The sequence below is a fragment of the Microbispora sp. CL1-1 genome, assembly GCF_012034195.1.
Taxonomy (GTDB): domain Bacteria; phylum Actinomycetota; class Actinomycetes; order Streptosporangiales; family Streptosporangiaceae; genus Microbispora.
The window spans coordinates 1-55,807 of the sequence record NZ_JAATEK010000008.1 but is presented as its reverse complement, the minus strand read 5'-3'; the positions used below and the strand labels follow the sequence as shown (position 1 = coordinate 55,807).

The window sequence follows — 55,807 nt, the reverse complement described above, 5'->3', positions numbered from 1 at the left end:
CAAGGAGAGCCAGGAGAGCGCGCAGCCCGCCGCCGAGGACCAGGCGGAGCAGGGCGGCGGCGAGCAGGCACAGGGCGAGCAGGCTCCCGACACCGCCCCGCCGATCGCCCCCGAGGGCGACATCGACACGGGCTCCGGCGAGTAGTCCCCACCTTCCGTCCGTACGGCCGCGGCGCCGCGCCCTGGGGGCGCGGCGCCGCCGTGTCATGGGACCACTCGGGCACTCCAGTTCGGGCACTCCAGTTCGGGCACCCCGGTTCAGCCACTTCGGGTCGGGCGGTGGGGGCCGGGCACTTCAGCTCAGGCGTGCCGGTTCGGGTGCTCGGGCCGGACAGTTCGGCCTGGGCACGCCGGTCCCGGCCTCCGGCTCGCCGAGGAGGCTCGGTCGCTCTGGGCCGGGCACCCGAGGGCGGGTGTCCCGGGTGCGCCGGGTCGGGCGTTTCGGCTCGGCCGAACCTTGACTTCGCTAGTCTCGTGCCGTTATGACGACTTTTGATCTCTTTCGGCGAGGAGCCGTTCCGGCCGTCGCCGTTACCCTCCTGTCGCTGACCGCGTGCTCCTCGGCCTCCGGCACCTCGGCCTCGCCCACCGTGACCGCCACCGTGACGGTGACGGCCCCGGCGTCGCCCGCGGAACCGTCCGCCGACCCGGCCGCCTCCGAGGCCCCGGCGGACGACACGCCCACCGACCCGGCGACGACCGCGCCGACGCGCAAGCCGGTCAAGGCCGGGCCGCCGATCACGGACAAGACGCCGGCCCCCTTCGGCGGGACCATCCAGTCGGATCCCGATCACGACTTCACCAAGGGGCTCAGCCCCAGCAGCGACGGTGTCGTACGCGGTCAGCTCGTGGCCATGCACGACGAGAACGTGGCGGAGTATCGCCCCATCAAGTTCGTGAAGGAGTACGGCGGCAGCACGACCGGCCACTTCGAGGGACCGCCGGAGGGCGACGTGACGGCCTTCGCCGCGCCGATCGCCGCCGGCGTCGTCTTCCTCAGCGCTGTCGGCTGCGACGGCAAGGACCAGACCATCGACGGCGACTACCTGGGCACCGAGCGCTGCTCCCGGGACAAGCTGGTGCTGCGGGCCGACAAGGGCGACCTGCGGGCGCTCATCACCGTCAAGGGCGGGCAGATCGTCAAGGTGACGGAGATCTACGCCGCCTGAGTCCTTCTTCTCGGCATTCCCCCGCCTGATCACTGTTCGGCCGCCGGTTTATGGGAATAGTGTGAGGTGATGGATCGACGCATATTCGGGCTGGAGAACGAGTACGGCGTCACCTGCACGTTCCGCGGGCAGCGGAGGCTGTCGCCGGACGAGGTGGCGCGGTACCTGTTCCGGCGAGTGGTGTCCTGGGGCCGATCGAGCAACGTATTCCTGCGCAACGGCGCACGTCTCTACCTGGACGTGGGCAGCCATCCCGAGTACGCCACCCCTGAATGCGACAACGTCGTGGAGCTGGTCACGCACGACAAGGCGGGGGAGCGGATCCTGGAGGGCCTCCTCGTGGACGCCGAGAAGCGGCTCCGCGAGGAAGGCATCGCGGGCGACATCTACCTGTTCAAGAACAACACCGACTCGGCCGGCAACTCATACGGCTGCCACGAGAACTACCTCGTGGGCCGGCACGGGGAGTTCGGGCGGCTGGCCGACGTCCTGATCCCTTATCTGGTGACGCGGCAGATCATCTGCGGTGCGGGCAAGGTGCTGCAGACGCCGCGCGGAGCCGTCTACTGCGTGTCCCAGCGGGCCGAGCACATCTGGGAGGGCGTCTCCTCGGCGACCACCCGGTCCCGGCCGATCATCAACACCCGTGACGAGCCGCACGCGGACGCCGAGCGGTTCCGCCGGCTGCACGTCATCGTGGGCGACTCGAACATGAGCGAGACCACGATGCTGCTCAAGGTCGGCGCCACCGACCTGGTGCTGCGCATGATCGAGGCCGGTGTGGTGATGCGCGACCTGTCCCTGGAGAACCCGATCAGGGCGATCCGGGAGGTGTCCCACGACATGACGGGCAGGCGCAGGGTGCGCCTGGCCAACGGCCGTGAGGCGTCGTCGCTGGAGATCCAGCAGGAATACCTGACCAAGGCGCAGGACTTCGTCGACAGGCGTGGTGGGGACGCCATCGCCAAGCGGGTGCTGGAGCTGTGGGAGCGCACGCTCCGGGCGGTCGACACGGGCGACCTCGACCTCGTCTCGCGCGAGATCGACTGGGTCACCAAATATCAGATGATTGAACGTTACAGACAGAAGTACGACCTTCCGCTGTCGTCGCCGCGTGTCGCGCAACTGGATCTCGCCTATCACGACGTCCACCGCAAGCGCGGGCTGTTCTATCTCCTGCAGAAGCGCGGGGCGGTCGAGAGGGTGGCCGACGACGTCCGCATCTTCGAGGCCAAGTCGGTTCCGCCGCAGACCACACGGGCCAAGCTGCGCGGAGAGTTCATCCGCAAGGCCCAGGAGAAGCGGCGCGACTTCACCGTCGACTGGGTCCACCTGAAGCTCAACGACCAGGCCCAGCGGACGGTGCTGTGCAAGGATCCGTTCCGCAGCGTGGACGAGCGAGTCGAGAAGCTCATCGCCGGCATGTGATCTCTTACACCGCTCTGACGGCGGGTTCGGGTAGCCTGGCCCGGACCCGCTGTCTGTTTGAGGAATCCCATATGCGCCGTCGTACGGCACTCGTCGCCGCCCTGCCCCTTTTGCTCGCCGCCGCCTGCGGCACCGCGCAGAAGAGCGCGTCCAGTGCGAGCCCCACCTCCAGTGGCCAGGCCGCCGCCTCGGCCATCAAGGTGACGGGAGAGGCCGGCAAGAAGCCCACCCTGACCTTCCCGGCGGGCAAGCCCTCGCTCACCTCCGCCTCCGTCAAGGTCATCGAGGGCCAGGGCACCCCGGCCAAGGACGGCGACGTCCTCACCGCCAACGTCACCGTCTACAACTGGGACGGCAAGGAGAACAAGGCGGCCGGGTCCGACTACGACCAGGGCAGGGCGGAGTTCGTGTCGGTCAGCCCGCAGCTGCCCAAGGCGCTGCACGAGGCGCTGGTCGGCGCCAAGCCGGGCGGCCGGGTCATGGCCGTCGTCGCCAAGGACAACCTGAGCCCGGAGCAGGTCGAGCAGGCCAAGCAGCAGGGCCAGGACTTCGACACGACGTCGCAGGTGCTCGTCATCGACGTGGTGTCGGCCGCGCTGAAGTCGGTCCAGGGCGCCGCCGTCGACCCCGGCGTCGACGGGGTGAAGCTGGAGAACCCCGGTGGCGACAAGGCGCCGACGCTGACCACCAAGACCACCGAGAAGGCGCCCAAGAAGCTGGTCGTCAAGACCGTCATCAAGGGCGGCGGCCCGGAGGTGAAGGCCGATCAGACGGTCCTCGCCCACTACGTCGGCAAGATCTGGGGCACCGACAAGCAGTTCGACTCCAGCTGGGAGCGGGGCCAGCCCGCGACGTTCGCCCTCAACCAGGTCGTCAAGGGCTGGGCGCAGGGCCTGACCGGCGTCCCGGTCGGCAGCCGCGTCCTGCTGACGATCCCGCCGGACCTCGGCTACGGCAAGGAGGGCAACGCGCAGGGCGGCATCAAGGGCACCGACACGCTCGTCTTCGTCGTGGACGTTCTCGGCGCGGCCTGACGGTCACCCGTACGGCAGGGGCCCCTTCCACCCGGGCGGTGGGAGGGGCCCTCGGCGTACGGGGGTCAGCTCAGGATCTGGTAGCCGTCGCCGTAGACCTTCCAGCGCAGCGGCGGGTCGAGGTCGAGGTTGCCGTTCTTGAGGAACACCCGCTGGGCGGTGTCGACCCGGCTGGTGTCGCTGTGCGCCTCCTCGGTCTTCATCGCGGCCTTGCGGGCGTCGAGGAACGCGTTGAGGTAGGCGACCTCGTCGCCGCCCTGCGCCGGGGTCCTGGCCTTCTTCATGGCCGTCTTGCGGATGCCGCCGAAGCTGACCGGATCGGAGCCGGGGCCGTGCATCACCATGGCGTCGTAGTAGGCGAACTGCCCGAGCGCGCGCAGGCCGTCGGCCTTGGCCTGGGTTACGGCGGGGTTGAAGTAGACCCGGTCGCGCTCGTCGTTCTGCGCCTGCTGGAACGCGGGGTCGGCGGCGGCGGCGCGCCAGTCCCTGGGGAAGTCCGGGTCCAGCCCCCGGTGCGAGTCGGTGCCGTTCACCTTCCGCAGTGCGGGCAGATACTTCGCCAGCACGTTACCGGGCTTGCGCGCGGTGTAGAGCTCGACCAGGTCGAGCATGTCGCCGGTGCCCGAGCAGAAGCCGATGATGCCGGCGGTGTAGCCACGCCCGTCGTCGATGTCCTCGATGTACTTGTACTGGGCCTTCCAGTCGAGGGTGGAGTTCTCCGCGCTGGAGACGAGCTCCATCGCGATCTCCTTCTTCTTCGGGTCGGTGAGGTCGACCGGCGCCGCCTTGACCGCCACCTTCACGTTCTCCCGGGCGGCGGCCGGACCGCCGCCGGTCGCGGCCGCCGCCGCGTTCGCGGGGAGCACGGCCGCTGCGGCCGCGAGCAGCACAGCCGCGCGCCGGGGAGTGAGCCGGGGAGTGCGCCTGATCAGCGGGTCTTTCACGTGCGTCGCTCCGTTCTCCGCCCGCGGCCGTGCGACGTGGCGGGAAGGGGCGCGGGCGGGGGTGAGCCCTCCGTGAGGGGGTCTAGTTAGGAAGGTTTCCTAATGAAAGCAGCGCCGTACGGCCGCGTCAACGGCCCGCCGTAGACTCCGCCTGTGACGAGCGACGACCTGGAGTCGATGAGCGTGCTCGGCGATCCCGTACGGCGGGCGCTGTATCGGTTCGTGGCCGAGCAGGGGCGTGACGTGGGCCGAAACGAGGCGGCCGAGGCGACCGGAGTCCAGCGCACGCTGGCGGCCCACCATCTGGACAAACTGGTCGACGCGGGGTTGCTCGAGGCGGGCTTCCGGCGGCTCAGCGGCAAGGCCGGCCCCGGCGGCGGACGCCCCGCGAAGGTCTACCGGCGGGTGCGCGAGGAGCGGACCGTGAGCCTGCCGCCCCGCGACTATCGCACGCTCGCGCTCGTGCTGGCGGAGACCGTCGACCTGCTGGGCGGCGAGGAGAAGGCCGAGGAGGCCGCCCGCCGGACCGGGGAGCGGCTGGCCGCCGGTGAGGCGGGCGGCGACCTCGTCGAGATGCTGCGTGCGCGCGGCTACGAGCCGTACGAGGAGGACGGGCGGGTGCGGCTGCGCAACTGCCCCTTCCATGTGCTGGCCGACACTCATCCGCTGCTCGTGTGCTCGATGAACCTCGCGCTCTGCGAGGGGATGCTGGCCGGTCTGGGCGAGACCGGGGTCGTCGCGGCGCTCGACCCGAGACCGGAGGAGTGCTGCGTGGTCTTCGGGCCTTCTAAAAACAACGTAGATTGACATAGAATCGCGGCATGCATCTCGCCCAGCTCAACGTCGCCCATCTCAGGGAACCCCTCGACTCACCCGCACTGGCGAGCTTCCTCGCCGCCCTGGCGCCGATCTACGAGGTGTCGGACGACGCGCCCGGCTTCGTCTGGCGCATGAAGGAGGGCGACGAGCCCACCGACCTGATCCAGCACGACTACGGGCCGATGCTGGTCGTGAACGTCTCGGTCTGGGAGTCCCGCGAGACGTTGTGGAACTTCGTCTATCGCAGTGCCCACCTGGAGGTGATGCGGCGCCGCCGGCAGTGGTTCCTCCGGATGGCCGAGCCATACACGGTGATGTGGTGGGTGCCCGAGGGCCACCGGCCGCCGCTCGACGAGGCCGTCGCGCGCCTGGAGCTGCTCCGGGCCCAGGGGCCGGGCCCGGAGGCGTTCACGTTCAAGGACTTCTACGACAGCAGCGACGCCGCGTGCCTCCCGGCGGCGGCGGAGGTCACGAAGTAGGCCAGGTCCTCCTCCAGGCCGCGGCCCATGGTGGACAGCCGCACCGGGGACGCCTTGAGCGCCTCGCGCAGGCCGTCCACCGGCACGGTCACGATCTCGTGGCGGGTGGCCAGGGCCGCGGCCTGCTCGCGCACCGCCGCCCCGAACTCGCCGGGCAGATCCGGCACGACCACCTGGGCCGGGGCCAGCGCGACCCGGCCGTACGCCGTGAGGGAGTGGTGCGACACCCCGACGTGCCGCTCGCGGCGGTCTCCCTCGCTGACCCGCAGCGCGGCCACGGGCCGCCCGGCCAGCACGGCGGCGGCGTTGACCGCCTCGCCCGCGGCGACGCCGGAAAATCCCCAGCGGGTGCCGGTGCCGAGGTTGCCCGGCCCCTGGGCGACTACGGCGACGTCGGCCCCGAGCACGTGGCGGGCGGCCAGCAGGCCGGTGTGCAGGGTGACCGCCTCCACGTCGCCGCCGAAGGACTGGCCGGTCGTCACGACCCCGCACAGCCAGTCACGCTCGCGCAGCGTCGCGCACGACATCGAGAACCAGGCAGGCAGCGCCCCGCCGTCCTGCATCACGTACGCCACCCTGATCCCGGGGGCGTCCGCGTAGAGGCCGCACAGGATCGCGGGCAGGGCGGAGTGCAGGTCGGCGACGACCACGGGCATGCCGTCGACCGAGTCGGCCTCCCGCAGCGCCTCGTGGTGCGGGGACCCCTGCTCGTCCGCGCCGAGCACCGTGGCCTGCAACGGCGTGTAGCGTGCCTTCACCAGGTGGCCCGGGCCCGAAGGATCTTGCGGCAAACGGTCCGGGACGGCCACCACCATGGCGTACCCTCCCGTACCGAGACCCATGGCGAGGGCGGTCGTGTTGAGCAGCACGGTGTCGCCCACCTCAGGGCGTCCCACCAGCGGGGGATAGGCGAGCGCCCGGCACTCGCCCTCGGCGACGGCGACGTCGAGCTCCACCGCCCCCGGCCACTCGCGCCGGACCCGCACCACTTCGCCCTTGCGCCATCTGATCACGCCGAAAAGGGTAGCGTTCTCCATCGGAAGGGAGGCCCGATGTCGCGGCGGAAGACCGAGCGGCTGCTCAATCTGGTTATCTGCCTGCTCGCGACGCGGCGGCCGCTGAGCGCGGAGCAGATCCGGCAGGCCGTCCCCGGTTACGACCCGGACAACGACGAGGCCTTCCAGCGCATGTTCGAGCGCGACAAGAACGAGCTGCGCGAGATCGGCATCCCCATCGAGGTCCACAAGGACCCCTGGGAGGACGACCCCGGCTACCGGATCGTGCGCGAGGCGTACGAGCTGCCCGAGATCACGCTGGAGCCCGACGAGGCCGCCGTCATCGGCCTGGCCGCGCAGGTGTGGCAGCGGGCCAGCCTCGCCGAGGCGGCCAGCGGGGCGCTGCTGAAGCTGACCGCGGGCGGCGTGCACGCCGACCTCGCGGAGAGCCCGCTGGAGCTGCGGGTGGACACCCGCGACCCCGCGTTCCCCGCGCTGTGGGAGGCCGTACGCGACCGGCGCGCGGTCGCCTTCGACTACCGGTCGGCCGGCAGCGAGTCGGTGCTGCGGCGCACGGTCGAGCCGTGGGGGGTCGTCAGCAGGCGCGGCCGGTGGTATCTGGTCGGGCACGACCGCGACCGCGGCGCCGCCCGGGTCTTCCGGCTCAGCCGGATCGCCGGGGCCGTGTCCACGCTCGGGCGGCCGGGGGCGTTCACCGTGCCCGAGGGGCTGGACCTGCGGGCCATGGTGGGCTTCCAGGAGCTGCCGAACGAGCGGGTCGCCCTGGTGCGCGTGCGCAAGGGCACCTGCCTCGGCCTGCGGCACGCCGCCCAGGCGGTGCGTCCCGGGCCGGACGAGTGGGACGAGGCCGAGGTGACCTTCGCCGACGCGGAACGGCTCGCCGGGTGGCTGGCCAGCCTCGGCCCGGACGCCGTCGTGCTCGACCCGCCGGACGCGCGCGACGCCGTGATCCGCCGTCTGAAGGGGGCGTTGCAGTGAGCTCTGACCGGCTGCCGCGGCTGCTCGCGCTCGTGCCGTACCTCATGTCGCACCCGGGCGCGCAGGTGCCCGAGGTGGCGCGGCTGTTCGGCCTGTCGGAAAAGCAGCTCATCGACGACCTCCAGCTCGTCTGGATGTGCGGCCTGCCCGGCCACACGCCCGGCGACCTGATCGACGTCTCGTGGGACGGCGGCGAGATCCTCATCGACAACGCCGAGGCGATCGCCCGGCCGCTCAAGCTCGGCCTCGACGAGGCGAGCGCGCTGCTCGTCGCGCTGCGCATGCTCGACGAGCTGCCCGAGTTCCAGGGTCGCGACGTGCTCGGCCGGGTCATCGCCAAGCTGGAGCAGGCGGCGGGCGAGGGCGCGGCCACGGTGAGCAGCCAGGTCCAGGTGGAGATCGGCGCGGCGCCGGACGCCCACGCCGTCATCACCGACGCCGCGCGCCGGGGCCGCAGGCTGTCGCTGCGCTACTACGTGCCGGGGCGCGACGAGATCACCCCCAGGGAGGTCGACCCGCTGCGGGTCGTGCTCGTGGACGGGCGGCACTACCTGGAGGGCTGGTGCTACCGCGCCGAGGCGATGCGCATGTTCCGCCTCGACCGGATCGTCGAGGTCGAGGTCCTCGACGTGCCGGCCGATCCGCCGGCCGAGGCCGAGCCGATGGACGTCACCCAGGGCGTGTTCCGGCCGTCGGACGGCGACGAGCTGGTGGAGCTGGAGCTGACCCCGGCGGGCCGCTGGGTGGCGGAGTACTACCCCTGCGAGGAGGTCGCCGAGCTCGGGGAGGGCCGCCTGCGCGTCTCCCTGCGGGCCCGCGACCAGTCCTGGCTCGTACGGCTCGCGCTCCGGCTGGGCGACAGCGGCCGGGTGCTGTCGCCGGCGTCCCTCGCCGAGCGGGTCACGGCCACCGCCAAGCAGGCGCTGGCCAACTACGAGACCGTGTGACCGGGGCGGGTGACATGGCCGTGCTCTTCGCCCTGGCGGCGGTGACCGTGGCGGGGCTCGCCGTCCTCGCGTGGCCGGCCGTCCGGGTGCTCGCCGCGGCGCGGGACCTGCAGACCGAGGTCCGCCGGGCCAGGGGCCGACTTGGAATGCCCGAATAGTGGGCTTTGCCCGCGATTGATGTGATTTTGAGGCTCGTGGACAGGTGAACTTTGGCGTGCGGGGCGCGTACGATCGGGAGGTAGTACACGGCCCTCGCGGTAAGGACACGACATGCCCAACCTCGGACCCATGGAATGGATCCTGATCCTCCTGGTTCTGATCCTTCTCTTCGGCGCCAAGAAGCTCCCGGACACCGCGAAGGCCCTGGGGCAGTCGCTGCGCATGTTCAAGAAGGAAACCAGCAAGATGAGCGACGAGGACGAGGCGCGGCAGACGGTGCAGGCGCAGGCCGAGCCGGTCGCTCCGCAGGCGGCGCAGATCCCGCCCGGCACCCCGTCCATCGAGGAGCGGCTGCGCCTCCTGGAGGAGGAGAACCGGAGGCTGCGTGAGAGTCAGCAGCCCGTGAGCTCGCAGAACGAGCAGCGCTCCAACTAGGCGCCGCATCCCCACCGATCTCAGGACGAGCTAGATGGCCCTGTTGAAACGCTCGACTCCCGCCACGGCGGACGACGGGCGGATGACGCTCATGGAGCACATCCGCGAGCTGCGCAACCGGCTGATCAAGGCCATTCTGGCGGTGGCCGTCGGGACCGCCGTCGGGTTCATCTACTTCGAGCCCATCTGGAACTTCCTCAAGCAGCCCTACTGCCGGCTGCCGCAGGCCCACCAGCTCAACGGCGACAAGTGCACGCTGGTGGTCAACGGGGTCTTCGACTCGTTCTTCGTCAACCTCAAGGTCGCCATCATCTTCGGTGTGGTGGTCTCGGCGGTGTTCTGGATCTACCAGATCTGGGCGTTCGTGACCCCCGGCCTCTACCAGAACGAGCGCCGCTACACCATGGCGTTCCTCGGGCTGTCCGTCCCGCTGTTCACCGCCGGCTCGGCCCTGGCCTACGTCACGATGGACAAGGGCCTGTCGCTGCTGCTGAGCTTCGCCCCCGAGGGCACGCTGACGCTGGTGAGCATCAACGAGTACCTCAGCTTCGCGCTCGCGATGCTGATCATCTTCGGCGCCTCCTTCCTGTTGCCGTTGCTGCTCGTGTTCCTCAACGTCATCGGGGTGCTCCGGTTCAAGACGGTGTCCAAGCACACCCGCATGGTCGTCTTCCTGATGTTCGTCTTCGCGGCCGTCGCGACGCCGAGCCAGGATCCCGTCACCATGCTGGCCCTGGCGCTCCCCATGGTCGCGCTGTTCTTCATCGCGGAGGCGTTCATGTACTTCCACGACAAGAAGCGCGACGCCGCCGACGCGGCGCACGCACGGGCCATCGAGGAGGAGCTCGACGGGCCGTCCGCCTCCGAGGGCACGGCGGACTCGGTCGATCTGAGGGACTGACCGAATATCCCTCTGGTGCCGTCCGGTGGGCGGCGGTAGGTTCCCCATGTGGCCGATGAGATCACCGTCCTGGTGAACCCCGCCGCCCGCGGCGGCCGTACCCTGCGCCTGCTCGACCCCGTTTTACAGCGGTTGCGGGCGGGTGGCCGCCCGGTCTCGGTTATCGTCGGGACCTCGGCGGCGGATGCCCTGGAGCGGGCCCGCGAGGCCGTCGCCGCCGCACCGGCCGCGCTCGTCGCCTTCGGCGGCGACGGACTGGTCCACCTCGCCGTGCAGGCCGTCGCCGGGACGGCAGTGCCGCTCGGAATCGTGCCCGCCGGGACCGGCAACGACATCGCCGGCGCCCTCGGCATCCCGCGCAAGGACCCGCTCGCCGCCGCCGACGTCGTGACCGCGGGCGGCCTCCGGACGATCGACGCGGCCAGGCTGGGCACCGGCGAGTGGTTCGCGGGGGTCCTCGCCTGCGGGTTCGACTCCCGTGTCAACGAGCGGGCCAACGCCATGACGTGGCCGCCCGGCATGGCGAAATATCTGGTCGCGCTCGCGCGCGAGCTGCGCTCGTTCACCCCGATCCCGTTCCGGATCACCCTCGACGGGCAGGTCGTCGAGCGCGAGGCGATGCTCGTGGCGGTGGCCAACACCCGGTCGTACGGCGCCGGGATGCGGGTGTGCCCGGACGCCCGGCCCGACGACGGCCTGCTCGACGTGCTCGTGCTCGGGGCGATGCCGAAGGGCGAGTTCCTGCGCACCTTTCCCCGCGTCTATCGGGGCGGCCATACGGCCCACCCCGCCGTGACCCTGCGACGCGCCCGGCGGGTCGAGATCGAGGCCCCGCACGGGGACGTCGTGGCGTACGCCGACGGCGAGCGGGCCGGGCCGGTCCCGCTGACCTGCACGATCGAGCCGGGAGCGCTGCGCGTGCTCGTTCCGTGAGCTTCGGCGTGAACGCGTTCGCTGAGAAGGAACACTGATCACGGACGCCCGGAATCCCGTTATCGGTAGGGTTGACGGTATGAGTACGCCAGCGGAACGCTATGCCGCCTTCCGTGAGAGGCAGTCCGGATCCGGACCCGCTCTCGCCTCGTTCCGCGCACTTTACGACTTCGAGCTCGACGAGTTCCAGATCGACGCCTGCCAGGCGCTGGAGGCGGGGGACGGCGTGCTGGTGGCGGCGCCGACCGGGTCGGGCAAGACGGTGGTGGGGGAGTTCGCCGTCCACCTGGCGCTGGAGCAGGGCCGCAAGTGCTTCTACACGACGCCGATCAAGGCGTTGTCCAACCAGAAGTACAACGACCTGGTCAGGCGGTACGGCGCGGGCAAGGTCGGCCTGCTGACCGGCGACAACAGCGTCAACGGCGAGGCCCCGATCGTGGTCATGACCACCGAGGTTCTGCGCAACATGCTGTACGCGGGGTCGAACACCCTCACCGGCCTCGGCTATGTGGTCATGGACGAGGTCCACTACCTGGCCGACCGGTTCCGCGGGGCGGTCTGGGAAGAGGTCATCATCCACCTGCCGGAGTCGGTGCGGGTGGTGGCCCTGTCGGCCACGGTGAGCAACGCCGAGGAGTTCGGCGAGTGGCTGGGCGAGGTGCGGGGCGACACCACGGTCATCGTGGACGAGCACCGGCCCGTCCCGCTGTGGCAGCACATGCTCGTCGGCAACAAGATGTTCGACCTGTTCGTCGACGAAGGCGACGGCACGCTGCGGGTCAACCCGTCGCTCATGCGGATCTCCCGCGACGAGATGCGGCTGGCCCAGGCCAGGGGCAGGCGGGGCTACTCGCGGCCCGGCCGGGGCACGACCCCGAGCCGGTCGGACGTGATCGAGAAGCTCGACGCCGAGGGCCTGCTGCCGGCGATCACCTTCATCTTCTCCAGGAACGGCTGCGACGCCGCCGTCATGCAGTGCCTCTACTCGGGGCTGCGCCTCACCACGGAGGCCGAGAGCCACGAGATCCGCCAGATCGTCGACGACCGCACCGCGCACCTGCCGGACGAGGACCTCGCGGTGCTCGGCTACCTGGAGTGGCGCGACTGCCTGGAGCGCGGGCTGGCCGCCCACCACGCGGGCATGCTCCCGGCGTTCAAGGAGGTCGTGGAGGAGCTGTTCACCAAGGGACTGGTGAAGGCGGTCTTCGCGACCGAGACGCTGGCGCTCGGCATCAACATGCCGGCCAGGTCCGTGGTGATCGAGAAGCTCGACAAGTGGAACGGCGAGACCCACGCCGACCTGACCCCGGGGGAGTACACCCAGCTCACCGGCCGGGCCGGGCGGCGCGGCATCGACATCGAGGGCCACGCGGTCGTGGTCTGGCAGCCGGGGATGGACCCGCTCGCGGTCGCCGGTCTCGCCGGCACCCGCACCTATCCGCTGCGCTCCAGCTTCAAGCCGTCGTACAACATGGCGGTCAACCTCGTCGGGCAGGTCGGCCGGGAGCGGGCGCGGACCCTGCTGGAGGACTCCTTCGCCCAGTTCCAGGCCGACCGGGCCGTGGTCGGGCTGGCCCGCCAGCTCCGCAAGGCGGAGCAGGCCCTCGAGGGCTACGCCGAGGCCATGACGTGTCATCTGGGCGACTTCGAGGAGTACGCCGCGATGCGCAGGCGGCTGTCGGACCGCGAGGCCGAGCTGTCGCGCCAGCGGGGCGCGGCCCGCCGGGCCCAGGCCGTGCAGTCCCTGGAGGTGCTCAGGCCCGGCGACGTCATCCGGGTGCCGGGCGGGCGCCGCGCCGGCATCGCGGTCGTGCTCGACCCCGGCGTCAACGGCCGGGGACACGACGGCCCCTCGCCGCTCGTGCTGACGATCGGCAAGCAGGTCAAGCGCCTGTCGGCGGCGGACTTCCCGGTGCCGGTCGAGCCGGTCGACAAGATCAGGATCCCGAAGGGCTTCAATCCCCGCTCGCCGAAGGAGCGGGCCAACCTCGTCTCGACCGTGCACGCGAAGCTGGGCGACCGCGACCTCGGCAAGCCGCCGCGGGCGCGCGACCACGCCCAGGAGGACGAGGAGGTCACGCGCCTGCGGCGGGAGCTGCGCCAGCACCCCTGCCACGGCTGCGACGAGCGTGAGGACCACGCCCGCTGGGCCGAGCGCTACTACAAGCTGCTCAGGGAGACCGAGGGGCTGCGCCGCCGGGTCGAGGGGCGTTCGCACGTCATCGCCCGCACCTTCGACCGGGTGTGCGGCGTGCTCGACCAGCTCGGCTACCTGGAGGGCGAGACCGTCACCGAGCAGGGCCGCAGGCTCGCCTCGCTCTACACCGAGCTCGACCTGCTCACGGCCGAGTGCCTGCGGGCGGGCGTGTGGAACCGCCTCGACCCCGCCGAGCTGGCCGCGTGCGTGTCGTCGCTGGTGTACGAGTCGCGGCAGGCCGACGACGTCCGCAGCCCCAAGATCCCGGCCGGGGCCGCGCGCGACGCGCTCACCGAGATGGTGCGGCTGTGGGGCGAGCTGGAGGGCATCGAGGAGGACCACGGCCTGTCGTTCGTCCGCGAGCCCGACGTGGGCTTCGCCTGGGCGGCCTTCCGCTGGGCCAAGGGCCACAGCCTCGACGCCGTGCTGACCGACTGCGAGCTCGCGGCGGGCGACTTCGTCCGCTGGATCAAGCAGTTGCTCGACCTGCTCGGCCAGCTCAGGGACGCCGCGCCGAAGGGGAGCAAGGTCGCCGAGAACGCCGTCAAGGCCATCGACGCCATGCGCCGGGGTGTCGTCGCCTACTCGTCGGTGAGCTGACGCGGTTCGAAAACGGGCCCGGTTCACACCGCTGTGAAGCGGACCTCGCGGGTGGCGGGGTCCGCGCGCGTGAGCCGTACGGGGACGCGCTCGCCGAGCGGCAGGTGGTCGCCGTCGCAGCGGGCGATGACGGCGGGCTCGGTGACCTGCACCTGCCCGCCCGGCTTCCCGTCGGTGACGTCGACGACGACCGCCTCGAAGACCTCGCCGATCCTGGGGCGCAGCACGGCCGCCTCGACCAGGTCCACGCAGGCCCGCTCCACCGCGCCGGCCCGCCTGCCGCCCATCGCCATCTGCTCCGGCAGCTCGGGCAGCGCTGCCGCGACCTGCTCGGGAACCGGGCGGCCCGCGGCCACGGCCAGGCAGACCTCGGTGGCGAACCGGTCGACGAGCCGCCGCAGCGGCGCGGTGACGTGCGCGTACGGCGCGCCCATGGCGGCGTGCAGCGCGTGGCCGGGCGGCGTGCCGTCGAACGCGACGTAGGCCGCGCCGCGCAGCAGCACCGTCGACTCGTGCAGGAAGGCGGCATGGCCGGGGATCTTCGGGTCGAGCCCGTGCACGACCTCGGCGTACGACGTGCCGTCGGGCCAGGGCACGCCGAGCGCGGCGGCGACCCTGCGGACCTTGCCGACGTCCTGCGGGCCCGCCTCGGGGAGCACCCGCAGCACGCCGACGCCCGCGTCCAGCATCATCCGGGCCGCCGCCATGCCGGTGAGCAGCGAGATCTGGGCGTTCCACGCCTCGCAGGGGAGATTGGTGCGAAACTCCACCCGATAGCCGCCGTCGCTGTCGGGGATCACCTGTTGCTCGGGGGTCGGCAGGGACAGCCCGCCCCTGGCCCGCTCCCGTTCCAGCCGCAGCGGCCCCACCTCGGCCAGCAGCGCGAGCGTCCCCTCCGCCCGGCCGGTGTCCACGGCGGCCTGGACCGTCTCGTAGTCGAGCCGTTCCCGGCTGCGCACCAGCGCGCGGCGCAGGTCCACCGCCTCGATCTCCCCGTCGGGCCCGAGGTCGAGCCGCCACAGGGCCGCGGGGCGGGTCTGTCCGGGCAGCAGGCTGGCCGCGCCCTCCGACAGGACCGGCGGGTGCAGCGGCACGCGTCCGTCGGCCATGTAGACGGTCTCGGCGCGGACCCGCGCCTCGGCGTCGATCGCCCCGCCGGGCCGGACGAACGCCGCGACGTCGGCGATCGCGTACCACACGCGGTAGCCCGTCCCGCGCCGCTCGATGCACAGCGCCTGGTCGAGGTCCATCGAGCCGGGCGGGTCGATGGTGATCAGCGGCAGGCCGGTGTGGTCCTCCCGCCGTGCGGCGGCGGCCGCCGCGGCCCGCTCGGCCTCCTCCCGTACGGAGGCGGGGAAGCCGTCCGGCAGGTGGAACTCGCCGCGGATGCGGGTGAACCCTGCTTCCACTGCGCGGCGGAGCCCGTCCGCGGTGTCCGGGAGGCGGATCGTCGTGTACGGCACGCGATCAACCTACCCGAGTGCGGACATACCAGGATGTAAACGACCTGCGGAGGTCGCGCCACAGATACCGGCGGGCCGGGCTGTACAGGAGCTGGTCCTGCCCTGCCGCAGGCGGGCACCAGGCCGCGTGGACCGTCCTGGGCTGGTCGGCATCCGGCAGGGGTTCCGGCTGAACGGCGCGGGACAGCGGAGGAGCAGGTCACGCGCCGGACCGAAGCATGGTGCGGTGTCTGCGGACCGCGTCACGGTTCGCGCAGCGTGGTGAACAGTAACGCTGCCTTCCGCTACGGGAGGTATCGGCGTAGATGAGGTTACACTCGGCCAGCCTGCACCTGCCCAGCCGGTGCATTCCGCGGCCGACCAGATGCAGCGCCGTTCCGACGAAGATGAGTGAGTCGAGCATCTCGATGAAGGACGTCTCGTCGGCGCGGTAGTGCAGGTGCCACCCGTCGCCCGCGTGATCGGTGAGCCGGGGGTAGGCGGCCGCCGCAGCCAGCCGGCGATTGACCAGATCGGCGCGTGCCCACTCGTCGGCGGCGTCCACGATCCGCTCCCAGTCGCGCAGCAGCGCGATCACCCGGCCGAGATCCTCCACTTCGACCGCCTGGTCGATGATCAGTCCGGCCTCGGTGCACCTGCGTACCAGTTCCCCGACGGTGACGGGCTTCCTGTTGGCCAGGTCCACGGCGAGGGCGACCGCCTGGCTGCCGTAAGGGTTCAAATGCACAATGGCATTACAACATACTTGTCCCATGGTCGGACAGCAGGCGCATGACTGGACCGAGGCATCCCGCCATCGCACGTCCCAGGGATGGGTCGTCTACAGACGCTGCGTCTGCAGTCTGTGGCAGGTCGTCGTCGAACCCGGTTCCGGGCAGCCGGTATGGCTGGGCGGCCGGCAACGCGGCGGCCCTGGTGAACACGGGCACAGCGAACGCGCAAAAGGGTTCCCCGCCAGGGTGAAACGCCCTTAAAGGTCCTTCCCGGCCTGCGCTCGCTGCGGGAAGGCAGTGGCCTCCGTTATTCGCAGGAATTATGGATTGTCAAATTGTCCCTTATTTCACGCGCATTGACAATGCATCCTGACTTTTGCATCATTCTTCTATTTGTTGCGACGAATGGGGGTCGCCGGGTCCCTCCGTGACCGGGCCGGGCCGATATGGAGATCCCCGATCCGCCGCCAGGATGGTCAGGTGGACGACATACCAAGGGTGGTCATGCCGAATCTGCGAGCAAGCAACAGGACCCTGATACTCGGTTGTGCCTCGACCGGGGAGAAATTCACGCCGGACAATCACCGGCACCCCATCCCATAGAGCGCCTTCCCCTCGGCGACGGTGGCGAGCGGTGACGTTTTGATGGTGGCACCCGAGCAGATTTCGTCCAGAATTGGATCGCCGGTGGGGCGATGATGAGGTGGAGTGGGTGCAGCTGGTGCGCAGCCATGCGATGACGCGATACGCGATCGAGCATCCGGAGTTGCGCCTGGGCGCTTCCGGGCAACTGAACGTCATATTGCTCTTCGGGTTTTCGCCACGGTTGCCCTTTCCGCAGGACTACGCGGGATTCCGGCGGGTCGTCACCGCCGCGAAGAGCCTCGAGTACGACCTCGCCGAGCCCGGTGTGAAGAAGCGGCACGTCACCGTCACCGTCGGGGCGGCGGTCATGCCCCAGCATGCCCTCCAGCACGTCAAGGAACTGGACGTCGGCCCGCGGCGCGGCACCCGCATGTGCGCGCTGCGCCGTCTTGCCGCCTACGCCTCGCAGCCGGACAGCCAGGTCGACGTGCTCCGCGTCGGCATGGAGGACACGCCATACGCCGTGGACGGCCGCGGGCAAGTGCGCTTGTCGGACAACATCGAACTGCTCGGTATGGCCATCGAAGAACTGCGGGCCAACGGGGCCACGCCGGAGCTCGACCATGAACTGATCTTCGAACGGATGGGCCTCAACGCGGTCAGGGACAACCTCCTCTCCCTTCAGCGGCAGCGTCCGCTGGGTGAGCCCACGGTCGAGGCGCCGGCGCTGGCGATCCGGGGATGAGCGTCGACACACTCAGTGGCCCGACCGGGGGCTACCGCTGGATGATCTTGCTCGTCGCGACCGTCGCCCAGACCTCCGCCTGTTTCCTCGTCCAGGGGATCGGCGTGATCGGCGCCTTCGTCCAGCGTGACCTGCACCTCACCACCGCCCAGGTGGGCCTGCTCATCTCCGCGGCCCAACTGGTCCCGGTCGTCGGACTCCTCGTGGCCGGTGAACTGCTGGACCGCCACAGCGAACGCCTGGTCGTCGGAGGCGGCACCCTGATCGTGGCCCTGGCTCTTCTGGGCGCGAGTCTCGCACCCGGATACCTGGCGCTGCTGCTGTTCCTCATCGTCGTCGGAGCCGGGTACAGCACGGCCCAGCCGGGCGGGAGCAAGTCGATCGCCCGCTGGTTCGCCACGTCACAGCGGGGTTTCGCGATGGGCATCCGGCAGGCCGGGCTCCCACTGGGAGGGGCGCTGTCGGCGGCGATCCTGCCTTCCTTTGCGAACGGCCTGGGCTGGCGCTCGTCGTTGGCGGCCGGCGGGCTCGTCGCCCTGCTCGGTGCCGCGGTGTTCCTCGTCTTCTACCGGACTCCACCGGGGTCGGCACACGACAACCGCTCCTCGGCGCGCTCACCGCGGGCCGGGACGGCGGCACGCCTTTCCGTCCTACGCGACAGGTCGATGACGAACATCATGGTCTCCGGACTCAGCCTGATCTCGGTTCAGTACGGAATCCTGATCTTCACCGTGCTCTACCTGCACGAAGCGGGTGGAATGACGATCGAGCGGGCGGCGCTGCTCCTGTTCGCCGCGCTGGCCGCCGGCGTGGCGGGACGCGTCGTGCTCGCGCTCTGGAGCGATCGCGCCCGGTCCGGGCGGTACTTCCCGGTCCTGATCTGCATGGGCGCGGTGGTCGTCGGGCTTGTGCTGCTGATGATCGTTCCTCTGGACTCGACTCCTGTCGTCGCGTCGCTCGTCGCCTGGCTCGGGTTCTTCGGATTCGGCTGGTATGGCCCCTGGGTGGCCTACACCGCCGAGATCGCGCCGCCGTGCAAGACGGGCTTCGCCCTCGGCCTGGCGATGGCGGTGAACCAGGTCGCGGTGATCGTGGCGCCTCCCGCCCTGGGTCTGCTCAAGGACACCACCGGCAGTTATCTGCCGGGTTGGGGCACCCTGGCGGCGATCGCGCTGCTCGCGCTGATCGCCACGGCGCGGCGGGCGCGCACGGGCCACCGGCCGGCCTGAACGACACACGCAGATCCCCCATTCGAATGGGAGTCTCAATGGCTTACGTGATCGCTGAACCGTGCGTCGACGTCCTCGACCGGGCGTGCGTCGACGAATGCCCCGCCGACTGCATCTACGAGGGGCGGCGCATGATGTACATCCATCCGCTGGAGTGTGTCGACTGCGCCGCCTGCGAGGCGGTCTGCCCGGTCGACGCGGTCTTCTACGAGAACGACGTCCCCGATGAGTGGTCGGTCTACACGCGGGCCAACGCGGAGTTCTTCGCCCAGCTCGGCACGCCCGGTGGGGCGAGCACGGTCGGCAGTCTCGGCAGAGACGTCGAGCCGGTCATCGGGCTTCCCCCGAACCCGGCGCGGCTCCCCGAAGCGCCATGACGATCACGCATCCGCGGGAGGCGCGGACGGCCACCACCGCGGTTTTCCGGACCCCGGCCCTGCTCCGGATGACGGGCCCCGCCTTCGTGGCGGCCGTCGCCTACGTCGACCCGGGAAACGTGGCCGCGAACATCACGGCGGGGGCACGTCACGGCTACCTGCTCCTATGGGTGCTGGCAGGCGCGAACATCATGGCGATGCTCGTGCAGTACCTGTCCGCCAAACTCACCATCGCCACCGGGGCCACCCTGCCCGAGATCTGCGCACGGCGCCTGCGCCGTCCGGCCCGCCTTGCGATGTGGGCTCAGGCGGAGACCGTGGCCATCGCCACCGACCTCGCTGAGGTCGTGGGGGGCGCCGTCGCGCTGCACCTGCTCTTCGGGACCCCTCTCGTCGCCGGCGGCCTCATCACCGGAGCGGTGTCCTGGGTGATGCTCGTGGTGCAGTCACGGCGGGGACAGCGGCGATTCGAAGCCGTCGTCATCGCCCTGCTCGCAGTGATACTCGTCGGGTTCGTCTTCACCGCCTTCGACGGCGGTGTCTCTCTCGACGGCCTCGTCTCAGGGCTTGTCCCCGGACTCTCCGGCACCGACAGCCTGTTCCTTTCGTGTGGCATCCTTGGCGCGACGGTGATGCCGCACGCGATCTATCTGCACGGTGCGCTGCTGAGGGACCGGCACGGCGAGCCCCGCGGTCGCGGTCGCGAGCTGCTGCGGGCCACCCGGCTCGACGTACTGACCGCGATGGGCCTGGCCGGCATGGTGAACGCGGCCATACTGGCCATCGGCGCCGCCGCGCTCAGCCCCGCCGTCGGCGCCTCTCTGGAGGGGGCGTACAGAGGCCTCGCCGCCGGTCTGGGCCAGGTGCCGGCGGCATTCTTCGCCCTCGCCCTGCTGGCCTCGGGGTTGGCGGCGACCTCCGTCGGCACCTATGCCAACACGGTGATCGCGGAGGGCTTCCTGGGCCGCTGGTCGTCCTTGTCCATGCGTCGTCTGGCCACCCTGGTTCCCGCGATGGCCGTACTCGCCGCCGGCGCCGAACCCGGACGTGTCCTGGTGATCTCGCAGGTCGTGCTGAGCTTCGGGATCCCGTTCGCGCTGTGGCCGCTGGTGATGTTCACACACCGGCGCGACCTGATGGGCCGCCTGGTCAACCGGCCCGTCACCACGGTGTGCGCGGCGGCCTGCGCCTCCGCCGTCACGGTGCTGAACTGCGCTCTCGTTTGGTACGAGACAGCCGGATGACGCAGCGGCCGATGGCCGCGCACCGCGCGGCCGGCTGTGCCGTCGAAGCCGCGGGGCCCGCGCGGGTCGGCGGCATCGAGGCGGCGGCCTGGGTAACCGACTGACCGGCTGACGAGGTAACACTCGGCGACGAGCTGCTTGCCTGTCACGAGGGTGCGGGTGGGTGGCAGCGACGCGCCCGCTCGCATCCGGCCGGCCCGGATGCGGGCGCGGATGGACGTCTCGATCTGCCGGTGCCCGCGTCTACCACAGGGCGGCGAGCAGGCGATTGAGCGGGCTGTCGAGGCCGTACTTCTCCGACAGCGCGACCAGCCGCTCGGGGTCGCGCGGCGCGGTGGGCAGCGTGATGTCGACGTCCGGGACGGGGGCGTCGTGGGCCACCCGGACCACGGCGGGGGCGACCTCCAGGTAGTCGCGGGCGGCGGCGAGCTTGTTGCGCGCGCCCGCGGGGAAGCCGTCGGTGCTCCCGTCGTCCAGCGCGGCGAGCAGCGCGGACAGCGACCCGAAGCGAGTGATGAGGGCCGCCGCAGTCTTCTCGCCGATGCCGGCGACACCGGGCAGGCCGTCGCTCGGGTCGCCGCGCAGCGTCGCGAAGTCGGCGTACGCCCGGCCCGGGATGCCGTACTTCTCCCGGACGAACGCCTCGTCGATGATCTGGAGGTTGCGGATTCCCCTTACTGTGTAAAGGGCGCGGCAGGGCTTCTCGTCGTCGACGAGCTGGAACAGGTCGCGGTCGCCGGTGACGATGTCCACGGCGCCGGTCGCGGCGGTCGCGTAGGTGCCGATCACGTCGTCGGCCTCGTATCCGGCGACGCCGACGCGGGCGATGCCGAGCGCGTCGAGCACCTCCTCGATGACCGGGACCTGCGGGGCCAGCGTGTCCGGCACCTCCTCCTCGTCGCCGCTCGCCACCCGGTGCGCCTTGTAGGACGGGATCGCGGCCACCCGGAACGCCGGCCGCCAGTCGGCGTCCATACAGGCCACGATCTGGGCGGGAGAGTGCTGCCGGACCAGGGTGGCGATCATGTCGAGGAGCCCGCGCACCGCGTTGACCGGCATGCCGTCCGGCGAGGTCACCGACTCCGGGATCCCGTAGAAGGCGCGGAAGTACAGCGACGGGGTGTCGAGAAGCATCAGCACCCTGCCATTGTCACGCCTGTCAGGCGCGCTGCGGACCCTCTTCGGTCACCGCCACGGCCAGCAGGCAGGTGTCGTCCTCGGGGTTGGGGCCGCCGATGGCCTCAAGCAGGCGGTCGAGGCCCGCGTCGAGGTCCGCTCCGGCCGTGCCGAGCCCGGTCGTCACGGCCGCGTCCAGGATGAGGGACACCCCGGCGCCGATGTCGCGCGAGCGGCGCTCGACCAGGCCGTCGGTGAACATCAGCAGCAGGTCGCCGGGCTCGAGGCGGACGTCGGCCACCCCGTACGGCAGGCTCGACGTCGCCCCGAGCACGACCCCCCGGGGCGCCCCGAGCTGGCGCGCGCCCCCGCGACGCACCAGGATCGGGGCGGGGTGGCCCGCCTGTGCCCACGTGAAAAGGCGGGTCGCCGGATCGAAGTGGCCGCACACCGCCGTCGCGGTCGTGTCGTCCAGCCGGGTGAGGACGAGGGTGTTCAGCCACGTCAGCAGCCTGCCGGGGCAGGCGCCCGTCATGCTCAGGCCGAGCAGCGCGTGACGAAGCTGGGCCATCTCGGCGATCGCGGGCAGGCCGTGCCCCGACACGTCGCCCACCGCGAGGAACATGCGCCCGTCGGGCAACGGCGCGGCGTCGTACCAGTCCCCTCCGAGGCTCGACGCGCGGCCCGCCGGGACGTAGCGGACCGCGATCCGGGCGTAGGGCAGGTCGATCGACGCGCCGGGCTCGGGCAGGATCGCCTCCCGCAGTGCCAGGGTGACCCGGCGCTCCTCGGCCACGCGGTCCCGGCGCTCCGCCCACCGCCGTCCGGCCAGGTCCTGGATCATGCCGTTCTGGATCATGCGGGTGCCGGCGGGGACGGCGCCGGGCGTGGTGCCCGGATCGCGGTCGTCCGCGGGGGGAAGGGCGGGCCTCGTGCCGCCCACTACGCCGACCATTTGTCTCGCTCTCGATGTTGCTCTTGCACTTGCCGTACGGACGATCTGTGATCGTCCTGACGCGGAGCGTAGCAGTCTCGCATCCACCCAGGGGTTGCTTTTCTTCTATGGCGTGGGATAAGCCAGAGCCCAGCGGAGCTCGCCCGCGTGGCGGCTGTGGTACACGCACCTGCGTACGTCGTCTGATGCGGTGCTGGTTAGATTGGTCGCGTGACAACGACGTCCTTGGAGCCCTCCGACCTGTATCCCACGACCCGTCCCGCCGCGGTGAGCGAGGCCGTCGAACGCGCGGGCCTCGACGCGCTGCTGCTGACGCCGGGCCCCGACCTGCGCTACGTGACCGGCTATGACGCGCTGCCGCTGGAGCGGCTGACCTGCCTGGTCGTGCCGGCGTCCGGCGAGCCGTTCCTGATGGTGCCGCGCCTGGAGCTGCCGGCCGCCGAGCACTCGCCCGCCTCCCGGCTCGGCATCGAGTTCGTCGCGTGGGACGAGACCGAAGACCCGTACGCCGAGGTGGCCCGCCGCCTGGGCCCGGTGGCCAGGGTCGGGCTCGCCGACCGCATGTGGGCGATGCAGTCACTGCGGTTCCGCGCGGTCATGCCCGAGGCCGAGCAGGTGCTCGCCGGGAGCGTGCTGCGTGACCTGCGCATGCGCAAGTCGCCCGCGGAGAAGGCGGCGCTCGCGGAGGCGGGCGCGGCCATCGACGCCGTGCACAACCTGGTGCCCCAGTTTCTGAAGGCCGGGCGCACCGAGCGCGAGGTCGGCAAGGACATCGCGGAAGCGATCATCGACTCGGGACACGCCCGGGTCGACTTCGTGATCGTGGGCTCGGGCCCGAACGGCGCCAGCCCGCACGCCGAGCTGAGCGACCGCGTCATCCGGCCCGGTGAGCCCGTCGTGGTCGACATCGGCGGCGTCATGCCGAGCGGCTACTGCTCGGACTCCACGCGCAACTACTGCGTGGGCGAGCCCCCGGCCGACTATGTGGCCTACTACGAGGTGCTCAAGCGCGCCCAGGAGGCCGCCTGCGCCCACGTCAGGCCCGGCGTGACCTGTGAGTCGGTGGACGCCGCCGCCCGCGAGGTGATCACCGAGGCGGGGTACGGCGAATACTTCGTCCACCGCACCGGGCACGGCATCGGCCTGGAGACCCACGAGGAGCCGTACATCGTCGCGGGCAACACCGAGGAGCTGCGGCCCGGGTTCGCGTTCTCCGTCGAGCCGGGCATCTACCTGCCCGGACGGCACGGCGCCCGGATCGAGGACATCGTCGTCTGCGGCGAGACCGCCGGAGAGCGGGTGAACCACACGACCAGGGACCTGGTCGTCGTGGACTGATGCCCGCGATCGTGCTCTGCGCCGCGCCGGCCCGCTCTGGCAGAGTGATGATCACGACTGCCGGATCGGAGGACGCATGACGCACGAGGGCATCGACGAGGGCATGGACGATCCCCGCGCCCAGGCCGAGGGCGAGGTCAGCATGGCGCGGCTGGCTCTGGCCGACGGGGAGACCGGGCACGCCGCCGGGCACGTCGCGGCGGCGCTGGCCTGCGACCCCGCCCTGCCCGAGGCGCACGAGATGCTGGCGCGGCTGCTGGCCGGGCCGGGCGGCGGACCGGACCTGTTCCCCCTGGACGAGCCGGTCTTCCTCGGCACCGCGCTGGCCCGCGCCCACGCGCTGGCCGCGCGGGGCGAGCACGTGCCCGCGCTGCGCCTGCTGATCTCGGTGCAGCGGCACGAGCCGGAGGGACGCTGGGCGCACGTCCCGTGGGTGCTCGACCCCGAGCTGCCCGGGCGGATCCCGCCCGGCGACCTGTGCTCGCTCGTCTCGCTGCTGGCCTCCGGGCTGCCCGGCACCGTGCCGGAGGACGGCCGCGAGGCGCTGGCGCCGTACGTCGCCCTGGTGCGGGGCGGGCTGCGCGCCCACCCGGACGACGCGTCGCTGCTGTGGCTGGCCTCGCTCCTCCTGCGCCGGGTGGGGGAGGCGGAGGAGGCGGCGGACCTGGCCGCCCGCTCCTACGCGCTCACGCCGTCCTTCCAGGCCGCCCTGGCCGAGGGATACGCCTGCCGCGACCTGCAGCGGTGGCCCGAGGCCGAGCGGGCCATGGTGCGGGCGCTGGAACACGACCCCGCCAACCTGGCCCTGTACACCGACATCGGCGAGATGCTGCACAGCAGCGGCCGCCCGGAGGAGGGCCTGGAGTGGGTGGAGCGCGCGCTGCGGCGCGAGCCCAGGCACCCGAACGCCTATCCGGCCGCCTGCGGCATGCGCTTCGAGCGCGACGGGGACGTCCGCCATCTGGTGGAGCTCGCCGACCACCTGCGCGACGACCCCGGCAACGAGCACGGCGACGCGGTGCTCGGCGAGCACTGCGGGCTGCGCCTGTGGCTGGGCCGCGTCCCCGGCCCCACGGAGTCGGTGATCGACGTGCTCTACCAGGTGGTGGAGCAGGAGGACGTCCCGGTCGGCGGCGCGCTCACTGTCTCCGCCCCCGAGCCGCCCAGCGCGCTGCTCGCCTTCTCGCTGGTCGTGCCCGGCTTCGAGGTGACGGTCGCCGACGCGCCGCAGCCCGACGCGCGGCTGACCGTGCCCGAGGTGTACGGCCACGGCCCGGTGCGGAGCGTGGTCCGGCGGGTGTGGCGTTATGAGGACATGACGGCCGTGCCCGCCGTGCCGCCGCCGTCCGGGGAGGCGCAGGAGGCCGTCGCCGCCGTCGCGGCGCTGCGCTGGCCGCACCTGCCGGCCGCCTACGACCACGCCGTGCGCCTGTCGGGCCTGTCTCTCGACGATCTGCTCGGCGTGCTCGCCCACCCGCCCCTGTCGCCGTACGGCGAGCCCGCGGCCGTGCCGCTGTGGATCAGGCAGGTCCAGGCGTGGGCCTGCCTTGGCATCGCCCACCACCAGGCCGGCCAGGCGTGGGCGGAGTCCGAGCGCAGGAGCGTGCTGACCGACCTGGCGTACGGGCCGGAGGACTGGGTGACCGAGGCGGCCCTGCTGGGGATGATCGCCACGGCCTGGGTGGACCCGGACGCGCGCGGCGACGTGGCCGAGCTGGTGGCCTGGCGCTACCTGGCCGCCGTGGAGGCGTCGAGGACGCGGCCCGTGACGATCCTGGGCTCGCTCGCCGCGCTCGTGACGGCGACTCCCGGCGTGCACCCCGACGTGAGGGCGCTGGCCGCTGATGCGTGATCTCGGGCGCCTGCCGCCGGTCCTGGTTGGGTGGCATTTCGGTGGCTTCGGGACGAGACGGTCCTGGGCGGCGCTACCGTTGCTGGGGTGGAGGAGATCGATCGCCGAATCGTCACGCTGCTGGCGACTGACGGCCGGATGAGCTTCACCGATCTGGCCAAGGAGACCGGGCTGTCGGTCTCCGCGGTGCACCAGCGGGTCCGCAGGCTGGAAAAGCGTGGTGTCATCCGCGGATACGCCGCTCTCGTCGACTACGACGAGATCGGGCTTCCGCTGACCGCGTTCGTCTCGATCAAGCCGATCGACCCTTCCGCCCCGGACGACGCGCCGGAGCGGTTGAGCCATCTGACCGCCATCGAGGCGTGTCACAGCGTCGCGGGTGATGAAAGTTACATTCTCAAGGTCCGCGTCGCCTCCCCGCTGGCGCTGGAGGAGCTCCTCCAGCAGATCCGCGCGTCGGCCAACGTCAGCACGCGCACGACCGTCGTCCTGAGCACGCCGTACGACTACCGCTCCCCGGTGATCGAGAAGGAGCCGGAGGCGGACGCCGCGGAGGGCTGAGAATTCCCGTCCTCCCGGCCGCCGTCCTCCCGGAGGAAGTGCGCGCGCACCCTCGCGTACGCCTCGGGGGGCGCGCCGAGGCGGTCGAGGCCGAGCAGGGCGGCGCCCACGATCGGCGGCACGTCGGCGATGACGAGCCGGGCGAGCGGCGCGCGTTCGGCGTAGCGCCGTTCGATCAGCGACGTCAGCAGGGGATGCCGGGCGGTCAGCACGCCGCCGCCGAGCACGACCTCGCAGGGCGCGGCGAGCAGGCCGAGCCGCCGCATGGCGACGACGCCGAGCAGCGCGATCTCCTCGGCCTGCCGCTCCACCAGCGACCCGGCGACCGCGTCGCCGTCCGCGGCGGCCGCGAGCAGGGGCGGCACGAGGGCGTGCAGCCGGTCGGCCGGCAGGTCGCCGACGTGCAGCCCGATGACGGCCTCCTCGACCGTGGCGGTGCCGAAGCAGGCGCGCACGACCTCGGTGAGCACGGTCGCGGGGCCGCGGCCGTCCTCGGCGCGCACGGCGTGCCAGAAGGCCTCCTCGCCCAGATGCTGCCCGCCGCCCCAGTCGCCGCTGACGCGGCCCAGCGCAGGAAACCGGGCGATCCGCCCGGCAGGGGAGACCCCCACCGCGTTGATCCCCGCGCCGCAGACGACGGCCACGCCCCAACCGGTGGACGACCCGGCCCGCAGCAGGGCGAAGGTGTCGTTGCCCACGGCGACGTCGGCGGCGTAGCCGCGGGTCAGCAGCTCGGCCCGCAGTACCTCCTCCTCCACCGGCAGGTCCGCGCCCGCGAGGTAGGCCGCGACGTGGTCGGCGTACGGCGGCGTGGCGGCATCGCCGGCGAGGGCGCGCCGCACGGTCCGGCCGATCACCTCGACCGCGGCGGCGGCACCGGCGCTCTGCGGCAGGAACGCGGGCCCCCGCGCCGTGGCGAGCACCGTGCCGTCCTCGCGGACGAGGGCGACGTCGGTCTTGCTGTTGCCGCCGTCCACCGCCAGCACCGTGCGCGGCGCGGTCACCGCGCCACCGCCCACGGCAGGAAGGCGCGGTTGGCCTCCACGAGGCGCGCGGCGAGGCCGTCGGCGAGGGACGCCTGCCCGACCAGCGGATGGGCCAGCAGCGCGTCCCTGACGCGGTCCTCGCCGCCGTCCAGGGCCGCCTCCAGGGCCAGCGACTCGTACGCCGACACGTGGGCGATCAGGCCCCGGTAGAGCGGCTCCACGGGCTCGACGGGCAGCGGGACGGCCCCGGCGGCTCCCACGGCGGCCGGCACCTCGATCACCGCGTCGTCGTCGAGGAACGGCAGCGTGCCGTTGTTGCGGGTGTTGACGACCTGCACGTCCCCGCGGTCGCCCATGAGCGAGGCGACCAGGGCGACGGCGGCCTCCGAGTAGAAGGCGCCGCCGCGCTTGTTCAGCAGGTCGGGCTTGGTGTCCACGGCCGGGTCGGCGTACATCTCCAGCAGAGCCGACTCCATCGCCGCGACCTCGGCCGCCCGCGACGGCGAGGTGCGCTGCTCGGCCACCACGCGGTCGTGCTCGTAGAAGTACCGCAGGTAGTACGACGGCACGGCGCGCAGGTGGCGGACCAGCTCCACCGGCAGGCCGACCGACTCGGCGATGCCCTCGCCGTGCTCGTCCAGCAGGCGGGGCAGCACGTCCACGCCGTCGAGCAGGACCGACCGCTCCCACGTGAGGTGGTTGAGCCCGACGTGACCGAGCGCGATCCGCTCGGGGGCCACGCCGAGGAGGGCGGCGAAGCGGCGCTGGAAGCCGATGGCCACGTTGCACAGGCCGATGGCCCGGTGCCCGGCGTCGAGCAGCGCCCGGGTGACGATGCCGACGGGGTTGGTGAAGTCGACGATCCACGCGCCGGGCGCGTGCGCGCGCACCTTCTCGGCGATGTCGAGCACCACCGGCACGGTCCGCAGGGCCTTGGCGAGGCCCCCCGCGCCCGTGGTCTCCTGCCCGACGCAGCCGCACTCCAGCGGGAGGGTCTCGTCGACGTTCCTGGCGGCCTGGCCGCCCACGCGCAGCTGGAGCAGCACCGCCGCGGCCCCGGCGACGCCGTCCTCCACGCGATTGGAGGTGGTCAGCGCGGCGGGATGCCCGGCGCGGGCGAGCATCCGCCGGGCCATCCCGCCGACCGTCGCGAGCCGGCGCTCGTCGGGGTCGACGAGCGCGATCTCCGACAGCGGCAGCTCCCCGCGCAGGCGGGCGAAACCGTCGATCAGCTCCGGCGTGTACGTGGAACCGCCCCCGACAACGGCCAGCTTCATTTGACTCCCGTCAGCTTGACGCCCTCGATGAAGACCTTCTGGGCGAAGAAGAACACGATGATCACCGGGGCCATGGCCAGCAGTGTGGCGGCCATCGTGAGGTTCCACTGCACGCGGTGCACCGACCGGAACGCCGCAAGCCCCAGCGACAGCGTCCAGTTGTCCAGGTCGGTCCCGGCGTACAGCAGGGGTCCGTAGTAGTCGTTCCAGCAGTAGAAGAACTGGAAGAGGGCGACGGCGGCGATGGCCGGGCGGGCCATCGGCAGGACCACCCGCACGAGCGTGCGGAACTCGCCGCAGCCGTCGACCTTCGCCGCGTCGGAGTACTCGCGCGGGATCGTCACGAGGAACTGGCGCAGCAGGAAGATCGAGAACGCGTCGCCGAGCAGCATCGGCAGGATCAGCGGCCACAGCGTGCCGGTCAGGTGGAAGCGGGCCCAGATCAGGTAGATCGGCACGGCCACGACCTGCGGCGGCAGCATCATCATGGTGATGACCAGCAGGAACGCCAGCCGCCGCCCGCGGAAGCGGAACCGCGCCAGCGCGTACGCCACGGGGATCGACGACACCAGCATGAACGCGGTGGCGAGCACCGAGTAGAGCAGCGTGTTGCGGATCCAGGTCAGCAGCGGCGCCTTCTCGAAGATCTCGGCGAAGTTGTCCCAGTTCCAGGTGTGCGGCCACAGCTCGGAGGTGAGCGCCTGATGGTCGGTCATCAGGGCCGTGAGCGCGATGAACACCAGCGGGCCGAGGAACATCAGCGCGAGCGCGATGGCCAGCGCGTGCCGGGCGACCCACAGCAGCGCGGTCCGTCTCGCCGTCGGGGTCACGATTCCTCCTCGGTGAAGCGGAACTGCCGCAGCAGGATGAGCGTGAACACCATCGACACCGCGAACAGCACCAGCGCGAGCACGCACGCGTAGCCCATCGCGTAGTCGCGGAAGCCCTGCTGGAACAGCCACTGGGGGAACGTCAGCGTGGACTGGTCGGGGTAGCCGGGGGTGAAGACCGACCCGGCCGAGTCGGTCGCGCCGGACGCGACCCGGGCGGCGACCTCGGCCTGGGTGAAGTACTGCAGCGTCTGGATCACTCCGGTGACGGCGGCGAACATCAGCACCGGCCGGATCACCGGCAGCGTGATCGAGGTGAACTGCCGCCAGCCGTTCGCGCCGTCGATGGCCGCGGCCTCGTAGAGCTGTTTCGGCACGTCGAGCAGGGCGGCCATGAAGATGACCATCAGGTCGCCGACCGACCACAGGCCCAGCAGAGTCAGCCCCCACTTCGACCACGCCGGGTCGCCGAACCAGTCGGGCGCGGGCAGCCCGACCGCCGAGAGGATCGCGTCCACCGGCCCGGTGCCGGGGTTGAGCAGGAACACGAAGCCCAGCGTCCCGGCCACCAGCGGCACCAGGGCAGGCAGGTAGAAGATCGTGCGGTAGACCCCGGCGCCGGCCTTGATCCTGGTCACGAGCTGGGCGACGCCGAGGCCGAACAGCACCCGCAGCGGGACCATCACCACGACGAGCCACAGCGTGTTGCGGATCGCCGTCCAGGCCGCCTGGTCCTTGAAGAAGTACTCCCAGTTGAGCAGCCCGACGGGCTCCAGGGTGAACAGGTCGTACCGCTGGAAGGAGAAGTAGACCGTGGACAGCAGCGGGTAGACGAAAAAGATCGCGAACCCGGCGAGCCAGGGGGACAGATAGAGCAGGGCGCGCAGGTTGCCACGCATCGAAGGTCAGCCGCCCGCCGTGAGCTTGAGCTTCTCGTTGATCTTCTTGTCCACGTCGGCGAGCAGCGCGTCGAGGTCGGACGCGCGGCCCGACTCCCACTTGATCTGCGCCTCCTGCAGCGTCTGCTGGTTGAAGACGGAGTTGAGGTGGGCCGGCATCGTCGTGCTGCTGGGGTTGGCGAAGACGTCGAGGAAGGTCTGGAAGTTCGGGTCCTTCTTGAGGGCGGGCGACTGGAGTGCGGGCAGCGTGCTCGGCACGTTCCTGATCGCGTTAGACAGCGTCACCAGTGAGTCGGTGTCGGTGGTGAGATATTTCACCAGCTCCCAGGCGGCCTCCGGGTGCCCGGCGCCGCGCGGGACGCCGATGACGGTGCCGGTGATGTAGCCCGCGCCGTACCGCTGGGCCTGGTCGTCGGCCACCGGCAGCGGCGCGGTGCCGTAGTCGAGGCCGGGGGCGTCGGCGGCGAGCATGGCGGTGCGCCACTCGCCGTCGATGGCCATGGCGACCTTGCCCGTGTTGAACGGGTTCTCGGCCGACCACTCGTCGCCGAAGCTCTTGCGGAACTTCTCGAGCTTGTCGTAGCCGTACCAGTCGGTCAGGTCCTTCTGCCAGGTCATCAGCTTCTTCCACTGCGGGTCGGAGCCGATGGCCGAGGTGCCGTCGGGGTTGATCCACTTCGCGCCGACCATCACGCCGGTGTGGATGGGCGCGTTCTCGTACATCTGGCTCGTCGGGACGAACCCGGCGACCTTGATGTCGCCCTTGTCGTCCTTGACCGTCAGCGTCCTGGCGAGCTCGGCCAGCTCGCTCATCGTCTTCGGCGGCTCGTGGCCCTTCATCAGCGCCTTGTTGTAGTAGAGGCCGTACGTGTCGGCCAGCATGGGCATCACGCAGCGCTTGCCCTGATATTCCGTGTATTCGGCGATCACCTTGGGGAACAGCGTCGCCGGGTCGATGCCGCTCGCCTTCAGGTAGGGGTTGAGGTCCTGGAAGATCCCGGCCTTGCAGAACTGGGCGACGCTGTCGGTGGTGAACGACAAGGCCACGTCGGGCGGGTTGCCGCCGCGCACGGACTGCAGGATCTGGTCGTCCTGGACGGCCTTGGTCGCCTTGACCGTGATCCACGGGAACTTCTTCTGGAAGCCGGCGAGGGTCTCGTCGAACGCCTTGAGCTCGTTGTCGGCGCTGAAACCGTGCCAGAACTCGATGGTGACCGGCTCGTGGCTCGCCCCGCTCCGGGCCACTTCGGGCGGCCCGCTCTCGGTGCCCGCCGTACAGGCGGTGAGCGCGGCCAGCCCGGCCCCGACGGAGAGTGCCACGGGGAGGGAGAGAAGGCGTTTCATGGGGGTGCCTCCCTAATGGGGGGAAGGGGATGTGTTCACCGCGCCGTTCGCGGGGCCGTTCACAGGGCTGTTCACAGGGCCGTTCATGCGGCCGTTCACAGGGCCGAACAGCTCCTCGCGTACGGCGCCGAGGGCGAGGTCGAGGGCTCCGGCGAGGACCGGGTTGCCCTCCAGGGTGGAAAGCAGCACGCGAGGCCGGGGGATGGTGAGCGCGTGCAGCTCCCGCTCGACCGACTCCCGCAGGACCTCGCCGCCGGCGAGCAGCACGCCGCCCGACAGCACGACGACCTCGGGATCGACCACGGCCGTGATCGCGGCCAGCCCCATCGCGAGGCGGCCGGCGAGCTCGCGCAGGGCCTCGCGCGCGCTCTCGCCGTCCGGGCCGCCGCGTCCCGCCAGGGCGGCCGCGTTGCGTACGGCGCCGCTCGGCGTGGAGCCGCGCAGCCCGTGCGCCCGCATGAGGGCGAGCACGGCCGGGCCGCCCGACAGGGCCTGGAACCCGTGGTTGGCCCTCCTGCCGACGTCCCGCGCGGTGGGGGCGCCGACCACGGGCATGTAGCCCACCTCGCCCGCGCCGCCGGTCGCCCCGCGGTGGAGGCGGCCGCCGATGACGAGGGCCGCGCCGATGCCCTCGTCGGCCCACAGCAGCACGTAGTCCTGGTGGCCCCGGGCGCTGCCCCGGGACCGCTCGGCCTGCGCGACGAGGTTGACGTCGTTCTCCACGTCGATCGGCACGCCGATCCCGTCGCGGAGGGTCCCGATCAGGTCGGGAATGTGCCAGCCGGGGATGTGGGCGGCGTAGCCGAGCCTGCCGGTCGAGGGGTCGACGGCGCCGCCGATGCCGACGACCACCCGGCTCAGCTCCGTCGGGTCGAGCCCGGCCGGGCCGCACGCCCCGGTGAGCGCGGCCCGGACCCGCTCGACCACGTCGCCGCCGGCGCGGCCCGGGGTGGCCAGCCGGTGCTCGGCGACGACCGCGCCGGTGACGTCCGCGACCGCCGCGGCGATCCGCGCCGGCGTGACGTCCAGCGCCGCCACGTGCGCCGCGCGGGGATTGATCCGGTAGAGCTCGGCCGTACGGCCCGGCAGGCCCTCGCGGATGCCGTCGAGGACGACCAGGCCGGCCTCCTGGAGCCGGGCCAGGAGCTGGGAGGCGGTCGGCTTGGACAGGCCGGTGAGCGCCCCCAGCTCGGGCCGGGTCAGCGGGCCGCGTTCGAGCAGGACCATCAGCGCGGCGCGGTCGTTGATCGCGCGCAGCAGGCTGGGCGTCCCCGCGATGGGCCGGGTCATGCGTTCTCCCACGACAAAGAAGAGCGTGAGCTCTCGCGACACAGAGCGTGAGCTCCCACGACATAGAGCGTGTTAGGAAAGTTTCCTAACTATGGCTGCGACCGTACGAACGGGCCGGGACGCCGTCAAGGGCGTGATCCGCGCCGAGATCCATCTGTGACGCGCTCGTGAGCCGCCGTGCCCGATGCGGGAGAAGGGCGGCACGGCACGTAGAATCTGGCGGCCTATGCCAGAGTCTTCGACGGGCGAGCTGGCCCGGGAGCAGAAGTACGTCGCCGCGCTGTACGAGCGCCTCGACGTGCTGCGGGAGCGCACGCGCGGGCAGCTCGACGCCGTGCTCGCCCAGGGGGCCTTCGGCACCCACCAGAACCGCTCGGAGCGCGACAGCTTCGCCGTCATGTACACCCAGCGCCTCGCCCGCCTCTGGGCGGTGGAGAACGGCCTGTGCTTCGGCAGGCTCGACCACGCGGAGGGCGAGCGGCTCTACATCGGCCGCATCGGGCTGTCGGACGACGACCAGCACCGGCTGCTGATCGACTGGCGGGCCCCCGTGGCACAGCCGTTCTACCGGGCCACCCCCGCCGCGCCGATGGGCGTCACCCGGCGGCGTCACCTGCACACGCGGGGCCGCAGGGTCACCGCGATCGACGACGACCTGCTCGACCTCGACAGCCTCACCGACGCCGACCGGGCCTCGCTCAACGGCGAGGCGGCGCTGCTGGCCGCGCTCGGCGAGAAGCGCACCGGCCGCATGCGCGACATCGTCGCCACCATCCAGGCCGAGCAGGACAAGATCATCCGGAGTGACCTGAACGGCGTGCTCGTCGTCCAGGGCGGCCCCGGCACCGGCAAGACCGTGGTGGCCCTGCACCGTGCGGCCTACCTGCTCTACACCTACCGGGAGCGCCTGGAACGCCGGGGCGTGCTGATCCTCGGGCCCAACCCGACCTTCATGCGCTACATCGAGCAGGTGCTGCCGTCCCTCGGCGAGACCGACGTGCTGCTGTCCACCGTGGGCGAGCTGTACCCCGGGGTCACCGCGGCCCGGGAGGAGCCGCCCGAGGCCGCGGCGGTCAAGGGCCGCATCGCGATGGCCGACGTGATCGCCCGGGCCGTACGGGAGCGCCAGCGGATGCCGCGCACACCCGTGGAGATCAAGCTCGACAAGTTCACGCTGAAGCTCGACCGGCAGACGCTGGAGGCGGCCCGGTCGAAGGCCGGCCGCTCGCGCCGTCCGCACAACCAGGCCAGGGCCGTCTTCGTACGGCACCTGCTGACCGTGCTGACCCGGCAGGCCGCCCGACACCTGGGCCGCGGCAACCTCGACGACGCCGACTTCGCCGACCTGCGCGAGGACCTGCGCACCGAGGAGCCGGTGCGGGTGGCGCTCAACCGGCTGTGGCCCTACCTCACGCCGCAGCAACTCCTGATCGGCCTGTTCACCGACCGCGACCGGATGGCGGCGGCCGGGCTGGACGGGCCGGAGCGCGACCTGCTGCTGCGCGAGCCGCCCAGACCGGGGGAGAAGGCGGGGGAGACCTGGTGGAGCCCGGCCGACGTGCCGCTGCTCGACGAGGCCGCAGAGCTGCTCGGGGACATCGACGAAGGGGTGCTGCGGGCGGCGCGGCGGGCCGAGCAGGAGCGCGAGGAGCGCATCGCCTACGCCCGCGAGGTGCTGGAGCTGACCGGCCTGGCCGACATCATGGACGCCGAGCGCTTCGCCGAACGGCAGCAGGCCGAGGAGACCTACCTCACCACCGCCGAGCGGGCCGCCAGGGACCGCACGTGGGCCTTCGGTCACGTGATCGTGGACGAGGCACAGGAGCTGTCCGAGATGGCCTGGCGGATGGTCATGCGCCGCATCCCGAGCCGGTCCATGACGATCGTCGGCGACATCGCCCAGACCGGGTCGGCCGCGGGCGCGGCGAGCTGGGCCCGGGTCCTCGACCCGTACGTCGCGGGCCGCTGGCGCGAGGAGCACCTCAGCGTCAACTACCGCACCCCCGCCGAGCTGATGGAGGTCGCCGCCCGCGTGCTCGAACTCGTCGGCCCCGACCTGAAGGCGCCGGAGTCGGTGCGGGAGACGGGCGAGCGGCCGTGGGCCCTGCGGGTCGCCGGCCTCGCGGAGGCGGGCCCGGTGATCGCGGCGGAGGCGGCGCCGGGGGTCCTGGGGGAGGGCCGCCTCGTGGTCGTCGCACCGGCGGGGATGACCGAGGACGTCGGGACGATCGTACGGGGTGCCGTTCCGGGCGCGGCCACCGGCCCCGGCCCGGCCGCGCTGGACGCCCCCGTGGCGGTGCTGTCGGTGACCGAGGCCAAGGGGCTGGAGTTCGACTCGGTGATCGTGGTGGAGCCCGGCCGCATCCTGCGCGAGTCGCCGCGCGGCCCGAGCGACCTCTACGTCGCGCTGACCCGGGCCACGAGCCGCCTCGGCGTGGTCCACGTGGACGAACTGCCCGAGGTCCTGAACGGTCTCGAACGTCGCTGAAGCGACACCGCTCCCACCTGCGGAAATGTGGTGTTTCCGCTGATCGGAGCGTGGTTGACATCTGCGCTGAGGTCGGTAGTTTGCTGCGCAGTCCAGCACGGGACTGACCGGTTGGCCGTTCTATGGCGTCGCCGACCTCTGCGTCGATGACGGAGCGTGACTCCGTCAGCACACCAGGCGCAGGGTGGCGTCCCGCCGAGGCGGGGCACCCCATCCGGCCGGGGGGTTGGACCCAGGAGGGGCCCGGGCGCCCAGTAGACAACGGAGCTCCGCGCCCGCCGCCGACGGGACGGAACCGGTCCGAAGGGCCGCCCGGGCCTCCTTCCCTTTTCGTTTCCTTCTTCGTCTTTTCGTCCGCGTGATCGCCCTTGGACGCCGCCCGTAAAGTGGCGGAGACGGTTTGGCGGGCCGCGCCGCCGTCTGCGACCCTGACCTGGAATGATTTTTGCGTCAGGACGACCGACACACGAGGAGAGGCGAGCCGTGGCACTCAAGACGGCACAGGACGCGGCTCCGCCCGCCGCCGGGGCGCCGAAACCGCGCGTGCCGGGCGTGCTGATCCGCCTCGCCGCCTCCGTCGTGGGCGGCCTGGTGCTCTATCTCGCCTTCCCGCCCCTCGGGTGGTGGTTCTGCGCACCGGTCGGCGTCGCGCTGCTCGCCCTCGCGTTGCGTGGCCTGCGGCTGCGCCGGGCCGCGTGGATCGGCTACCTCGGGGCGCTGGCGTTCCTGCTGCCGACGCTGGCCTGGGTCCGCCCGATCGGGGACGACGCCTGGCTGGCCCTGGCGGGCGTCGAGAGCCTGTTCTGGGCCGCCCTGGCCTGTCTGGCCGTCCTCGTCATGCGGCTGCGCCTGTGGCCGCTCTGGGTGGCCTGCCTGTGGGTCGTGCAGGAGTGGGCCCGCGGGCTGTTCCCCTTCGGGGGCTTCCCCTGGGCGCGGCTGGCCTTCAGCCAGGGCGAGTCGCCGTACACCGGCTTCGCCGCGCTGGGCGGCGCCCCGCTTGTAAGTTTCACGGTCGCCCTCACGGGGGCCCTGCTCGCCGCGCTGGTCACACGGCGTCCGCCGAGGTGGCGGGCCGACCGGGTGCTTGCCGGAACGCTCCTCGCCGCGATAGCCGTACCGGTGTTGGGGCTGGTCGTGCCCCGGCCCGGCGACGAAGGCAGGACAGTGCGGATCGGTGTCATCCAGGGCAACGTCCCTGGGCGGGGGATGTACTTCCTCGGCGACGAGCCCGCCGTCGTGCTGCGCAACCACGCCGACGAGACGCACCGGATGGCCGAGGCCGTACGTGCCGGGAAGCTGCAGCGGCCCGACATCGTGGTGTGGCCGGAGAACTCCACCGACATCGACCCCTACAGCAGCGCGTACGCCCGGCAGGTGATCGACTCCGCCGCGAAGGACATCGGCGTGCCGATCCTCGTCGGCGCGGTGGTCAAGATCGGCACCGAGAACCGGGCCACCCGCGGCGTGGTCTGGGACCCGGTCACCGGCCCGGGCGTGTACTACGACAAGCGGCGGCTGGTGCCGTTCGGCGAGTACACGCCGCTGAAGGACCTGTTCCTGGCGCTGTCGTCGCGGGCGCAGCTCGTCGGCAGGCAGTCGGTCGCCGGGGACAAGCCGGGGGCGCTGCGGATGGGGCCCGTGACGATCGGCACGGTGGAGTGCTACGAGGTGGCGTTCGACAGCACGGTGCGCGACACGGTGCTCGCCGGCGGCACGCCGCTGGTCGTGCAGACCAACAACGCCAGCTACGCCCTCACCAACCTGCCGCCGCAGCAGCTCGCGATGTCGCAGCTGCGGGCCGTGGAGTTCAACCGGGCCGTGGTCACCGCGGCTACCACGGGCATCTCCGCGTACGTCGGCCCCGACGGCCGGGTCGGCTGGCACACCGGCGAGCTGGTGGCGGGGATGGACGTCCTGGACGTCCCCGTCAGGACCAAGAACACGGTGGCGGCGGAGGCAGGTGCGCTGCCGGAGTGGATCATGATACTCATGGGAGCCGGAGCGACGGTGGCGGCCATCTCTGGGCGGAGGAAGAGCTGATGGAGCGGACCCCCGGGCGGGTGCTCGTGATCGTCCCCACATACAACGAGAGGGAGAACCTCCCGTTGATCACCCGGCGGCTCCGTGAGGCGCTGCCCGACGTGCACCTCCTCGTCGCCGACGACAACAGTCCCGACGGCACCGGCCGGATCGCCGACGAGCTGGCCGAGGCGGACGACCACGTCCACGTCATGCACAGGACGAGCAAGCAGGGGCTCGGCGCCGCCTACATCGCCGGATTCCGCTGGGGCCTGGACGAGGGCTACGACGTGCTGGTGGAGATGGACGCCGACGGCTCCCACCAGCCCGAGGAGCTGCACAAGCTGCTCGACGCGGTGGCCGACGGCGCCGACCTGGCGATCGGCTCCCGCTGGGTGCCCGGCGGCAAGACCGTCAACTGGCCGGTCTCGCGCGAGATCCTGTCCCGGGGGGCCAACACCTACGTCCGGCTGGTGCTCGGCATCCCGGTGCGCGACGCCACGGCGGGCTTCCGCGCCTACCGCGCGGCCACCCTGGAGAAGATCGGGCTGGACGACGTCGAGTCGCAGGGCTACTGCTTCCAGGTGGACCTCACGCTCCGCACCGTACGGCAGGGCCTGCGGGTGACCGAGCGGCCCATCACGTTCGTGGAGCGTACTGTGGGCAGCAGCAAGATGAGCCGGAAGATCATCTTCGAGGCCTTCTGGCGCGTGGCCATCTGGGGGGTCACCGGGCTGGGGGAGCGGTTTCGCCCGCGGCGATAAACACGACCTACCGGAACCCCCACGGCCACGGGAGCGTTGACGCAGACGTACGAGTGCCGGGTGAGTGGGGCAAGACATGGTGCGGATCGGGCTGTTCCTCGCGTTCCTCGTGGTTCCCGTCCTGGAGATCTGGTTCCTGATCCAGGTGGGATCCGTGATCGGCGGATGGGAGACCGTCGCCCTGCTCATCGCCGACAGCATGCTCGGCGCCTGGCTGATGCGCCGTGAGGGCCGGCGGGCGTGGGCGGCGCTGCGCGCGGCCATCGAGTCGGGACGCATGCCCGACAAGGAGCTCGCCGACGGCGCGTTGATCGTCGCAGGCGGCGCCCTCCTGATGACCCCCGGCTTCATCAGCGACGTGTTCGGGTTCTTCATGATCCTGCCGTTCACCCGGCCGATCGCCCGGCGCTGGGTGTCGTGGTTCCTCGGCCGCAGGGTGCGCTCGCTCGCCGCCCGCTCGCCGTACGCGCCGCTCTTCGACGGGACCGCCGGGTTCGGTGGGACCGGGTTCAACGGGCCTGGGTTCAACGGGACCGGGTTCAACGGGCCTGGGTTCAACGGGACCGGGTTCAACGGGGCCGGGTTCAACGGGGCCGGGGGGTTCGACGGGGCGGACGCCTTCGGCGGGCCCGCAGGAGCGGGCAGGGGCCGCGTGGTCCACGGCGAGGTCGTCGACGACGACTGACAGGCGGCCGAAACACCCCCGAGCCGGGCATGCCGCTACCTCGGGGCGGAGGCGGAGTCTGCGGAGCCGGGCACGGAGCCGAGCGCGCTGTGGCCTTGGGGCCGGGAACGGCCGGGCACGGGTATGCCGTTCCCGGGGCGGGGGCGGAGTCTGCGGAGCCGGGCACGGAGCCGGGCGCGCTGTGGCCTTGGGGCCGGGAACGGCCGGGCACGGGTATGCCGTTGCCCCGGGGCGGGGCGGAGGCACACCGGGGCAACGGGGGCTGATCGGCGAGCGGCTCGCCGGCTCTTTCCGGTTCGGGTTCTTCCGGTTCCGGTTTCTCCAGTTGGGGTTTTTCCGGTGCTGGGTTCCTCCGGTCAGAGGCACGGCTCGTCGCGGCCGGGGATGCCGCGGCGGCGGATGTCCAGATCACGGGCGTCCCGGTAGACGACGAACCTGTCGCCGGCGTTCGTCAGCGGATCGCCGGTGCCGAACCGTTCCAGCGCCCGGGCCGCCGGGTCCTCCGTGGCATACCACTCGCTCGTCGTGCGTGAGGGATCGCCCGCGCCGAACAACTGCTCGGGCAGCGTCTCGGGGCTTCGCGGCCCCAGCGGCTCGCCCGGGCGCGTGCCGGGGATGTCGGCGTCCAGCCGGTCCCTGGAGCCGAGCGCCGGGTCGTCCACGCCGTACCGATCCCCGACGCGGGTCACGGCGTAGTCCGTGTAGATCCGGCGTCCGTCCGCGTAGGTCCGGCGTCCGTCCGCGCCGATCCCCAGCCGTTCGCGTTCACGTCGCCCGGCGCTGGCGGCCCAGCCGGTGAGGCTGCCGGGCCTGTTGGCGCGCTCCCAGGCGGCGTCCCAGTCCATGTCGTAGTGGCGGTAGAGCGCACGCTCCTGCTCGGCGGACAGGTGGCCGTCGGCCTCAAGGCGCACGTCGGGCGCGCTCTTGACGCGCTCCTTGTCGTACGGGACCTCGACATGGCCGGCCGTCAGGGTCGCCTTGTGCGGCGGGACGAAGGTCTTCCTGGTGTGGAGAAGCCCGGTCTTGACGCAGAGCCACTTCGGCCGTCCGGTCGCGTCGTCGAGCAAGACCTGCGCGACCTCGCCGATCTTGTCGCCGTTGAGGTCGCGGACCGGGTTGCCGAGCACCATGGGGATCTGCTCGCGAGTGATCACGTGCTTCTCCTTGTCTCTCGCTTGGTCGGTCTCTTACTTCGCTACCGCCGTAGGGAGAGCGGAAACCACTTTTTCCAGAACAGATCCCGTCGAGTGCGCCTATCGCGTCCGAAGATTCTGCTATCGGCGCAGGTGGCGCGCTGTTTTGTGATGTCCGCCGTTCGTCGTGAAAAATCACCGCTTCCCTTATTCCGGGCGAGAGGGATTCCACCGCCCTCCGGGATCGAATGTGCCGCCCCGAGCCGGACGGATGCGATCCCGGTCGCGGCTTTTCACGGTCGCGGACCACCTCGAAGGCCGCAATTAATAACGCGACAAACAAACGGGTGGCGGCGTTCGACGCCTGTGTGTCGGCGCGAGCGCAGCTAAATGAATGGATGCAGGATGATCCGTGCCGGGAGACCTGTGGCCTACGGGCTTCTCCCGGAAATTCCGACATCGCACATCTATGTGTGGAATCCCATAAGAGGAGATCAAGTTGCCCACGTTCGGCAGCCTGTTCAGGGTTTTCGCAATCGGCACCGTGCTGACCGCCGGTGCCGTCTCCGTGACTGACGTCGTCGCCATCGAATCTGCCAGTGCTGCACGTGAGGCCGTCTCTCAAGTTCGCTATGGACACCTTCTCCTCGCCGTTCGCTCCTCTCATCGCTCGGACCCGAACGAGAAGAACAAGAACAAGAGCAAGAACAAGCAGCGGCAACACGGGCGTCAGGATGTGAACCAGAAGCAGAACATGCTGCGGGATCTCACCGAGGTGCTGACGCCGGTTCAGAAGACGCAGACGACGTCGTCGGCACTGCCGTACAACTGGCAGAACTCTGACGCGACGGCGCAGACCTTGAGCACGCAGCACGCTGTCCTGAGTTCGGACGGGGAGCCTCGCCAGAGCCAGGTGGCGGGGCCGCAAGGGCCGGTGGGTCCGGCAGGGCCTGCCGGTGCGCCCGGCGCGCGGGGGCCCGCGGGTCCGCAGGGGCTGGCAGGTCCCAAGGGGCAGGTGGGTCCCAAGGGGCAGGTGGGTCCCAAGGGGGCGGCCGGTCCGCCCGGTGAGCGAGGGCCCGCGGGCCCGGCTGGTCCGGCTGGCCCGGCTGGTCCGCAGGGGCCGACGGGCGCCCAGGGTCCCGCAGGTCCCGCTGGACCGGCAGGTCCCGCCGGTCCTGCTGGTCCCGCTGGGGCTACCGGTCCTGCTGGGGCTACCGGTCCTGCTGGGGCGACCGGTCCGGCAGGTCCCGCTGGTCCGGCTGGGCCCGCTGGGCCTGCGGGAGTTTCGGGCTATCAGGTCGTCACCGGACCCGAAATCACCGTGCCCGGAGGGGTGAACGTCGCGAGCGGAGGAGCTTTGTGCCCCGCCGGGACGGTGGTGATTTCCGGGGGATATCAGCTGTTGTCCGGGGGTATTTCGGTCGAAGACAGCGTCGTCTCCAACGTTACATCCGCGCCGAACGCCACAAATACGGGGTGGAGTCTGGTGTTCTTCAACAACAGCCAGTTCACGGCGGTTTTCCGCCCGTTCGCGATCTGCGCCAATGCATCCTGACCAATCGAGCGGAGCGATCACGTCTTCGGCCGGCGTGCCATCGATAATCGGGCTTGCCAGAGGCGGGACGCGGCCGTCGCCGCTCACGGCCTGTTGAGGCGATAAAAGCGCCAGAACGCGCCGGAACACCCTTGCCCTTCCTGATGGCCGGGCAGGGGTGTTCGGTGTTTCCGTCGCTCCGGCGAGCGAGGCGGGACAGCGCCCGGTCAGGGCTCTTCCCAGGGGCCGACGTCGTCCTCCTTCCATTCCAGGCGGTCGACGACCCCGATCACGCCGTTGGTCCGTTCGACCATCCGCGTGAGCACCCGCGCCTGCGAGCGGCGCTCCAGACTGCCGGTGAGCGTCACGACGCCTTCCGACACCGACAGCTCGACGCCCGACAGGTCGGCCCACAGGCAGTTGCCGATGACGTCCTCGCGCACCTCGCGGGCGATGTCCGCGTCCGCGCGGGCGAGGACCTTGAGCAGGTCGTGGCGGCTGACGATGCCCACGAGCACGCCCTCGTCGTCCACGACGGGCAGGCGCTTGACCCCGTGCCGGGTCATCTCGCGTGCGGCGCTGACCACGCTGGTGTACGGCCGGGTGGTGATCGCGGGGGCGGACATGAGCTCGGCGGCGGTCGCCCCACGGGCCCGCTCCTGGACCCTGGCGGCCCGGTGCCCCATGGCCTCGCGCAGGCGGGCGCGTAGCGGCGGGCGGTAGCCCTCGCGGTAGTACTGCTCGCGGAACTCCTCCTTGCGCAGCAGATCGGCCTCGGAGACCACACCGACCACGTGGCCCTCGCCGTCGACGACGGGCACGGCGCTGACCTCGTGCGCGATGAGGACCTCGGCCACGTCCCTGAACGGCGTGCTGCCGTTGACGGAGGCGACCTCGCTCGTCATGACGTCCCGCACCTTCATGTGCATGATCGGCTCCCCTCTACGGGCCCGCTGCCGGTCTCATACCCATCGCATCGCCGTACGGGCCGGAAACGAAGGGACGGAGGGCCCTGGCCACAGGGCCCTTCGCCATGCCCTGCCCCGGGCGGCGCGACGGACGGTGACGCGGCGGACGGTATGGCGGACCGTGTGGCGGAGGGTGTGGCGCGGTGGGCGGCGCGACGGGTGGCCGAAAGTCCCAGGGGGTGAGGACCTTCACCGCTGACCTGGCAAGACACGGCGGAGGCACGCTGGGCACTGAGAGATGGGAGGCGTCGTCATGACGGCGAAGGTGAAGGATGTCATGGGCAAGGTCGCGATCGCGGTGCCGATGGACGCGTCGTTCGCGGACCTGGTCGCCACCATGCAGCGGTTCAAGGTGGGCGCGGTCACCGTGATCGACGCCGACCGGCGCCCGGTCGGGGTGGTGTCGGAGGATGACATCCTGCTGAAGGAGATCGATCCGGTCGAGAGCGTGCTCGACGGTCCCCGCAGGCGCGAGGAGCGCCGGAAGGCGGCGGGCACGACGGCCGGCCAGATCATGACGCGTCCCGCGATCACTGTCACCGGCGGCACGTCCGTGCGGGACGCGGCCCGGCTGATGCACCGCAACCGGATCAAGCAGTTGCCAGTGATCGACGCCATGACCGGCCGCATCGTGGGGACGGTCCACCAGGGCGACCTGCTGCGGGTGTTCGTGCGCCCGGCGGAGGACATCCTGGCCGACATCGAGGAGATCGCCGCCCTGATGAACCTCGCCCCCGACGACCTCCGGATCACCGTCTCCGGCGGCGTGGTCACGATGAGCGGGCAGGTGCCCCGCAGGTCGGACATCAAGCCGCTGCTGCACGCCGTACGCCGTGTCGAGGGCGTCGTCGAGGTGGACGCCGACCTCGCCTTCCTCGTGGACGACCTGCTGATCGCCCCGCCGTTGCTCTGACCGAACCCCGGAACCGCCAGGGGAGGGAACCGTGAACACTCGGACCGCTGAAGGGATCGCGCAGGCCGCGAGGACGGCGGTGGAGGCGGCGCTGTGGGCGCCTTCGATCCACAACACCCAGCCCTGGTCGTTCGGCGTCTCCGGGGACGAGATCTGCCTGCGCGCCGACCCCGACAGGAAGCTGCGGGTCTCCGACCCCACCGGCCGGCAGATGACGATCAGTTGCGGCGCCGCGCTGCTGAACGTGCGGATCACGCTGCAGGCCCTCGGCTATGAACCCCAGGTGCGGCGTTTCCCCGACCCGGAGCGCCCGCTGCTGCTGGCCACCGTACGGGTGAGGCCGGGGCGGGAGCCGGGCGAGCACACCCGCCTGCTGCACGCGGAGATCGAGCGCCGCCGCACCCACCGGTCGGGGTTCACCGCCCTGCCGGTGCCCGATCCGCTGGTCGACGCGCTCGTGACCGAGGCGGCGGCCGAGGACGGCCACCTGATGCCGATCAGATCGGATGCGTCCGCGCGGGTGCTCGCCGCGCTCACCGGCGCGGCCCAGGACGTGCAGTCGCAGGACCGGTTGTTCGTCCTCGAACTCATGCGCTGGGCCCGGCCGCCCGGCAGCTCGCGCCGCGACGGCGTGCCCGCGGGCGGTTATCCGACCGATCCCCGGCGTACGCAGCCCCAGCACTTCGCGCAGCGGGACTACGCCCGGGGCCACGAGTGGGGGATGGCACCGGACGAGCGGGTGTGCACCTCGACGGGTCTCGTGGCGCTGCTCACCACCGCGGGCGACCGCCGGGAGGACTGGCTGCGCGCGGGCGAGGCGCTGCAGCGGATGCTGCTGCACGCCTCCGCGTACGGCGTGAGCGTCGCGTTCCACACCCAGGCGCTGGAGATGCCGGAGTTGCGGGAGTTCATCCGCAGGCACCTGTGCTCGGAAGAGGCACCGCAGATGATCATGCGGCTGGGGTTCGTCATCGACGAGAGCGAGAGCGTCCGCCGCGCCGCCTCCGACGTGATGGAGTGACCGCGCGCCCCTGACCCCCAGGCCGCCGCGACCGCCGTGGACCAGCCCCAGGTGAACGCCAGCGCCTGGTCGTCGGGCATGCCCAGCCGGGGCCGAAGGCCCACGCGGCGGCGATGGACGCCACCGGCACGGACGTGCTTGGGTCCCGCGCCTGGGTCCCGCGTCTGGGCCCGCATCTGGGTCCCGTGCTTGGGCCCCGCGCCTGAGCCTCGCATCTGGGTCCCGCATCTGGGTCCCGCATCTGGGTCCGGCGCTTTGTACCCTCGGCGCACAGCCGCCGGGCGGCTGGGAGGAGCGCCGAGGAGTGGGTCGCGGCCGGCCTGCTGACGCCCGCGGAGAAGGGCAAGGTCGTGTCCGCCGCCGCCCGGTCGAAGTTGAGCTGGGGCTCCCCTGGCTCCCCTGGCTCCCCGGGGCCACCCCCGGGGAGCTTCCCCGGAGGCTTCCGGGAGGGCTTTCCCGGGCGGGCGTGGACGGGCCCGCCCGGGGAAGTGGGATCTCCTGAGGCCCGACAGGAGGTGCGCCATGAGGCCGATCGCCCGCTGGGTTGTGTCGCGGTTACGTCGCTACCGGCCTGATCACAACCCGCTGCGCCGCCGTTCCGACCGGATCGAGGCGGCGCTCGCGGCGGCGGCGCTGGCCGCCGTCCTGTTCTCGGTGTGGCCCGCGGCGCTGGCCGCTCACACCGTGTACGACGCCGGCGTCGCGGCCGAGCGGGTCGGGCCGGGGGCACGCCACCTGGTCGAGGCCACCCTTGTCGGAGCCGCTCCCATCCAGGCGGCTTCCGCCGGGGCTGCCTCCACCGGGGCCGGTTCCGCCCGAGCTGAGTTTGCTGAGGCCGGTCCCGTCCAGGCGGCTTCCGCCGGGGCTGCTTCCATCGGCACCGCTTCCGTCCAGGTGGCCTCCGCCGGGGCGGCGTCTGCCCGGGCCGATTCGCTCGAGGCCGCTTCCGCCGGGGAGAGCCTCGCCGTACCGGCGGGCGGGCGCGGTGTGCCCGTGGCGAGTTCGGTGCGCTGGACGCTGCCGTCCGGGGAGGTCCGGGAGGGCGTGGTCCCGGTGGCGCTCATCCTGCGGGACGGCCCGGCGAACGCGCGGCTGTGGGTGGACGCCGAGGGCAGGCCGGCCGCGCCGCCGCCGCATCGGGCCGAGACGGTGACGAGGGCGGTCCTGGCCGCCGCCGGCGTCGTCGCGAGCGTCGCCGTTCTGGCCTGGGCCTGCTTCGCGCTCGCGCGCCGCCGGCTGGACCGCAGGCGCTACCGCGAATGGGAGGCCGCCTGGGCGGTGGCCGACCGGAGATGGCGCCGTCACCAGATCTGAGTGCGCCGGCCGAGCCGCAGCCTCGTCTGGTGGCAGTGGTCCTTGGCAGTGGCGGCCTGGTCGGCTGTGCTGGTCACCCGGGATCGGGCGCACGTGCTGCCGCGGGCGGTCGTCTTCGGTCCCTCGCCCGTTCACCCGCCTCCGATGATGCGTGCCGCTTCGCTGATCACCTCATGCTCTGCGAGATGTCGCACGATCGGCTGCCGGGGGCGCAGAAGCCGCCCTGGCTGGTGATCTTTCCGGCGGACGTGACGGAGGTCGACTGCGGGCCGCTCAGCAGTGAGGGCGTGAAAACGCCGTTGAGGTTCTGAATGTTTCTGCCCTGGCCCGACTTGTACTGCTTGGCGCTGGTACGCCCGCCTCGGACCGCCTGGTAACCGTACGGGCCGGGCTTGGGCTTGGCCTGTGCCTTCGCCTGGGCCTTGGCCTGTGCCGCAGCCTTGGCGCGGGCCTGTGCACGGGCTGCCGCCTTCGTGGCCGCGGGCCCGTGGGGCTTGCGGCGCAGTGGAGCGGAGGCCGCCTCCGCCGATTCCGCGAGGGCGAGGCCGGCCATCGAGACGACGAGCGCGGCCACCGCGAGCCGCCGCACCGCCGCGACGAGGTCGATTCTGAAGACGTCCGCGCAGTGCCGAGACACCTGGCAACCACCCGCCCATGCATCGGTGGATAAAAGCGACATGGGGCATATGCCCGGATCGCTGGGCTCGGCCGGCGTCCTGGGGAAGTCCGGCACGGATCATTACCCTGTCCCGGCGCGTCCTGCGCTCGTGCGCCCTGTCCCGGCGCGTTTTGTCCCCGGCGCGCGGACCGGCCTTCGGACGGCCCCTCGTCGGCGGCGCGGGAAGGTTTCGCCTCGACCTCATCGGCGGCGCGCACCGACCGCACGATGCCGTCGGCCCCACCGGGGGACCGGTTCGCCGCCGGGGGCAGGTGGCCGAACCGGAGCGCATCGGGCCAGGTCAGGCCGGGCGGGGGCTGCGAGTCCTGTGGGTCCTGCGGGCCGAAGGTCCCGGGGGCCGGTGGCTTTCGCCCGGAGCCGCGGCCGGTGCCCGGGTGCTCTGCTGGGTTCATGGAGCGCGTCCTGCGCGCGGCGCGGGCCGCGTGAGTGAGATGAAGCAGGAGATCGTCGTCGCCTACGACGGCACCCGGCAGAGCCGGGCCGCGGTCGTGTGGGCGGCGGCGGAGTGCCGGGCCCGCCACCGTACGGGCGTCGCCGTGTGCCATGTGTGGGACGGCGCCGACCCGGAGCGCGCCGAGGCCGTCGCCGCCGAGGAGCGCCGGCTGGCGGGGCTGCGGCTGTTCGAGGGGGTGCGGCTGGCCGAACGCCTGCTGCCGGGCCGCGAGGTTCGTCCCGTGCTCGTGCGGGGAGACCCCAGGGACACGCTGGTCGGCCTCAGCGGCAACGCCGCCATGCTGGTGCTGGGCCGCCGGAGCGCGGGCGGGCTGGCCAGGCTGGCCGGGCTGCTGCGTGGCTCGGTCAGCGCGTACGCGGCGGCGCACGCCGTCTGCCCGGTCGTCGTGGTGGGCGCGCAGGCGTCCGCGCCGCCCGCCGGAGGTGTCGTGGCGGGCATCGACGCGGCGGCGGAGGCCGGTGCCGAGGCGGAGTCCGTGCTGCGTTTCGCCGTGGAGGTCGCCCGCGGCAGGTCGCTGCCGCTGACCGTGGTGCACGCCACCAGAGGGCACGCGGCGGAGGGCGAGCGGGCGCTGGCGCGGATGACCGAGCCGTGGCGGCTGCGCTGCCGGGCCCGGCTCGCGATCGAGACCAGGGTCGTCCAGGGGCCGGCGCTGCCCGCCCTGCTGGCGTGCGCCCGGGAGGCGTGGCTGCTGGTCGTGGGGGCACACAGAACGGGAGCGGGATTGCTCGGTTCGGTCGGGCAGGGACTGCTGCGGCGCGCCCCCTGCCCGGTGGCGGTCGTCCACCCGGGCCCCGCCTGGCCGATAACATGCGATACCCCAACGTTTTGATCCTTTGGAGGGCGAATGTCCCGACCCGGTCTGGTGATCGGTGGATACACCCCCGACACGGAGGGGTCGGGCCCCGGCCTGACGGTGGCCCGGCAGCACCCGGACGGGCGGCTGGAGGCGGTGGCCGAGACGGCCGTCTCCGGGCCGTCGTTCGTCATCGCGCACCCGCGGCTGCCGCTGCTGTACGCCGTGCTCGAACGTGCCGAGGACGGCGGGCTCGCGGTCCTCGCCGACGAGGATCCCGCCCCCCGGCTGCTGGCCGAGCACACCAGCGGCGGCTCGCTGCCGTGCCACCTGGCGATCGACCCCGAGGGCCGGTGGCTGGTGATCGCCAACTACGGTGACGGGACCGTCACGGCCTACCGGCTGGGCGAGGACGGGATGCCCGAGCCCGAGCCGCTGACGTTCCGGCACGAGGGCCACGGCCCGAACCCCGACCGGCAGGAGTGCCCGCACGCGCACGAGGCGGTCTTCGGGCCCGACGGCGTGCTGTACGTGAGCGACCTCGGCACCGACGAGATGCGCCGCTTCCTGCCCGGCATGCGCCCGCACCCGGACGGCCCCGTACGGCTGGCCTCCGGCAGCGGCCCCCGGCACTTCCTGCACCACGAGGGCTACTGGTACGTCACCGGTGAGCTCGACGGCAGCGTGCGCGTCTATGACGCCGAGTGGCGGGAGGCAGGAGCGGTGCGGGCGAGCGACGCCGTACTGGAGGGCGAGGAGAACCTGCCCTCCCACATCGCACTGTCCGCCGACGGCCGTTACCTCTACGTCGGCAACCGTGGGCCGGACACCATCAGCGTCTTCGAGGTCGACGGACCCCGCCTCACGATGGTGTCCGAAGTGCCGTCGGGCGGAAGCTGGCCGCGCCACTTCGCGATCGACGGCGACCGCCTCTACGTCGCCAACCAGCGGTCCGATTCCATCGCCCTGCTGGTGCTCAAGGACGGGCTGCCCGAGCCGGTCGGCGAGGCGCTGGCGGTGGGCACCCCCTCGTGCGTGCTCATCCGGTAGAGACCCGGGTAGGCCGTCAGGGCACCCGGCCGACGCCGCCGACGATCCACACGCGCTGGGCCTGGCCGGTGCTCTGCGGGGTGTCCGGCCGCCACTGGCGGATGTAGACGAGGCCGGGCTCGACGAGCTCGGTGCCGTCGAAGAAGCGCAGCACCTTCTCGCGGTCGCGCGGTGCGTCGTGGGCCTGCGGCACGATGTGCTGGAACAGGTCCACGATCGGCCCGGCCAGCTCGGGACGGCTGTCGAAGACCGCGTGACCGATGGCGAGGTAGCTGCCCGGCGCGAGGTGGTCGCGCACCCGGGCCACGCACTTGTACGGCTCGAGGGCGTCGGGAAGATACTGCAGCCGGGCCGGGATCAGCACGGCCACCGGCTGCTCGAAGTCGATGAGCCGGACCATCTCGGGGTCGGCCAGCATCTCCGCCGGGCGCAGGATCGAGCCGTCGACCACCCCGGTGCCGGGATCACGGGCGAGCATGGCCCGCGCGTGGTTGAGCACCACCGGGTCGTCGTCCACGTACACCACGCGGGCGTCGGGGGCGAGCTCCTGGGCGACCTCGTGGGTGTTGCGCCGGGTCGGCAGCCCGGACGCGATGTTGAGGAACTGCCGCACCCCCTGCCCGATGAGGAAATGCACGACCCGTTCGAGGAACTCGCGGGTGTCCACGGCCATCGTCTTGACCTCGGGAGCGATGGCCATCAGCCGCTCGGCGAACTCGCGGTCGGCCGCGAAGTTGTCCTTGCCGCCGAGCAGATAGTCGCTCATCCTGGCGATGTTCGCGGTGCCGGTGCTCAGACCCGCCGCCTTCGCGGGCCGTTCACCCCCGCCCGGCTCCGTGCCGCTCAAACCGCCTCCCCTCGATCACCAACAGTCCGCGGGTAATTATCGCCCTAATCCCACCAGAACGACCAGGCGTTCTGGCCTACGATCTGCTCGGCGTAGTCGGCGAGCGTGCCCGGGCCCTGCAGGATGCTGTCGGGACAGAACGTCCAGTGCTCGGCCGCCACGTGCAGCGCGTGCGCGGGCGTGGCGGGCGGCGCGGCGATGCTGAGCTCCAGCGTGTTGAATCCCATGCCGACCACCCGCGCCCCGAACCGCTCCTCCCAGCTGCGTACGACGGCCGCCAGCGGCACGGTCCATTCGTTGTGGTGCAGCGCCCCCTGCCAGCCCATGGCGACCATGGCGTCGGCGCCGCGGTTCACCGCCGCGAGCCCCAGCGGCGTCATCCGCTCGGCCACCACGTCGGCGTACCAGTCGGCGACCACGTCGGGGTCGGCCACGAGCGCGGCGGGCGGCGCGATCCCCGGGCACTCGGCCCCGAACGGCGCGAGGTAGGCCTCGTGGCCCAGCAGCAGGTCCTGCCACGTCTCGGCCATGAACCCGGCCGCGCTGTAGTAGTCGATCTGGGCGGGCGAGTCCGGCGCGATCTGCCCGGCCGACCAGGGCTGCACGCCGTCCTCCAGCAGCACCGGCCACAGGCCCGACCGGGGGTGCTCGGCACGCAACCGGGCCCACAGCCCGGCCGGCACCGGCTCGTCGCTCAGCCAGAAGGAGGGGCGATGATGGGTGCGCAGCTTGTCGTAGTCGGGGTCAGGCCACACGAGGGACCCGGACGGCAGCTCGACGGACAGCACCCGGCCGTCGCCGCCGTCGCCGAACAGCAGCTCCAGACCCGTGGGGAGCCGCCGACGCTCGTGAACCGACATGCGCCAATAATGTCGGACCCGGCCTCGGCGCGTCCCGCGAGGGCGATCATTACGGGGTCACGGGATGTCGAGCCGGCACAATCCCTCGGCCAGCACCTTCGTGGTCAGGCGCGTACGGCTGTCGCAGCCCAGCTTGGCGAAGATGTGCTCCAGATGGGTGGTCACGGTGCGCACGCTCAGCACGAGCGCGGCGGCGATCTGCGGGTTGGAGTCGCCCTGCGCGACCCGGGTGAGCACCTCTATCTCCCGCGAGGTCAGGTCGTAGGGCAGGGCACACGGGCGCTCGGCGATGACCGCGCCCTGGATGGAGCCGTGGAAGCCCACACCCGCCCGGTGCAGGCGCAGCTCGCGCCACTGGCCGGTGCCGTCGAGCCACAGGCCCCGGCGCGACAGCTCGCGGGAGTCGATGAACGCCCTGGCCAGCTCCGCCATCGCCGGCTCGGCCGCGAGCACCTCCGACGGGGGCCATCCGGCCACGTCCCTGCGCCGCCCGCCCCGTTCGTACGCCACGGCGTGGAAGCCGGGCGGCAGGCCGAGCGGGTCGATGACGCAGCGGGTCACGTCGGTGAGGTGGGCCAGGGCGGGGGAGACCGCGCTGATCACCGCGGGCGCCTCGGGCGGCAGGTCCGCGCGGGAGCTGACGTGCAGCATGCCGGTGTAGCGCCCGCCGGTCAGGAACAGCGGCGTCGTGATCCCCGCGCGCCAGCCGTACGGCTCCAGGTGGCGGCGGAAGTAGCGCTCGGTGCCGGGGGAGCCCATGACGACGGGCGTGCGCTGCGACATGGCGCGGCGGTAGGCGTCGAGCCGGGCGTACTCCTCCGCGGCGTCGTCGTCCACCCGCGCGTACCCCGACGCCACCAGCGAACGGTGCCGGCCGGTCGCCGGGTCGAACGCCACGAACTCGTAGGCTTCCACGGGGATGACCTCGCCCAGCGCGGTCATCGCCCCGTGCGCCCCCTGCCGGGCCACCTGGAAACCCAGTTCGGCGACGGCGTGCAGGCTCCGCGCGCTGAGGCTGATTGCATCCATGGATCCTCCATGCTCAGCCTGCCCGGTAAAGGTTGCGCAAGGAATACGTAAAGTCTCCGATGCAGTCGGCGGCCCCGTTTCCTACCCTCACCCGCAACACGACGGATGAGGTGGAGGACCAGTGAGGGTCACGAGAAGCCGGGCGGCCGCCCTCGCTGTGGCGGCCATCATGCTGAGCGGTGGGTGCGGGGGAGGGTCGTCGTCCGACGGCGGCGGCGGTGACAAGGCGGCGAACGCGTTCTCGGTCGCGCTGACCGAACCCGACCATCTCACCCCCGGCAATACGTCGAGCAGCTACTCGCTCACCGTGCTCGACGCGTTGTTCGACACACCGGTCGCCATCGATCCCGCGACGGGCAAGCCGCAGATGCGGGCGGCGGAGTCGGTCACCAGCACCGACCAGAAGGTCTGGACGATCAAGATCAAGCCGGGGCGGAAGTTCAGCAACGGCGAGCCGGTGACCGCGCAGAGCTTCGCCGACTCGTGGAATGCGACCGCGTACGGGCCCAACGGGTGGACCAACAACTACTACTTCGACAAGATCGAGGGCTACGACGAGCTCAACCCCGAGAGCGGGGAGCCCTCCACCGACAAGCTGAGCGGTCTCAAGGTCGTCGACGACACCACCCTTGAGGTCACGCTCACCGCGCCGTTCAGCCAGTTCCCGATCACGCTGGCGTGGATCGCGTTCGCGCCGATGCCGAAGGCCGCGTTCGACGACCTCAAGGCGTACGACCAGGCGCCGATCGGCAACGGGCCGTTCGTCCTCGACGGCGCCTGGGAACACGACAAGCAGATCAAGGTCAAGCGCTCGCCGACCTACACCGGCGAGCGCGCGGCCAAGGCCGACGAGGTGACCTTCAAGATCTACGCCAGCCGCGACACCGCCTACACCGACCTGCGGGCCGGCCGGGTGGACCTGCAGCTCACGATCCCCCCGGCGAGCGCGCCGGAGGCCAAGAACCTGCTCGGCGACCGGTTCGTGGCGACGGCCGGCGGCACGATGGACTACCTCGGCTTCCCCGTCTACGACAAGCGGTTCGCCAACCCCGACCTGCGCAAGGCCTTCTCCATGGCGATCGACCGGCAGGCCATCGTCGACGCGGTCTACAACGGCACGTTCAAGCCGATGGCGTCGCTGCTGGCCCCGCTGGTGCCCGGCTACCGCGAGAACGCCTGCGGCGAGGCGTGCACGTACGACCCGGCCAAGGCCAAGGCGCTGTTCGACCAGGCCGGCGGCTTCAGCGGCACGCTGAACCTGTGGTTCTCCAACGCCGACCCGAGCTACGAGCAGTGGATGACGGCCATCGCCAACCAGCTCAAGCAGAACCTCGGCATCGCCGACATCAAGTTCCGCAAGATCCCGGCGTCCGACTACCTGTCGACGCTCCGCGCCCACAAGCAGGACGGGCCCTACCGCAACAACTGGGTCATGGACTACCCGAGCCCGCAGAACTACCTGGAGTCCATGTGGGGCGAGGGCAACCGGATGGGCTGGGAGAACAAGGAGTTCCTCGACCTCATCCACCAGGCCAACACCGCCCCGACCTTCGACGAGAGCCTCCCGCTCTACCAGAAGGCCGAGGACATCGCGCTGGCCGAGATGCCGATGATCCCGCTGTGGAACTGGCAGGACCAGATCGGCTACTCCAACCGGCTCAGCGGAGTGAACGTCACGCCGTACAGCGCCAACCTCGACGCCATCAGCGTCAAGCAGGGGTGACCCGAGGGTGAGGTACGCCGCGCAGCGCCTGGCCCAGGCGATCCCGGTGTTCTTCGCGACCACCTTCCTGATCTACGCGATGGTGTTCGCACTGCCGGGCGACCCGATCCTGGCGCTCGCGGGCGACAAGCCGGTGCCCGAGCAGGTGCTCGCCGTGATGCGGGCGCGCTACCACCTCGACGAGCCGCTGCTCGTGCAGTACGGGCACTACATGCTCGGGGTGTTCCGGGGCGACCTGGGGGAGACGTTCACCGGCCAGCCGGTGAGCGAGCTCCTCCAGGACCGGTGGGCGGTCACCGCGCAGCTCGCGCTGACCGCCTGGATCTTCGAGCTCGTCGTCGGCATCGGCCTCGGCGTCCTGGCCGGGCTGCGCCGCGGCGGGGCCGCCGACACGGCGGTCCTCGCCGGCACCACGTTCGTCATCGCGGTCCCCGTGTTCGTCGTCGGGTACACGGCCCAGATCGTGCTGGGCCTCAATCTGGGGCTGTTCCCGACCGCGGGGACAGACGAGGGCTGGCCGGGCAGCTACCTCCTGCCCGGCATGGTCCTCGGCTCGTTCGGGCTGGCGTACGTCGCAAGGCTCACCCGCACCTCCCTCGTGGAGAACCTGCGCGCCGACTACGTGCGTACGGCGACCGCGAAGGGCCTGTCCCGGCGCCGGGTGGTGGGGCTGCACGCGCTGCGCAACTCGCTCATCCCCGTCGTGACCTACCTCGGTGTCGACTTCGGCAACCTGATGGCCGGAGCGGTCGTCACCGAGGGCATCTTCAACCTGCCCGGCATCGGCCAGCAGGTGTTCCAGTCCATCCAGCTCCAGGAGGGTCCCGTCGTCGTCGGCGTCGTCACCCTGCTCGTCATGATCTTCATTCTCGCCAACCTTGCCGTCGACCTGCTGTACGGCGTGCTCGACCCGAGGATCCGCCGTGCTCGCGCGTGACGCCTGGGGAGAGCTGCGCGGCCGGGTGGTCTTCTGGTTCTCGGCCGCCGTCCTGGTGGTGGCCCTCGCGATGGCGGCCTTCCCCGGGCTGTTCGCCCGCCTGGGCCCCAACGAGGCGTGCAACCTGCGCATGTCGAAACACGGTCCGGCCGACGGAGCCCTGTTCGGGTATGACCTGCAGGGCTGCGACTACTGGTCGCAGGTCGTGCACGGCACCCGGGCCTCCATCGTGGTCGGCGTCGCGGTCACCGTCTTCGCCCTGCTGATCTCCATCCTGCTGGGGCTGGTGGGCGGCTACTACGGCGGCGTCGTCGACGCACTCATCTCCCGGCTCACCGACGTGTTCTTCGGCATCCCGTTCGTGCTGGGCGCGACCGTCGTGCTGGTCGCCTTCCCCGACCACGGGATATGGGCTATGACACTGGTCCTCGTGCTGCTCGGCTGGACGACCATGACCCGGCTGATGCGCGGGCAGGTCATCGCCGTCAAGGACATGGACTTCGTCGCCGCCGCCCGCATGCTGGGCGCGAGCGACCGCAGGCTGATGTTCCGGCATATCCTGCCCAACGCGATCGCGCCGGTCATCGTCGTGGCCATGCTGAACGTCGGCAACGTCATCGCCGGTGAAGCGACGCTCGACTACCTCGGTGTCGGCCTGCAGTACCCCGAGGTGTCGTGGGGCCTGCAGCTGAACATCGCCCAGACGTTCTTCGCCGATCACCCCCACCTGCTGTTCTTCCCCGCGCTGTTCCTCACCGCCACGGTGCTGAGCTTCCTCCTGCTCGGCGACGTCGTCCGCGACGCCCTCGACCCCCGCCTGCGCTGACTTCGCAGGCCGGCCTGTCTCGTCGTGGCGGTGGCCGATCTGCGCAGGGCCCAGCAGCACGCCGCTCAGGGAGCGGCCGCCCGTCAGGCGGCGAACCGGCTGCTCACCCAGGTCACGGTGTCGGCAACGCCTCCCGCTCGCCCTCAGCCCGTACGGCTGCGCCGGGACATTCCGGAGCAGCCCGTCAGCACGGTGAGGACGCTTCGGCATGGAGCCGACCTGCTCGACGTCGGCAAAATCTCGACGTCGGCAGGATATGGAGTGCGGCCGTGTCGCACGTGGCCGACTCCACCGCTGAGGCGGTCGTACGCGTGTGCGAGGACCGGTTGCGCACGCCGCACCCGCATGCCTTGACGGACTACGACCGGCTGCGTGCGGACGGAATGGGCCGACTGGGGGCGATGTGTCAGGCCGCACCGTCGTTCTCCCGGAACGCCCGCGGCCCGGCCCCGCGCCGCGCGGTGGTGAGCAGCGGCGTGGACCAATAGGCGGTGTTCGACAGGTGCAGTTCCTCACCAGGGGCCAGTGGCCAGTGCCATACGGTCCAGGGCCATAGGGGCCAGGCCATAGGGGCCAGCGCCGCGTGTGGCGCCGGACGTGGGCTCAGCGTCGCGGCGGCGGGCGCGGTGCCCGAACGGGATGCGGGGCCGGGGGCCGACACTGCTTCTCCCTCGAACGGTGCCGGAGGCGAGGGGGCGTCAAAAGGGTGGTGTTTCGAGGTCGCGTTGGATGAGTGTTCCTCTTGATTCGTCCTGTGGTGTGGCGTTGTCGTGTTCCCCCGTGTCGGGGCTGTCCGTGTCGGGTGTCTGGGTCGTGTGCGTGCCGGTTGGTTGTGCCGGGGCTTCTGCGGGGGTTTGTGCTGGTGGGGTGGTGGGAGGGCATGGTGGGGCCATGATCGTGTCTGGTGCTCCGGGGAGGTCGGCA

General features: G+C 71.6%; 53 protein-coding genes (1 of these 53 cut by a window edge). 34 read left to right on the top strand and 19 right to left on the bottom strand.

Features of this window, described 5'->3' with window-relative positions; all coding sequences use genetic code 11:
* The 4 genes from prcA to HCK04_RS12505 all read left to right on the top strand — a co-directional run.
* Positions 1–145 carry the 3' portion of a proteasome subunit alpha gene (prcA, locus tag HCK04_RS12520; protein ID WP_185948964.1) on the top strand. 689 nt of this gene lie to the left of the window's left edge, so only the last 145 of its 834 coding nucleotides appear in the window; its start codon lies off the left edge, out of view; its stop codon occupies positions 143–145.
* A gap of 337 nt (positions 146–482) precedes the next feature.
* The gene (locus HCK04_RS12515; RefSeq protein WP_147942523.1) at positions 483–1,169 is read left to right on the top strand and encodes a hypothetical protein; all 687 of its coding nucleotides are present in this window, start codon (positions 483–485) and stop codon (positions 1,167–1,169) included.
* Between the two features lie 69 nt (positions 1,170–1,238).
* Complete coding sequence (pafA, locus tag HCK04_RS12510; RefSeq protein ID WP_030507137.1) at positions 1,239–2,597, top strand: Pup--protein ligase; 1,359 nt, start codon at positions 1,239–1,241, stop codon at positions 2,595–2,597.
* Positions 2,598–2,668: 71 nt separating this feature from the next.
* On the top strand, positions 2,669–3,631 hold the full coding sequence (locus HCK04_RS12505; protein WP_142647346.1) for an FKBP-type peptidyl-prolyl cis-trans isomerase: 963 nt from the start codon (positions 2,669–2,671) through the stop codon (positions 3,629–3,631).
* A gap of 65 nt (positions 3,632–3,696) precedes the next feature.
* Here the strand turns inward: HCK04_RS12505 and HCK04_RS12500 are convergent, their stop codons facing one another.
* The gene (locus tag HCK04_RS12500; protein ID WP_312845734.1) at positions 3,697–4,575 is read right to left on the bottom strand and encodes a chitosanase; all 879 of its coding nucleotides are present in this window, start codon (positions 4,573–4,575) and stop codon (positions 3,697–3,699) included.
* A gap of 153 nt (positions 4,576–4,728) precedes the next feature.
* On the opposite strand from HCK04_RS12500, the gene HCK04_RS12495 reads away from it, so the two are divergent.
* Positions 4,729–5,382: a transcriptional regulator gene (locus HCK04_RS12495; RefSeq protein WP_260617223.1), complete on the top strand. Its 654-nt coding sequence runs from the start codon at positions 4,729–4,731 to the stop codon at positions 5,380–5,382.
* Positions 5,383–5,396: 14 nt separating this feature from the next.
* Complete coding sequence (locus tag HCK04_RS12490) at positions 5,397–5,873, top strand: DUF3291 domain-containing protein (RefSeq protein ID WP_142647345.1); 477 nt, start codon at positions 5,397–5,399, stop codon at positions 5,871–5,873.
* Here the strand turns inward: HCK04_RS12490 and HCK04_RS12485 are convergent.
* On the bottom strand, positions 5,819–6,886 hold the full coding sequence (locus HCK04_RS12485) for a DUF3866 family protein (protein ID WP_142647344.1): 1,068 nt from the start codon (positions 6,884–6,886) through the stop codon (positions 5,819–5,821). The genes HCK04_RS12490 and HCK04_RS12485 overlap by 55 nt on opposite strands.
* Before the next feature lie 39 nt (positions 6,887–6,925).
* Here HCK04_RS12485 and HCK04_RS12480 point away from each other — a divergent pair, with 39 nt between their 5' ends.
* The 7 genes from HCK04_RS12480 (at position 6,926) to HCK04_RS12450 (ending at position 14,039) form a co-directional block, all read left to right on the top strand.
* Positions 6,926–7,867: a YafY family protein gene (locus HCK04_RS12480; protein ID WP_142647343.1), complete on the top strand. Its 942-nt coding sequence runs from the start codon at positions 6,926–6,928 to the stop codon at positions 7,865–7,867.
* The gene (locus HCK04_RS12475) at positions 7,864–8,814 is read left to right on the top strand and encodes a WYL domain-containing protein (RefSeq protein WP_260617222.1); all 951 of its coding nucleotides are present in this window, start codon (positions 7,864–7,866) and stop codon (positions 8,812–8,814) included. Before HCK04_RS12480 ends, HCK04_RS12475 begins: the two co-directional genes overlap by 4 nt.
* Complete coding sequence (locus HCK04_RS12470) at positions 8,811–8,972, top strand: hypothetical protein (RefSeq protein ID WP_168065872.1); 162 nt, start codon at positions 8,811–8,813, stop codon at positions 8,970–8,972. The genes HCK04_RS12475 and HCK04_RS12470 overlap by 4 nt, the downstream gene beginning before the upstream one ends.
* 112 nt (positions 8,973–9,084) lie before the next feature.
* Positions 9,085–9,408, top strand: coding sequence for a Sec-independent protein translocase subunit TatA (gene tatA, locus HCK04_RS12465; RefSeq protein WP_142647342.1), 324 nt, complete (start codon positions 9,085–9,087; stop codon positions 9,406–9,408).
* A 34-nt stretch (positions 9,409–9,442) separates the two neighbouring features.
* Positions 9,443–10,309: a twin-arginine translocase subunit TatC gene (gene tatC / locus HCK04_RS12460; RefSeq protein ID WP_142647341.1), complete on the top strand. Its 867-nt coding sequence runs from the start codon at positions 9,443–9,445 to the stop codon at positions 10,307–10,309.
* Between the two features lie 48 nt (positions 10,310–10,357).
* Positions 10,358–11,242: a YegS/Rv2252/BmrU family lipid kinase gene (locus HCK04_RS12455; RefSeq protein ID WP_142647340.1), complete on the top strand. Its 885-nt coding sequence runs from the start codon at positions 10,358–10,360 to the stop codon at positions 11,240–11,242.
* A gap of 79 nt (positions 11,243–11,321) precedes the next feature.
* A complete protein-coding gene (locus HCK04_RS12450) occupies positions 11,322–14,039 on the top strand; it encodes a DEAD/DEAH box helicase (RefSeq protein WP_142647339.1) in 2,718 nt (905 codons plus the stop codon).
* Between the two features lie 23 nt (positions 14,040–14,062).
* Here the strand turns inward: HCK04_RS12450 and HCK04_RS12445 are convergent, their stop codons facing one another.
* On the bottom strand, positions 14,063–15,502 hold the full coding sequence (locus HCK04_RS12445; protein WP_142647338.1) for an RNB domain-containing ribonuclease: 1,440 nt from the start codon (positions 15,500–15,502) through the stop codon (positions 14,063–14,065).
* Positions 15,503–15,701: 199 nt separating this feature from the next.
* Positions 15,702–16,229 (bottom strand): CGNR zinc finger domain-containing protein, encoded by a 528-nt coding sequence (locus HCK04_RS12440; RefSeq protein ID WP_142647337.1) that lies wholly within the window; start codon positions 16,227–16,229, stop codon positions 15,702–15,704.
* Positions 16,230–16,927: 698 nt separating this feature from the next.
* Between HCK04_RS12440 and HCK04_RS12435 the strand changes: the two genes are divergently transcribed.
* Genes HCK04_RS12435 through HCK04_RS12420 form a run of 4 tightly spaced genes read left to right on the top strand, consistent with a single transcriptional unit; the run spans position 16,928 to position 20,395 of the window.
* Entirely contained in the window at positions 16,928–17,545 is a 618-nt protein-coding gene (locus HCK04_RS12435; RefSeq protein ID WP_185948963.1) for a hypothetical protein, read from the top strand.
* The gene (locus HCK04_RS12430; RefSeq protein WP_142647336.1) at positions 17,542–18,774 is read left to right on the top strand and encodes an MFS transporter; all 1,233 of its coding nucleotides are present in this window, start codon (positions 17,542–17,544) and stop codon (positions 18,772–18,774) included. Before HCK04_RS12435 ends, HCK04_RS12430 begins: the two co-directional genes overlap by 4 nt.
* 38 nt (positions 18,775–18,812) lie before the next feature.
* A complete protein-coding gene (gene fdxA / locus HCK04_RS12425) occupies positions 18,813–19,151 on the top strand; it encodes a ferredoxin (RefSeq protein WP_142647335.1) in 339 nt (112 codons plus the stop codon).
* The gene (locus HCK04_RS12420) at positions 19,148–20,395 is read left to right on the top strand and encodes an Nramp family divalent metal transporter (protein ID WP_142647334.1); all 1,248 of its coding nucleotides are present in this window, start codon (positions 19,148–19,150) and stop codon (positions 20,393–20,395) included. Before fdxA ends, HCK04_RS12420 begins: the two co-directional genes overlap by 4 nt.
* A 243-nt stretch (positions 20,396–20,638) precedes the next feature.
* On the opposite strand, the gene HCK04_RS12415 is transcribed toward HCK04_RS12420, so the two are convergent.
* Together HCK04_RS12415 and HCK04_RS12410 are read right to left on the bottom strand one after the other, a co-directional pair.
* Entirely contained in the window at positions 20,639–21,529 is an 891-nt protein-coding gene (locus tag HCK04_RS12415) for a 5'-3' exonuclease (protein ID WP_142647486.1), read from the bottom strand.
* Positions 21,530–21,554: 25 nt separating this feature from the next.
* Complete coding sequence (locus HCK04_RS12410) at positions 21,555–22,466, bottom strand: PP2C family protein-serine/threonine phosphatase (protein WP_142647333.1); 912 nt, start codon at positions 22,464–22,466, stop codon at positions 21,555–21,557.
* Positions 22,467–22,676: 210 nt separating this feature from the next.
* On the opposite strand from HCK04_RS12410, the gene HCK04_RS12405 reads away from it, so the two are divergent.
* The 3 genes from HCK04_RS12405 to HCK04_RS12395 all read left to right on the top strand — a co-directional run bounded on the left by HCK04_RS12405 (position 22,677) and on the right by HCK04_RS12395 (position 26,217).
* Entirely contained in the window at positions 22,677–23,804 is a 1,128-nt protein-coding gene (locus HCK04_RS12405; protein ID WP_260617221.1) for a Xaa-Pro peptidase family protein, read from the top strand.
* Positions 23,805–23,880: 76 nt separating this feature from the next.
* The gene (locus HCK04_RS12400; RefSeq protein ID WP_142647332.1) at positions 23,881–25,656 is read left to right on the top strand and encodes a tetratricopeptide repeat protein; all 1,776 of its coding nucleotides are present in this window, start codon (positions 23,881–23,883) and stop codon (positions 25,654–25,656) included.
* Between the two features lie 87 nt (positions 25,657–25,743).
* Positions 25,744–26,217 (top strand): Lrp/AsnC family transcriptional regulator, encoded by a 474-nt coding sequence (locus HCK04_RS12395; RefSeq protein ID WP_142647331.1) that lies wholly within the window; start codon positions 25,744–25,746, stop codon positions 26,215–26,217.
* Here the strand turns inward: HCK04_RS12395 and HCK04_RS12390 are convergent.
* Genes HCK04_RS12390 through HCK04_RS12365 form a run of 6 tightly spaced genes read right to left on the bottom strand, consistent with a single transcriptional unit; the run spans position 26,163 to position 32,843 of the window.
* The gene (locus HCK04_RS12390; protein ID WP_221889905.1) at positions 26,163–27,221 is read right to left on the bottom strand and encodes a BadF/BadG/BcrA/BcrD ATPase family protein; all 1,059 of its coding nucleotides are present in this window, start codon (positions 27,219–27,221) and stop codon (positions 26,163–26,165) included. The genes HCK04_RS12395 and HCK04_RS12390 overlap by 55 nt on opposite strands.
* A complete protein-coding gene (locus HCK04_RS12385; protein ID WP_142647330.1) occupies positions 27,218–28,480 on the bottom strand; it encodes a 6-phospho-beta-glucosidase in 1,263 nt (420 codons plus the stop codon). Before HCK04_RS12385 ends, HCK04_RS12390 begins: the two co-directional genes overlap by 4 nt.
* Positions 28,477–29,310 (bottom strand): carbohydrate ABC transporter permease, encoded by an 834-nt coding sequence (locus HCK04_RS12380; protein ID WP_142647329.1) that lies wholly within the window; start codon positions 29,308–29,310, stop codon positions 28,477–28,479. The genes HCK04_RS12385 and HCK04_RS12380 overlap by 4 nt, the downstream gene beginning before the upstream one ends.
* Complete coding sequence (locus HCK04_RS12375) at positions 29,307–30,209, bottom strand: sugar ABC transporter permease (protein ID WP_142647328.1); 903 nt, start codon at positions 30,207–30,209, stop codon at positions 29,307–29,309. The genes HCK04_RS12380 and HCK04_RS12375 overlap by 4 nt, the downstream gene beginning before the upstream one ends.
* Positions 30,210–30,215: 6 nt before the next feature.
* Complete coding sequence (locus tag HCK04_RS12370) at positions 30,216–31,553, bottom strand: ABC transporter substrate-binding protein (RefSeq protein ID WP_142647327.1); 1,338 nt, start codon at positions 31,551–31,553, stop codon at positions 30,216–30,218.
* Between the two features lie 12 nt (positions 31,554–31,565).
* Entirely contained in the window at positions 31,566–32,843 is a 1,278-nt protein-coding gene (locus HCK04_RS12365; RefSeq protein ID WP_142647326.1) for an ROK family transcriptional regulator, read from the bottom strand.
* Between the two features lie 226 nt (positions 32,844–33,069).
* Here HCK04_RS12365 and HCK04_RS12360 point away from each other — a divergent pair, with 226 nt between their 5' ends.
* The 4 genes from HCK04_RS12360 to HCK04_RS12345 all read left to right on the top strand — a co-directional run bounded on the left by HCK04_RS12360 (position 33,070) and on the right by HCK04_RS12345 (position 38,799).
* The gene (locus tag HCK04_RS12360; RefSeq protein WP_142647325.1) at positions 33,070–35,331 is read left to right on the top strand and encodes a PhoH family protein; all 2,262 of its coding nucleotides are present in this window, start codon (positions 33,070–33,072) and stop codon (positions 35,329–35,331) included.
* A 483-nt stretch (positions 35,332–35,814) separates the two neighbouring features.
* Entirely contained in the window at positions 35,815–37,371 is a 1,557-nt protein-coding gene (gene lnt, locus HCK04_RS12355; protein WP_260617220.1) for an apolipoprotein N-acyltransferase, read from the top strand.
* Positions 37,371–38,114, top strand: a complete 744-nt coding sequence (locus tag HCK04_RS12350; RefSeq protein ID WP_142647323.1) for a polyprenol monophosphomannose synthase — start codon at positions 37,371–37,373, stop codon at positions 38,112–38,114. Before lnt ends, HCK04_RS12350 begins: the two co-directional genes overlap by 1 nt.
* Positions 38,115–38,190: 76 nt before the next feature.
* The gene (locus HCK04_RS12345; RefSeq protein ID WP_142647322.1) at positions 38,191–38,799 is read left to right on the top strand and encodes an FxsA family protein; all 609 of its coding nucleotides are present in this window, start codon (positions 38,191–38,193) and stop codon (positions 38,797–38,799) included.
* 356 nt (positions 38,800–39,155) lie between these two features.
* Here HCK04_RS12345 and HCK04_RS12340 read toward each other — a convergent pair whose 3' ends face one another.
* Positions 39,156–39,953 carry a PRC-barrel domain-containing protein gene (locus tag HCK04_RS12340; protein ID WP_142647321.1) on the bottom strand — a complete coding sequence of 266 codons (798 nt, stop codon included), beginning with the start codon at positions 39,951–39,953 and terminating at the stop codon, positions 39,156–39,158.
* Positions 39,954–40,996: 1,043 nt separating this feature from the next.
* Here HCK04_RS12340 and HCK04_RS42235 point away from each other — a divergent pair.
* Both HCK04_RS42235 and HCK04_RS42230 read left to right on the top strand, forming a co-directional pair.
* Positions 40,997–41,269: a hypothetical protein gene (locus HCK04_RS42235; protein ID WP_221889904.1), complete on the top strand. Its 273-nt coding sequence runs from the start codon at positions 40,997–40,999 to the stop codon at positions 41,267–41,269.
* Complete coding sequence (locus tag HCK04_RS42230; RefSeq protein WP_221889903.1) at positions 41,266–41,487, top strand: hypothetical protein; 222 nt, start codon at positions 41,266–41,268, stop codon at positions 41,485–41,487. Before HCK04_RS42235 ends, HCK04_RS42230 begins: the two co-directional genes overlap by 4 nt.
* Before the next feature lie 206 nt (positions 41,488–41,693).
* Here HCK04_RS42230 and HCK04_RS12330 read toward each other — a convergent pair whose 3' ends face one another.
* Positions 41,694–42,395 carry a CBS domain-containing protein gene (locus tag HCK04_RS12330; protein WP_142647320.1) on the bottom strand — a complete coding sequence of 234 codons (702 nt, stop codon included), beginning with the start codon at positions 42,393–42,395 and terminating at the stop codon, positions 41,694–41,696.
* 292 nt (positions 42,396–42,687) lie between these two features.
* Between HCK04_RS12330 and HCK04_RS12325 the strand changes: the two genes are divergently transcribed.
* The 3 genes from HCK04_RS12325 (at position 42,688) to HCK04_RS12315 (ending at position 45,682) form a co-directional block, all read left to right on the top strand.
* Complete coding sequence (locus HCK04_RS12325) at positions 42,688–43,347, top strand: CBS domain-containing protein (RefSeq protein WP_142647319.1); 660 nt, start codon at positions 42,688–42,690, stop codon at positions 43,345–43,347.
* 31 nt (positions 43,348–43,378) lie between these two features.
* A complete protein-coding gene (locus HCK04_RS12320; RefSeq protein WP_142647318.1) occupies positions 43,379–44,368 on the top strand; it encodes a nitroreductase family protein in 990 nt (329 codons plus the stop codon).
* Positions 44,369–44,890: 522 nt separating this feature from the next.
* Positions 44,891–45,682, top strand: a complete 792-nt coding sequence (locus tag HCK04_RS12315; protein ID WP_142647316.1) for a hypothetical protein — start codon at positions 44,891–44,893, stop codon at positions 45,680–45,682.
* Positions 45,683–45,848: 166 nt separating this feature from the next.
* Here the strand turns inward: HCK04_RS12315 and HCK04_RS41020 are convergent, their stop codons facing one another.
* The gene (locus HCK04_RS41020; protein ID WP_185948962.1) at positions 45,849–46,319 is read right to left on the bottom strand and encodes a hypothetical protein; all 471 of its coding nucleotides are present in this window, start codon (positions 46,317–46,319) and stop codon (positions 45,849–45,851) included.
* Between the two features lie 473 nt (positions 46,320–46,792).
* Between HCK04_RS41020 and HCK04_RS12305 the strand changes: the two genes are divergently transcribed.
* Together HCK04_RS12305 and HCK04_RS12300 are read left to right on the top strand one after the other, a co-directional pair.
* Entirely contained in the window at positions 46,793–47,647 is an 855-nt protein-coding gene (locus tag HCK04_RS12305) for a universal stress protein (protein ID WP_240971358.1), read from the top strand.
* A 15-nt stretch (positions 47,648–47,662) separates the two neighbouring features.
* Complete coding sequence (locus HCK04_RS12300; protein ID WP_142647314.1) at positions 47,663–48,661, top strand: lactonase family protein; 999 nt, start codon at positions 47,663–47,665, stop codon at positions 48,659–48,661.
* Between the two features lie 16 nt (positions 48,662–48,677).
* On the opposite strand, the gene HCK04_RS12295 is transcribed toward HCK04_RS12300, so the two are convergent.
* From HCK04_RS12295 to HCK04_RS12285, 3 genes are read right to left on the bottom strand one after another with little or no spacing between them, the layout of a single operon-like run.
* Complete coding sequence (locus HCK04_RS12295; RefSeq protein WP_240971350.1) at positions 48,678–49,508, bottom strand: SAM-dependent methyltransferase; 831 nt, start codon at positions 49,506–49,508, stop codon at positions 48,678–48,680.
* A gap of 44 nt (positions 49,509–49,552) precedes the next feature.
* Positions 49,553–50,368, bottom strand: a complete 816-nt coding sequence (locus tag HCK04_RS12290; RefSeq protein WP_142647313.1) for a DUF4253 domain-containing protein — start codon at positions 50,366–50,368, stop codon at positions 49,553–49,555.
* 57 nt (positions 50,369–50,425) lie between these two features.
* Positions 50,426–51,397, bottom strand: a complete 972-nt coding sequence (locus HCK04_RS12285) for a LuxR C-terminal-related transcriptional regulator (RefSeq protein WP_142647312.1) — start codon at positions 51,395–51,397, stop codon at positions 50,426–50,428.
* A 121-nt stretch (positions 51,398–51,518) separates the two neighbouring features.
* On the opposite strand from HCK04_RS12285, the gene HCK04_RS12280 reads away from it, so the two are divergent.
* The 3 genes from HCK04_RS12280 to HCK04_RS12270 are packed head-to-tail and all read left to right on the top strand — an operon-like array spanning position 51,519 to position 54,883.
* Entirely contained in the window at positions 51,519–53,120 is a 1,602-nt protein-coding gene (locus tag HCK04_RS12280) for an ABC transporter substrate-binding protein (protein ID WP_142647311.1), read from the top strand.
* A gap of 7 nt (positions 53,121–53,127) precedes the next feature.
* The gene (locus tag HCK04_RS12275) at positions 53,128–54,057 is read left to right on the top strand and encodes an ABC transporter permease (RefSeq protein WP_142647310.1); all 930 of its coding nucleotides are present in this window, start codon (positions 53,128–53,130) and stop codon (positions 54,055–54,057) included.
* On the top strand, positions 54,044–54,883 hold the full coding sequence (locus tag HCK04_RS12270; RefSeq protein WP_260617219.1) for an ABC transporter permease: 840 nt from the start codon (positions 54,044–54,046) through the stop codon (positions 54,881–54,883). Before HCK04_RS12275 ends, HCK04_RS12270 begins: the two co-directional genes overlap by 14 nt.
* Before the next feature lie 406 nt (positions 54,884–55,289).
* On the opposite strand, the gene HCK04_RS12265 is transcribed toward HCK04_RS12270, so the two are convergent.
* Positions 55,290–55,451, bottom strand: coding sequence for a hypothetical protein (locus tag HCK04_RS12265; protein WP_168065868.1), 162 nt, complete (start codon positions 55,449–55,451; stop codon positions 55,290–55,292).
* Positions 55,452–55,807: the final 356 nt, after the last annotated feature.

What these genes read in the sequence shown, in the direction of transcription:
- HCK04_RS12515 (WP_147942523.1), top strand. Translation starts at nt 483, where the DNA reads ATGACGACTTTTGATCTCTTTCGGCGAGGAGCCGTTCCGGCCGTCGCC.
- pafA (WP_030507137.1), top strand. Translation starts at nt 1,239, where the DNA reads ATGGATCGACGCATATTCGGGCTGGAGAACGAGTACGGCGTCACCTGC.
- HCK04_RS12505 (WP_142647346.1), top strand. Translation starts at nt 2,669, where the DNA reads ATGCGCCGTCGTACGGCACTCGTCGCCGCCCTGCCCCTTTTGCTCGCC.
- HCK04_RS12490 (WP_142647345.1), top strand. Translation starts at nt 5,397, where the DNA reads ATGCATCTCGCCCAGCTCAACGTCGCCCATCTCAGGGAACCCCTCGAC.
- HCK04_RS12480 (WP_142647343.1), top strand. Translation starts at nt 6,926, where the DNA reads ATGTCGCGGCGGAAGACCGAGCGGCTGCTCAATCTGGTTATCTGCCTG.
- tatA (WP_142647342.1), top strand. Translation starts at nt 9,085, where the DNA reads ATGCCCAACCTCGGACCCATGGAATGGATCCTGATCCTCCTGGTTCTG.
- tatC (WP_142647341.1), top strand. Translation starts at nt 9,443, where the DNA reads ATGGCCCTGTTGAAACGCTCGACTCCCGCCACGGCGGACGACGGGCGG.
- HCK04_RS12450 (WP_142647339.1), top strand. Translation starts at nt 11,322, where the DNA reads ATGAGTACGCCAGCGGAACGCTATGCCGCCTTCCGTGAGAGGCAGTCC.
- HCK04_RS12430 (WP_142647336.1), top strand. Translation starts at nt 17,542, where the DNA reads ATGAGCGTCGACACACTCAGTGGCCCGACCGGGGGCTACCGCTGGATG.
- fdxA (WP_142647335.1), top strand. Translation starts at nt 18,813, where the DNA reads ATGGCTTACGTGATCGCTGAACCGTGCGTCGACGTCCTCGACCGGGCG.
- HCK04_RS12420 (WP_142647334.1), top strand. Translation starts at nt 19,148, where the DNA reads ATGACGATCACGCATCCGCGGGAGGCGCGGACGGCCACCACCGCGGTT.
- HCK04_RS12415 (WP_142647486.1), bottom strand. Translation starts at nt 21,529, where the DNA reads ATGCTTCTCGACACCCCGTCGCTGTACTTCCGCGCCTTCTACGGGATC.
- HCK04_RS12410 (WP_142647333.1), bottom strand. Translation starts at nt 22,466, where the DNA reads ATGGTCGGCGTAGTGGGCGGCACGAGGCCCGCCCTTCCCCCCGCGGAC.
- HCK04_RS12400 (WP_142647332.1), top strand. Translation starts at nt 23,881, where the DNA reads ATGACGCACGAGGGCATCGACGAGGGCATGGACGATCCCCGCGCCCAG.
- HCK04_RS12385 (WP_142647330.1), bottom strand. Translation starts at nt 28,480, where the DNA reads ATGAAGCTGGCCGTTGTCGGGGGCGGTTCCACGTACACGCCGGAGCTG.
- HCK04_RS12375 (WP_142647328.1), bottom strand. Translation starts at nt 30,209, where the DNA reads ATGCGTGGCAACCTGCGCGCCCTGCTCTATCTGTCCCCCTGGCTCGCC.
- HCK04_RS12370 (WP_142647327.1), bottom strand. Translation starts at nt 31,553, where the DNA reads ATGAAACGCCTTCTCTCCCTCCCCGTGGCACTCTCCGTCGGGGCCGGG.
- HCK04_RS12365 (WP_142647326.1), bottom strand. Translation starts at nt 32,843, where the DNA reads ATGACCCGGCCCATCGCGGGGACGCCCAGCCTGCTGCGCGCGATCAAC.
- HCK04_RS12360 (WP_142647325.1), top strand. Translation starts at nt 33,070, where the DNA reads ATGCCAGAGTCTTCGACGGGCGAGCTGGCCCGGGAGCAGAAGTACGTC.
- HCK04_RS12350 (WP_142647323.1), top strand. Translation starts at nt 37,371, where the DNA reads ATGGAGCGGACCCCCGGGCGGGTGCTCGTGATCGTCCCCACATACAAC.
- HCK04_RS12345 (WP_142647322.1), top strand. Translation starts at nt 38,191, where the DNA reads ATGGTGCGGATCGGGCTGTTCCTCGCGTTCCTCGTGGTTCCCGTCCTG.
- HCK04_RS12330 (WP_142647320.1), bottom strand. Translation starts at nt 42,395, where the DNA reads ATGCACATGAAGGTGCGGGACGTCATGACGAGCGAGGTCGCCTCCGTC.
- HCK04_RS12325 (WP_142647319.1), top strand. Translation starts at nt 42,688, where the DNA reads ATGACGGCGAAGGTGAAGGATGTCATGGGCAAGGTCGCGATCGCGGTG.
- HCK04_RS12315 (WP_142647316.1), top strand. Translation starts at nt 44,891, where the DNA reads ATGAGGCCGATCGCCCGCTGGGTTGTGTCGCGGTTACGTCGCTACCGG.
- HCK04_RS12305 (WP_240971358.1), top strand. Translation starts at nt 46,793, where the DNA reads ATGAAGCAGGAGATCGTCGTCGCCTACGACGGCACCCGGCAGAGCCGG.
- HCK04_RS12300 (WP_142647314.1), top strand. Translation starts at nt 47,663, where the DNA reads ATGTCCCGACCCGGTCTGGTGATCGGTGGATACACCCCCGACACGGAG.
- HCK04_RS12290 (WP_142647313.1), bottom strand. Translation starts at nt 50,368, where the DNA reads ATGTCGGTTCACGAGCGTCGGCGGCTCCCCACGGGTCTGGAGCTGCTG.
- HCK04_RS12285 (WP_142647312.1), bottom strand. Translation starts at nt 51,397, where the DNA reads ATGGATGCAATCAGCCTCAGCGCGCGGAGCCTGCACGCCGTCGCCGAA.
- HCK04_RS12265 (WP_168065868.1), bottom strand. Translation starts at nt 55,451, where the DNA reads ATGGCCTGGCCCCTATGGCCCTGGACCGTATGGCACTGGCCACTGGCC.